General features: G+C 45.8%; 56 protein-coding genes. 26 read left to right on the top strand and 30 right to left on the bottom strand.

Annotated features, from left to right (window positions below; all coding sequences use genetic code 11):
• Window positions 1-21 precede the first annotated feature (21 nt).
• Together cpcD/petH and ftsH2 are read left to right on the top strand one after the other, a co-directional pair.
• Complete coding sequence (cpcD/petH, locus tag AC5JL3_RS09735) at window positions 22-1,254, top strand: bifunctional rod-capping linker CpcD/ferredoxin--NADP reductase PetH (protein WP_496074302.1); 1,233 nt, start codon at window positions 22-24, stop codon at window positions 1,252-1,254.
• A gap of 419 nt (window positions 1,255-1,673) precedes the next feature.
• Entirely contained in the window at window positions 1,674-3,560 is a 1,887-nt protein-coding gene (gene ftsH2, locus AC5JL3_RS09730; protein WP_496074292.1) for an ATP-dependent zinc metalloprotease FtsH2, read from the top strand.
• Window positions 3,561-3,636: 76 nt separating this feature from the next.
• Here ftsH2 and AC5JL3_RS09725 read toward each other — a convergent pair whose 3' ends face one another.
• Together AC5JL3_RS09725 and AC5JL3_RS09720 are read right to left on the bottom strand one after the other, a co-directional pair.
• Window positions 3,637-4,323: a Uma2 family endonuclease gene (locus AC5JL3_RS09725; RefSeq protein WP_496074291.1), complete on the bottom strand. Its 687-nt coding sequence runs from the start codon at window positions 4,321-4,323 to the stop codon at window positions 3,637-3,639.
• Between the two features lie 29 nt (window positions 4,324-4,352).
• The gene (locus AC5JL3_RS09720) at window positions 4,353-4,517 is read right to left on the bottom strand and encodes a hypothetical protein (protein WP_496074290.1); all 165 of its coding nucleotides are present in this window, start codon (window positions 4,515-4,517) and stop codon (window positions 4,353-4,355) included.
• An 8-nt stretch (window positions 4,518-4,525) separates the two neighbouring features.
• Here AC5JL3_RS09720 and AC5JL3_RS09715 point away from each other — a divergent pair, with 8 nt between their 5' ends.
• Window positions 4,526-5,740 (top strand): phosphodiester glycosidase family protein, encoded by a 1,215-nt coding sequence (locus AC5JL3_RS09715; protein ID WP_496074289.1) that lies wholly within the window; start codon window positions 4,526-4,528, stop codon window positions 5,738-5,740.
• 136 nt (window positions 5,741-5,876) lie between these two features.
• On the opposite strand, the gene AC5JL3_RS09710 is transcribed toward AC5JL3_RS09715, so the two are convergent.
• Window positions 5,877-6,194 carry a hypothetical protein gene (locus AC5JL3_RS09710; RefSeq protein ID WP_496074288.1) on the bottom strand — a complete coding sequence of 106 codons (318 nt, stop codon included), beginning with the start codon at window positions 6,192-6,194 and terminating at the stop codon, window positions 5,877-5,879.
• Between the two features lie 166 nt (window positions 6,195-6,360).
• Between AC5JL3_RS09710 and AC5JL3_RS09705 the strand changes: the two genes are divergently transcribed.
• The 3 genes from AC5JL3_RS09705 (at window position 6,361) to AC5JL3_RS09695 (ending at window position 8,805) form a co-directional block, all read left to right on the top strand.
• The gene (locus AC5JL3_RS09705) at window positions 6,361-7,092 is read left to right on the top strand and encodes a hypothetical protein (protein ID WP_496074287.1); all 732 of its coding nucleotides are present in this window, start codon (window positions 6,361-6,363) and stop codon (window positions 7,090-7,092) included.
• A gap of 3 nt (window positions 7,093-7,095) precedes the next feature.
• On the top strand, window positions 7,096-8,088 hold the full coding sequence (locus AC5JL3_RS09700) for an AIPR family protein (protein ID WP_496074301.1): 993 nt from the start codon (window positions 7,096-7,098) through the stop codon (window positions 8,086-8,088).
• Between the two features lie 297 nt (window positions 8,089-8,385).
• Window positions 8,386-8,805 (top strand): hypothetical protein, encoded by a 420-nt coding sequence (locus AC5JL3_RS09695; RefSeq protein WP_496074286.1) that lies wholly within the window; start codon window positions 8,386-8,388, stop codon window positions 8,803-8,805.
• Here the strand turns inward: AC5JL3_RS09695 and AC5JL3_RS09690 are convergent.
• From AC5JL3_RS09690 to rimI, 3 genes are all read right to left on the bottom strand, one after another.
• A complete protein-coding gene (locus AC5JL3_RS09690) occupies window positions 8,781-9,569 on the bottom strand; it encodes an SAM hydrolase/SAM-dependent halogenase family protein (protein ID WP_496074285.1) in 789 nt (262 codons plus the stop codon). The genes AC5JL3_RS09695 and AC5JL3_RS09690 overlap by 25 nt on opposite strands.
• Window positions 9,570-9,672: 103 nt before the next feature.
• Complete coding sequence (locus AC5JL3_RS09685; protein ID WP_496074284.1) at window positions 9,673-12,141, bottom strand: ATP-dependent Clp protease ATP-binding subunit; 2,469 nt, start codon at window positions 12,139-12,141, stop codon at window positions 9,673-9,675.
• Window positions 12,142-12,404: 263 nt separating this feature from the next.
• Window positions 12,405-13,058 (bottom strand): ribosomal protein S18-alanine N-acetyltransferase, encoded by a 654-nt coding sequence (gene rimI, locus AC5JL3_RS09680; protein ID WP_496074283.1) that lies wholly within the window; start codon window positions 13,056-13,058, stop codon window positions 12,405-12,407.
• 102 nt (window positions 13,059-13,160) lie between these two features.
• Here rimI and lysA point away from each other — a divergent pair, with 102 nt between their 5' ends.
• From lysA to uppS, 3 genes are all read left to right on the top strand, one after another.
• Entirely contained in the window at window positions 13,161-14,561 is a 1,401-nt protein-coding gene (gene lysA, locus AC5JL3_RS09675; protein WP_496074282.1) for a diaminopimelate decarboxylase, read from the top strand.
• A gap of 681 nt (window positions 14,562-15,242) precedes the next feature.
• Entirely contained in the window at window positions 15,243-16,178 is a 936-nt protein-coding gene (cdaA, locus tag AC5JL3_RS09670) for a diadenylate cyclase CdaA (protein WP_496074281.1), read from the top strand.
• Window positions 16,175-16,924 carry an undecaprenyl pyrophosphate synthase gene (gene uppS / locus AC5JL3_RS09665; RefSeq protein WP_496074280.1) on the top strand — a complete coding sequence of 250 codons (750 nt, stop codon included), beginning with the start codon at window positions 16,175-16,177 and terminating at the stop codon, window positions 16,922-16,924. Before cdaA ends, uppS begins: the two co-directional genes overlap by 4 nt.
• Window positions 16,925-17,055: 131 nt before the next feature.
• On the opposite strand, the gene AC5JL3_RS09660 is transcribed toward uppS, so the two are convergent.
• The 6 genes from AC5JL3_RS09660 to AC5JL3_RS09635 form a co-directional block, all read right to left on the bottom strand.
• Entirely contained in the window at window positions 17,056-17,328 is a 273-nt protein-coding gene (locus AC5JL3_RS09660) for a DUF3143 domain-containing protein (protein ID WP_192217935.1), read from the bottom strand.
• A gap of 85 nt (window positions 17,329-17,413) precedes the next feature.
• The gene (locus AC5JL3_RS09655; protein WP_496074279.1) at window positions 17,414-17,974 is read right to left on the bottom strand and encodes a J domain-containing protein; all 561 of its coding nucleotides are present in this window, start codon (window positions 17,972-17,974) and stop codon (window positions 17,414-17,416) included.
• Between the two features lie 209 nt (window positions 17,975-18,183).
• A complete protein-coding gene (locus tag AC5JL3_RS09650) occupies window positions 18,184-20,403 on the bottom strand; it encodes a GspE/PulE family protein (RefSeq protein WP_496074278.1) in 2,220 nt (739 codons plus the stop codon).
• A 250-nt stretch (window positions 20,404-20,653) separates the two neighbouring features.
• Entirely contained in the window at window positions 20,654-21,721 is a 1,068-nt protein-coding gene (locus tag AC5JL3_RS09645; RefSeq protein WP_496074277.1) for a hypothetical protein, read from the bottom strand.
• Between the two features lie 116 nt (window positions 21,722-21,837).
• The gene (locus AC5JL3_RS09640; protein WP_496074276.1) at window positions 21,838-23,184 is read right to left on the bottom strand and encodes an O-antigen ligase family protein; all 1,347 of its coding nucleotides are present in this window, start codon (window positions 23,182-23,184) and stop codon (window positions 21,838-21,840) included.
• A gap of 26 nt (window positions 23,185-23,210) precedes the next feature.
• Window positions 23,211-24,053: a YaaW family protein gene (locus AC5JL3_RS09635; RefSeq protein ID WP_496074300.1), complete on the bottom strand. Its 843-nt coding sequence runs from the start codon at window positions 24,051-24,053 to the stop codon at window positions 23,211-23,213.
• A 79-nt stretch (window positions 24,054-24,132) separates the two neighbouring features.
• Between AC5JL3_RS09635 and AC5JL3_RS09630 the strand changes: the two genes are divergently transcribed.
• The gene (locus tag AC5JL3_RS09630) at window positions 24,133-25,227 is read left to right on the top strand and encodes an NAD(P)/FAD-dependent oxidoreductase (RefSeq protein WP_496074275.1); all 1,095 of its coding nucleotides are present in this window, start codon (window positions 24,133-24,135) and stop codon (window positions 25,225-25,227) included.
• 188 nt (window positions 25,228-25,415) lie between these two features.
• On the opposite strand, the gene AC5JL3_RS09625 is transcribed toward AC5JL3_RS09630, so the two are convergent.
• Window positions 25,416-25,565 (bottom strand): DUF6364 family protein, encoded by a 150-nt coding sequence (locus AC5JL3_RS09625; RefSeq protein WP_496074274.1) that lies wholly within the window; start codon window positions 25,563-25,565, stop codon window positions 25,416-25,418.
• A gap of 41 nt (window positions 25,566-25,606) precedes the next feature.
• Between AC5JL3_RS09625 and AC5JL3_RS09620 the strand changes: the two genes are divergently transcribed.
• Entirely contained in the window at window positions 25,607-26,740 is a 1,134-nt protein-coding gene (locus tag AC5JL3_RS09620; protein WP_496074273.1) for an RNA-guided endonuclease InsQ/TnpB family protein, read from the top strand.
• 29 nt (window positions 26,741-26,769) lie between these two features.
• Here AC5JL3_RS09620 and AC5JL3_RS09615 read toward each other — a convergent pair whose 3' ends face one another.
• Window positions 26,770-28,032, bottom strand: coding sequence for a CCA tRNA nucleotidyltransferase (locus AC5JL3_RS09615; RefSeq protein WP_496074272.1), 1,263 nt, complete (start codon window positions 28,030-28,032; stop codon window positions 26,770-26,772).
• 84 nt (window positions 28,033-28,116) lie between these two features.
• Between AC5JL3_RS09615 and AC5JL3_RS09610 the strand changes: the two genes are divergently transcribed.
• From AC5JL3_RS09610 to AC5JL3_RS09595, 4 genes are all read left to right on the top strand, one after another.
• Window positions 28,117-28,365, top strand: a complete 249-nt coding sequence (locus tag AC5JL3_RS09610; protein ID WP_192217930.1) for a Ycf34 family protein — start codon at window positions 28,117-28,119, stop codon at window positions 28,363-28,365.
• A gap of 111 nt (window positions 28,366-28,476) precedes the next feature.
• Entirely contained in the window at window positions 28,477-29,130 is a 654-nt protein-coding gene (locus AC5JL3_RS09605) for a DedA family protein (RefSeq protein ID WP_496074271.1), read from the top strand.
• 181 nt (window positions 29,131-29,311) lie between these two features.
• Window positions 29,312-29,782 carry a hypothetical protein gene (locus tag AC5JL3_RS09600; RefSeq protein WP_496074270.1) on the top strand — a complete coding sequence of 157 codons (471 nt, stop codon included), beginning with the start codon at window positions 29,312-29,314 and terminating at the stop codon, window positions 29,780-29,782.
• 153 nt (window positions 29,783-29,935) lie between these two features.
• Complete coding sequence (locus tag AC5JL3_RS09595) at window positions 29,936-30,445, top strand: iron uptake porin (protein ID WP_496074269.1); 510 nt, start codon at window positions 29,936-29,938, stop codon at window positions 30,443-30,445.
• Window positions 30,446-30,573: 128 nt separating this feature from the next.
• On the opposite strand, the gene argG is transcribed toward AC5JL3_RS09595, so the two are convergent.
• From argG to AC5JL3_RS09565, 6 genes are all read right to left on the bottom strand, one after another.
• Window positions 30,574-31,812, bottom strand: coding sequence for an argininosuccinate synthase (gene argG, locus AC5JL3_RS09590; protein ID WP_496074268.1), 1,239 nt, complete (start codon window positions 31,810-31,812; stop codon window positions 30,574-30,576).
• Window positions 31,813-31,913: 101 nt separating this feature from the next.
• Window positions 31,914-32,165 (bottom strand): hypothetical protein, encoded by a 252-nt coding sequence (locus AC5JL3_RS09585; protein ID WP_496074267.1) that lies wholly within the window; start codon window positions 32,163-32,165, stop codon window positions 31,914-31,916.
• A gap of 252 nt (window positions 32,166-32,417) precedes the next feature.
• Entirely contained in the window at window positions 32,418-32,684 is a 267-nt protein-coding gene (locus AC5JL3_RS09580; RefSeq protein WP_192217924.1) for a hypothetical protein, read from the bottom strand.
• Window positions 32,685-32,812: 128 nt separating this feature from the next.
• On the bottom strand, window positions 32,813-33,127 hold the full coding sequence (locus AC5JL3_RS09575; RefSeq protein ID WP_496074266.1) for an ArsR/SmtB family transcription factor: 315 nt from the start codon (window positions 33,125-33,127) through the stop codon (window positions 32,813-32,815).
• A gap of 158 nt (window positions 33,128-33,285) precedes the next feature.
• Window positions 33,286-33,801 (bottom strand): DUF2887 domain-containing protein, encoded by a 516-nt coding sequence (locus tag AC5JL3_RS09570; protein WP_496074265.1) that lies wholly within the window; start codon window positions 33,799-33,801, stop codon window positions 33,286-33,288.
• Window positions 33,758-34,096 carry an Rpn family recombination-promoting nuclease/putative transposase gene (locus AC5JL3_RS09565; protein ID WP_496074264.1) on the bottom strand — a complete coding sequence of 113 codons (339 nt, stop codon included), beginning with the start codon at window positions 34,094-34,096 and terminating at the stop codon, window positions 33,758-33,760. The genes AC5JL3_RS09570 and AC5JL3_RS09565 overlap by 44 nt, the downstream gene beginning before the upstream one ends.
• Before the next feature lie 151 nt (window positions 34,097-34,247).
• On the opposite strand from AC5JL3_RS09565, the gene AC5JL3_RS09560 reads away from it, so the two are divergent.
• The 7 genes from AC5JL3_RS09560 (at window position 34,248) to AC5JL3_RS09530 (ending at window position 41,838) form a co-directional block, all read left to right on the top strand.
• On the top strand, window positions 34,248-35,627 hold the full coding sequence (locus tag AC5JL3_RS09560; RefSeq protein WP_496074299.1) for a DNA phosphorothioation system restriction enzyme: 1,380 nt from the start codon (window positions 34,248-34,250) through the stop codon (window positions 35,625-35,627).
• A gap of 20 nt (window positions 35,628-35,647) precedes the next feature.
• The gene (locus AC5JL3_RS09555) at window positions 35,648-35,896 is read left to right on the top strand and encodes a hypothetical protein (RefSeq protein WP_496074263.1); all 249 of its coding nucleotides are present in this window, start codon (window positions 35,648-35,650) and stop codon (window positions 35,894-35,896) included.
• Complete coding sequence (locus AC5JL3_RS09550; protein ID WP_496074262.1) at window positions 35,893-37,959, top strand: AAA family ATPase; 2,067 nt, start codon at window positions 35,893-35,895, stop codon at window positions 37,957-37,959. The genes AC5JL3_RS09555 and AC5JL3_RS09550 overlap by 4 nt, the downstream gene beginning before the upstream one ends.
• 24 nt (window positions 37,960-37,983) lie before the next feature.
• A complete protein-coding gene (locus AC5JL3_RS09545; protein WP_496074261.1) occupies window positions 37,984-38,166 on the top strand; it encodes a hypothetical protein in 183 nt (60 codons plus the stop codon).
• A 695-nt stretch (window positions 38,167-38,861) separates the two neighbouring features.
• Complete coding sequence (gene gorA / locus AC5JL3_RS09540) at window positions 38,862-40,208, top strand: glutathione-disulfide reductase (protein WP_496074260.1); 1,347 nt, start codon at window positions 38,862-38,864, stop codon at window positions 40,206-40,208.
• 471 nt (window positions 40,209-40,679) lie between these two features.
• A complete protein-coding gene (locus AC5JL3_RS09535; protein WP_496074259.1) occupies window positions 40,680-40,898 on the top strand; it encodes a hypothetical protein in 219 nt (72 codons plus the stop codon).
• Window positions 40,899-40,917: 19 nt separating this feature from the next.
• Complete coding sequence (locus AC5JL3_RS09530; protein WP_496074258.1) at window positions 40,918-41,838, top strand: WGxxGxxG-CTERM domain-containing protein; 921 nt, start codon at window positions 40,918-40,920, stop codon at window positions 41,836-41,838.
• A gap of 363 nt (window positions 41,839-42,201) precedes the next feature.
• Here AC5JL3_RS09530 and AC5JL3_RS09525 read toward each other — a convergent pair whose 3' ends face one another.
• Both AC5JL3_RS09525 and AC5JL3_RS09520 read right to left on the bottom strand, forming a co-directional pair.
• Window positions 42,202-42,861, bottom strand: a complete 660-nt coding sequence (locus AC5JL3_RS09525) for a DUF2834 domain-containing protein (protein WP_496074257.1) — start codon at window positions 42,859-42,861, stop codon at window positions 42,202-42,204.
• Window positions 42,862-42,947: 86 nt separating this feature from the next.
• Window positions 42,948-43,766 (bottom strand): SDR family NAD(P)-dependent oxidoreductase, encoded by an 819-nt coding sequence (locus tag AC5JL3_RS09520; RefSeq protein WP_496074256.1) that lies wholly within the window; start codon window positions 43,764-43,766, stop codon window positions 42,948-42,950.
• Window positions 43,767-44,242: 476 nt separating this feature from the next.
• On the opposite strand from AC5JL3_RS09520, the gene AC5JL3_RS09515 reads away from it, so the two are divergent.
• Window positions 44,243-44,665 (top strand): hypothetical protein, encoded by a 423-nt coding sequence (locus AC5JL3_RS09515; RefSeq protein WP_496074255.1) that lies wholly within the window; start codon window positions 44,243-44,245, stop codon window positions 44,663-44,665.
• A 134-nt stretch (window positions 44,666-44,799) separates the two neighbouring features.
• Here the strand turns inward: AC5JL3_RS09515 and AC5JL3_RS09510 are convergent, their stop codons facing one another.
• From AC5JL3_RS09510 to AC5JL3_RS09480, 7 genes are all read right to left on the bottom strand, one after another.
• Window positions 44,800-47,889 carry a GAF domain-containing protein gene (locus AC5JL3_RS09510; RefSeq protein WP_496074254.1) on the bottom strand — a complete coding sequence of 1,030 codons (3,090 nt, stop codon included), beginning with the start codon at window positions 47,887-47,889 and terminating at the stop codon, window positions 44,800-44,802.
• Window positions 47,890-48,175: 286 nt separating this feature from the next.
• A complete protein-coding gene (locus AC5JL3_RS09505; RefSeq protein ID WP_496074253.1) occupies window positions 48,176-48,361 on the bottom strand; it encodes a glycosyltransferase in 186 nt (61 codons plus the stop codon).
• Window positions 48,334-48,642: a hypothetical protein gene (locus AC5JL3_RS09500; RefSeq protein ID WP_496074252.1), complete on the bottom strand. Its 309-nt coding sequence runs from the start codon at window positions 48,640-48,642 to the stop codon at window positions 48,334-48,336. Before AC5JL3_RS09500 ends, AC5JL3_RS09505 begins: the two co-directional genes overlap by 28 nt.
• A gap of 773 nt (window positions 48,643-49,415) precedes the next feature.
• Window positions 49,416-50,039 (bottom strand): hypothetical protein, encoded by a 624-nt coding sequence (locus AC5JL3_RS09495; RefSeq protein ID WP_496074251.1) that lies wholly within the window; start codon window positions 50,037-50,039, stop codon window positions 49,416-49,418.
• 206 nt (window positions 50,040-50,245) lie between these two features.
• Window positions 50,246-51,943 carry a CHAT domain-containing protein gene (locus AC5JL3_RS09490; protein ID WP_496074250.1) on the bottom strand — a complete coding sequence of 566 codons (1,698 nt, stop codon included), beginning with the start codon at window positions 51,941-51,943 and terminating at the stop codon, window positions 50,246-50,248.
• A gap of 170 nt (window positions 51,944-52,113) precedes the next feature.
• Window positions 52,114-52,740: a response regulator gene (locus tag AC5JL3_RS09485; RefSeq protein ID WP_496074298.1), complete on the bottom strand. Its 627-nt coding sequence runs from the start codon at window positions 52,738-52,740 to the stop codon at window positions 52,114-52,116.
• Window positions 52,741-52,977: 237 nt separating this feature from the next.
• Window positions 52,978-53,607 carry a hypothetical protein gene (locus tag AC5JL3_RS09480; protein ID WP_496074249.1) on the bottom strand — a complete coding sequence of 210 codons (630 nt, stop codon included), beginning with the start codon at window positions 53,605-53,607 and terminating at the stop codon, window positions 52,978-52,980.
• Window positions 53,608-53,766: 159 nt separating this feature from the next.
• Between AC5JL3_RS09480 and AC5JL3_RS09475 the strand changes: the two genes are divergently transcribed.
• From AC5JL3_RS09475 to AC5JL3_RS09465, 3 genes are all read left to right on the top strand, one after another.
• Window positions 53,767-54,117 carry a slr0373 family blue light stress response protein gene (locus AC5JL3_RS09475; protein ID WP_192217907.1) on the top strand — a complete coding sequence of 117 codons (351 nt, stop codon included), beginning with the start codon at window positions 53,767-53,769 and terminating at the stop codon, window positions 54,115-54,117.
• 85 nt (window positions 54,118-54,202) lie between these two features.
• Window positions 54,203-55,714, top strand: coding sequence for a stress-responsive protein Ycf46 (gene ycf46, locus AC5JL3_RS09470; protein ID WP_496074248.1), 1,512 nt, complete (start codon window positions 54,203-54,205; stop codon window positions 55,712-55,714).
• 155 nt (window positions 55,715-55,869) lie between these two features.
• Window positions 55,870-56,223 (top strand): DUF1257 domain-containing protein, encoded by a 354-nt coding sequence (locus tag AC5JL3_RS09465; RefSeq protein ID WP_192217905.1) that lies wholly within the window; start codon window positions 55,870-55,872, stop codon window positions 56,221-56,223.
• A 240-nt stretch (window positions 56,224-56,463) separates the two neighbouring features.
• Here the strand turns inward: AC5JL3_RS09465 and blaOXA are convergent, their stop codons facing one another.
• Complete coding sequence (gene blaOXA / locus AC5JL3_RS09460; protein ID WP_496074247.1) at window positions 56,464-57,321, bottom strand: class D beta-lactamase; 858 nt, start codon at window positions 57,319-57,321, stop codon at window positions 56,464-56,466.
• Window positions 57,322-57,437 lie beyond the last annotated feature (116 nt).

Below are 57,437 nucleotides of genomic sequence, written 5' to 3'. Positions count from 1 at the left end.
GGGCAAGGAGATATTGAAGCAATGTACAGTCCTAGCGCGGCTACTAATTCCGCCAACACTACGGAATTTGGTAGTCGTATGTTTGTTTACGAAGTGATTGGTCTACGTCAGAACGAAGAAACCGACAAACTGAACTACCCGATTCGTCGAAGCGGTAGTGTGTTTATCACAGTACCCTACAGCCGAATGAATCAGGAGATGCAGCGCATTGCCCGTATGGGTGGAAAAATTGTTAGCATTCAGCCTCTAACTGCTGACAATGGTGTGAAGGTCGAAGCCGCACCAAAAGCTGAACCAGAAGCTAAACCAAAAGCTGAACCACAGCAAACCAAGTCAGAAGAGAAAGGCAAGTCCATGACTCAAGCAAAAGCGAAAACTGACATTCCCGTCAATATCTACCGGCCTAATGCTCCTTTTATTGGTCGGTGTCTATCGAATGAAGAGCTAGTTAAGGAAGGTGGAATCGGCACTTGTCGCCATCTAACCTTCGACCTCTCTGGAGGAGATTTACGCTACTTAGAAGGTCAAAGTATTGGCATCATTCCAGCCGGAACAGATGACAAAGGCAAACCTCATAAGCTTCGGCTTTACTCAATCGCCTCAACTCGCCATGGTGACCATTTGGATGACAAGACTGTCTCCCTATGTGTCAGACAGCTAGAGTATAAGCATCCTGAAACAGGCGAAACCGTTTATGGCGTTTGCTCTACTTTCCTGTGCAATCTCAAGGAAGGAGATGAATTAAAAATCACGGGACCAGTGGGTAAGGAAATGTTGTTACCCGAAGACCCGGAAGCCAACATTATCATGATGGCAACGGGTACTGGAATTGCACCATTCCGGGCTTTCCTGTGGCGGATGTTCAAAGAGCAGAACGAAGGTTACAAGTTCAAGGGTTTGGCTTGGTTGATCTTCGGTGTCGCTACTACTCCTAACATTCTTTACAAGGAACAGCTAGAGGAGATACAGCAGCAGTTTCCGGATAACTTCCGCGTTACCTATGCCATCAGCCGGGAACAAAAGAATGCTGAAGGCGGCAGAATGTACATCCAACATCGATGTGCCGAGAACGCTGAAGAACTCTGGAACCTGATGCAAAACGAGAAGACTCACGGCTTCATCTGCGGTTTAAAGGGTATGGAAGACGGCATTGATGCTGCCCTTTCCTCCGCCGCCGAAAAGCAAGGTGTTACCTGGTCTGAGTATCAAAAGCAAATGAAGAGGGCTGGTCGCTGGCACGTTGAAACCTACTAGGTTTATCTCGTCGTGTACTTAATCGGCAATTAGCCCTACTCAAATTTAACTGGCGCGTCTGCTCTTTAGGCTTCTGCTAAAAGATGCAGACGCGCTAATACTTTTGGGAGATAAATCGGTCAAATACTTGACAATTAGTCGTTTTTCATGTGTTTCCAATCCCTACTCTCAGTCGCCTTCAAAATGAGAGCGGCTTGCTTAGAGCATGAAAATTAAGTTAAATTTAGTTAAGATAACGTTACAAGTGCTTGTCTTCACCTTTATACAGCTCAAAACCCGACAGTTTTGATAAAACGATGGATAGGTAGTAAGAGTAAAGTTTTCTGTTCATTCAATTCTTTAGCTGGGCTTTGCTTGCCCCAATGGTTCTGTAAGGCTACTACCAGCGTGTATGACCAGTATTTAGAGGTAAATAACAGATGAAAATTTCTTGGAGAATAATATTACTTTGGACATTACCTGCCCTTGTTATTGGGTTTTTCCTCTGGCAGGGAACATTTTCTACCGCTGCCAGTGATATGGGTAAGAATACAGCTAGTACTCGCATGACCTATGGTCGCTTCTTGGAATACCTGGATGCTGGTCGAGTCACTAGTGTTGACCTCTATGATGCTGGTCGGACAGCAATTGTTGAAGCGGTCGATCCGGAACTGGATAACCGAGTGCAACGGCTACGAGTTGATCTGCCAACGAACGCCCCAGAATTAGTTGCCAAGCTAAGAGAGGCGGATATCACTCTGGATTCACATCCAATGCGGAACGATGGTGCCATCTGGGGATTGCTCGGAAATTTAATTTTTCCAATTCTCCTAATTGCTGGGCTGTTTTTCCTCTTCCGTCGTTCTAGCAACATCACAGGTGGCCCCGGTCAAGCGATGAACTTTGGTAAGTCACGCGCTCGGTTCCAGATGGAAGCGAAAACTGGTGTTTTGTTTGATGATGTGGCAGGGATTGAGGAAGCTAAAGAAGAACTACAAGAAGTTGTTACCTTCCTCAAACAGCCAGAACGCTTCACAGCCGTTGGCGCACGTATTCCTAAGGGTGTCCTCTTAGTTGGGCCTCCGGGTACAGGAAAAACTCTCCTGGCAAAAGCGATCGCAGGTGAAGCGGGAGTGCCTTTCTTCAGTATCTCCGGTTCAGAATTCGTTGAAATGTTCGTTGGTGTCGGTGCTTCCCGCGTCCGTGACTTGTTCAAGAAAGCCAAAGAAAACGCTCCTTGCCTCATCTTCATTGATGAAATTGACGCAGTTGGAAGACAGCGTGGCGCAGGTATCGGTGGGGGCAACGATGAAAGAGAGCAAACCCTGAACCAGTTGCTCACGGAGATGGACGGATTTGAAGGAAATACCGGGATTATCATCATCGCAGCGACTAACCGTCCTGATGTCTTGGATTCCGCCCTATTGCGTCCAGGACGTTTTGACCGTCAAGTGATGGTCGATGCGCCTGATATGAAAGGACGTATCGGTATTTTGGAAGTTCATGCTCGTAATAAAAAACTAGCGCCAGAAATCTCCATAGAAGCGATCGCACGGCGTACTCCTGGATTTACAGGTGCAGACCTCGCCAACCTGCTGAACGAAGCGGCAATCCTTACTGCCCGTCGCCGTAAAGAAGCGATTACGATGGCTGAAGTTGATGACGCTGTTGACCGCGTTGTAGCGGGGATGGAAGGCACTCCACTCGTAGACAGCAAGAGCAAGCGCTTAATTGCTTACCACGAAGTTGGACATGCGATCGTTGGCACAGTTCTCAAAGACCATGACCCCGTACAGAAAGTTACCTTGATTCCTCGTGGACAAGCTCAGGGTTTGACCTGGTTTACTCCTAACGAAGAACAAGGCTTAATTACTCGCTCTCAACTCAAAGCTCGGATTAGTGGAGCTTTGGGAGGCAGAGCGGCAGAGGAAGAAATCTTTGGCGATTCTGAAGTGACAACAGGTGCTGGTGGTGACTTACAGCAAGTGACGGCAATGGCGCGGCAAATGGTAACGCGCTTTGGTATGTCAGACTTAGGTCCACTCTCGCTGGAAAGTCAAGAAGGAGAAGTATTCCTCGGTGCTGGTTTGACCTCAAGAGCAGAGTACTCAGAAAAAATTGCCACACGGATTGATGACCAAGTACGCACAATTGTTGAGCATTGCCATGAAGATGCGCGGCGAATCATGCGGGAAAATCGTGTCGTGATTGACCGTCTGGTTGACCTCTTAATCGAGAAGGAAACCATTGATGGTGAAGAGTTCCGCCAGATTGTTGCAGAGTACACGGAGGTTCCTGACAAGGAGCAATTCGTTCCTGTGCTGTAATCTCAAATACTTAAGTAAATAAATCGATGGAGATGGTAAAAATCATCTCCATTTTTTTGCTTAAAATCCTGTCTTTTCAAGCCTCTGGTTCAATTCCGGCTGCCCTGAGTTGTGCGGCTAATCGTTCAGCTCGTTCTGAACCCCACAGCAGTAGTTCTCCATTTTCATCCCACCATCGTAACCAGTAGCCTGTGCGATTTTCCCTAGTTCCTTGCCATACTCCTAGGAATAACCCCATTTGGGCAACCCAATAACGGTTATTGGCATCGGGGTTTTGTAGCTGATACTGTGCCGAATCATCCAACTGATAAACTTCTAGCTCCCCTGCATCCGGTTCAAAAATGACGTAGTTGGGAACCTCTAGAACTCGCTGGTAGAAAAACCACTTACCTGGGGGGTAGGTAGGCTTGCTGGAATATTCACCCCCTTCTGTATCAGAGAGAAATTCCATAACGATGGCTGGAATATTGCCTTGGAGTCGGGGTGTGTAACTACGTTTGACTTCTTCGCGTGGAACCCCAATAGATGGAACATAAGCCCAGTCTGGAGCTTTCACAACCATCTTTTGATTGACAGTGGCGCAGATGCCGTAGTTGGTAGTGATTAGGGCATTAGCTGGAAGCTTTCCAGCAATTTCCAAGCTTTCGGTTAAGGCTGCGGCAAGGGACGGTTGATTGAGGTTGTCCACTGGCTCATCGTCTAGAACGAAGTCATCTGGTAGCTTTTCCCAAGTAATTTCGTAGTTGGCGGTACTGGCTAACATGGTATGACTCTGTAGTTAAATCGTGCGTTTTACTGTAGTGATTTGCGGTGCATGATGAAATTGTAAAAGCGATCGCGTCGTTGCTTCACTAGTCTAGTAGCGTTCTGTAGAAATCGCTCCATCTTGACTCTATAAAATTTGCTGCTACGCGATCGCTTTTCAGTCATCGTGTTAGAAGCGATCACCACAAACATCAATAGTTATGAACTTTGTAAGCAACCTCTTTTTTTTCTTTCTTGCGATTATCGCTAGCTTTTGGATCAGTGGCTTTTGGATTGCCCACACCTTTACCCCTTCATCTTCTTATCAGCCTCTTGAAGTTATAGACGGCGCAGGGTTGTACAAACAACAACTAACTGACGGCAATGAAGCTTATCTGCAAGTGATTGACCTGCACAAAATGCAAATAGATCAACTGGTTGGAGAGGTAGATAATATGGGTCTGGAGCAAGGGAAATATTATCAGGGCGAAGGTGAGTATTACAGCCCTTTCTTTAAAATGAAGCTATTTGAGGAAGTCACCGACGAATACAAAGAACTATACGGCGATACAGTTTTTTCCCTCATTAACTGTTCTTTTTTTGAACAATATAAGTCCAGTTCACAGTTATCCTTCCCAATTAAATTTAATGGTGAAGTTATCACTGCTGGACATAGCCCCTATGGCCCTGTCAGCGAACCCGCAGATAAATTTTATAGTGATATCCGATTGAAGGCTTTGGTCTGGGATGATTCAGCAGCGTATATTACAGATTACGAACCGATTAGTGGTTCGCCTCTGAACCAAAGCAGTGTTAAAAATGCAATTGTCAGTTACCAGTACAGTGACCATCCAGCTAAGGTATTAGGCAAAAATCAAGCGAATCGATATCATGTCATCGGTACACTAGACTTTGATGGTATTAAAGGTGACGAGCTGCTGTTGATTATGACAGTGAACAGAGCCACACTGGACGAAGCAGCCGATTTATTACATCAATTAGGGGTTAAAGGGGACATCATAACCATTGACGGCGGCAGTTCGACTTACTTGTTCAATTCCCGAAAGGGGAATATTATCCTACCTCAACCAGCTAATCAGGAAGATAATCCAGTCTTCCGCAAGCTACCGCATTACCTGGGATTCCGCACCAAAGGCAAAAATCTAGTTTCGCCACTCATCAAAGTTAGCCAGCCTGCTGGTAAGGTGCAGTTGGAGGAGAAAAAGCCTTATCTCATTTTGTGGAGGGACAATCTCGACAGCGATGTGACGATTGAGTTGAATAATGGAACCGAACGTGTCCAAGTCATCTCTTCTCGTACCGCCAGTGATGGGGTTTATGAGTGGATGCCCCAAAGTCCCGTGCAAGAGGGTTATTCTCTTCGGATTTCCAGCCTGAAAAACCGGAGAATCTTCGGTACGTTCCAATTGAAATGAAGAGTGAAGTACCTATACATTACGCGATCGCATAGTCGAGATTCTTGGGAAGGGCGATCGTCTTCATGAGTAGTAGCTACGTTGATTAACTCTATTGGAAAAAGTAACTCGTCATCATCGCAAAACTCGCCTTGAATCATATTGTTCCAGAAACTCCTGTTTCATCAATTCGGAACAAAAATGTCTTAGTATTCGGGTAAGTCTGGCGCACTTTATGTAAGATCGCTATTTTATCGTTATCAAGAATATAGTTTCCACTATCTGGCTCAATTACAATATACGAATTGTTGTGAGTTTTGATTAGCTGAGGCTGTAATCGATCAAAAATTAGTTGGCAGCGCTGATACAACGCTTCTGTTTCAGCTTTCGACTGAGCTATCTTTTGTGGAGACCACTGGATATGGGGGAATAATCTTCCCCGACGAACTTGGCGGGTGGATTTTGCTTCTGTCATTGTTGGTTCTCCGTTTGCGATGAAACTACCTATTCTAATACTCTAGATATCGGAACAACACAAGAAAATTGAGTACCAATTTTTGCTTTAGTCCATCGGTGAAATTATACTAGTCATTACAAACGTTTCAACGTGTTCCACGCTATCTTAAAAATTTAAAATTAGTATGGATTATCTCAAAGCATTCAAGGCGAATACAGGACTAATTGAAAAGTTTAGAGAAGGTAATGCTTATTTAGCTTGGTCAATGGCTCTTTATTTAGACTATCTAGATGCAGAGCAATTAGCTGCTGATTCTCTTACGGATGACGGCAATGACAAAAAGATTGACTTCATATATTTAGACTGGGATTCAAAGAGACTAGTCTTCTCTCAAGGCTATTATTCTTCTAGGAAAGTTGACAGTGCGCCTGCCAACAAAGCGTCTGATTTGAATACGGCATCTGCTTGGCTAATGTCGGGAGATTTAAATGAAGTTCCTGATAGGTTAAGAACTATTATTAAGGACTGCCGTAAAGCTATAGACAATGGAGATATAGAGCAGATTGATTTGCTTTATGTTCATAATCTACCAGAATCAGTCAATGTATCTAAGGAACTGATTACTACCGCTACCCACCTTTCAAGAAGTTTGCCAAGCGAGGCAAATATCAATGTTGTTTATCGTGAACTAGGAATTGAGACCCTGGAGCGTCTCTATTGGGCACAAGAGTCATCTATTGCAGTTAAGGAGAGCGTTGAATGTCCTAGTCAAGTTCAGTTTACTGAGATGGGACCTTTATGGCAATCTGCGATACTATCTGTTCCCGGAACATGGTTAAGAGATATTTTCAATAAATATGGTGATGACTTGTTTTCGGCAAATTATCGAGGTTTTCTAGGTATAACTAAGCGCTGAAAAATCAACACTGGCATCCGACAATCAGCAGAGAATGAGCCAAGTAACTTCTGGGTATATAACAATGGAATTACTATTCTTACACTGGGATTTGAAGGAAGTAAGCGGAATTGCACAACAACTCTGCAAGGTATTTCGATTATCAATGGTGCCCAGACAACCGGTTCAATTGGTTCAGTAGATATTAATAAGTACGATCTAAAAGAAGTAAAAGTTATCTGCCGTATTATCCAATGTTCAGATGCAGATACTATTAGTCAAATAGTCAAGTATAACAATACCCAAAATGAAATCAAAACTTGGGATCAGTATAGTAATAGTCCTGAACAAAAGCGTATTGCTGGTGAATTCAGAAGCTTTGGTTATGAATACTCCCTGAAGAGAGGATTTAGTTCATCTCAACTAGGGATTGAGCAAGTCATCCAGCCAATGCTTGCATTTGTTGGTGATTGTACAAGCGCTAGTCGAGGTAAAAATGCGCTATTTGAGCGTCGCAGTTCCTATGATCAAGCATTTAAAGACAAGAAGGCAAGGCATATTCTGTTTGTACATAGTCTTTCAAAAGCAATATATGCACGAAAAATTGAGCTTAGTAGAAAGCAGGCTAATCATAGTTTAGTTACTATTGAGGAAAAGCAAATATCTTTATTCAGAAACCTGGCATTTAAAAGTTTTCTGATAGCTGTTGTGGGAAGGTGTCTGGAATCAATAATTGGTGAAAAGGTTGATTTATCACAAGTTGCTTTCACCCCTGAAGCAGCTAATATTAGCAATAAATCAATTAATGATTTGATTGTATTATGGCTACCAATTGTAACTGCCGTTTTAGCATTTGTTTCAAATGTAATCGATAAAGATTTATCAGAAATATTATCTGAAGCTAATGCTCTCGAAAGTGTTTCTAGCAAGGTTAGCACTGCTATTTATGTCAGTCAGACTACTAATCCTAATCCGGTCTTTACGTCTTTCAAAAGCTTTGTGTCTCCTAGGGGTTAAGCGATCAGTCTTTAAGCCACAGGTATACTGCCTCAATTTGAGCTTCTGTCCTAACTTCATAATGCCCTACTTTTGCTGCATTCCCTAGTCAAACGCCTCAAGCGGGGGGTTCTACCTGCGTCTACATCCTCTAGTCCTCGTTGGATTCCTGCGATCGCCTTTTGCACAAAGACGTAGAGGAGCGATCGCTTCCACCAACCTCTTCAACCCTAATGTTTAGATACAATCAAACCAGGCATATGTTAATCCAGGTGTAACACGACTGCACCAACAGAAATTCGTCAGAGAGCTAAGGAGTTGGTTGACCAACTACCAGGAGAATGCTTGGCTAAAGCACTTGAGTTTTTAGAATCCTTGTGCGGCCAAGCGAATCAGACGAGCAAAGTAACAGCCTCAAGGCAAGAAGAAGAGGCGTTACTACAAATTATTCAGCGCCGACTGCCAGAAGACAACCAGATTAGGCTGACTTATCTACGTCAGCGCAATGAGAATGGAGAGATTACAGACACAGAGGCTCAGGAGCTACTAACTTATGTAGACCAGATAGAGCATCAAGATGCAGAACGAGCTGAGGCTTTAATTCAACTGGCTAAACTCCGAGAGGTTCATTTGAAAACCTTAGTCAACGAGTTTTTGCCCTGTTTCTCTCAAACTCTCACTAATCCTCTCATCGCCGCCAGTTGCTTCCCAATTCAACCAATGCGTGTCACAAACTGATTCACACGTGGTCTACCAAAGCGTTCCCAAGCACTACCACCGCGTAAGAAAAGCTCCATCCAACGTACAGGTTCTCCTTGATCGATAGCCCAACCGGAACTCCCCGGAGCAAACGCTAGAGTCCCCTCCGGAACATCAAATGTACCGTCTGAGTACACGGCATCACTCACTACATCCCCAATCCGAATCACCACTTTAGTTTGGGGTTGCAAATTAATACTTGAGGCAGGAATCGTCGTTTTGATGTTCCCATAGCCATCAATCCAAGCAACTCTGTCAGTTGGTGGGTCAGGGATTTGCTCAGGCTTCAGGGCTGTTCCCAAGAGGCTGAGGTCATCCTTAGCAATAGCAGCAGCAGCACCAGGAAATACATCCCGCGAACGGAACTGTGAGCCACCTCTAGAGACATTGAGAATGTGTAAGGCTTTTACTTGGTTTTTGATAAAGGAAAGTGTGTAACCCGCGTTGACACCAACGACCTTGACCCCATTCGGCAGTAGGGCATAAGTCAATCCCTCCCCTTCATTATCGGGTCTCGGTTCCGAGTCATCCTTGCGAGGAGCGCAATTGTGATAAATCAATCGTTCTTCCGGACCAGGATTCAGCCCAAGTTGAGCAATCCAAAACCCTGTTGCGAGGGTACTAAACGGAGGGACTGAGAGTAAGTAAGTTTGGGATGAAGGCAATAGCCCAGTTAGACGCTGTGCTACCTCAGCAAAAGCTGGGTCGCCTGTGCCGTAGTCAGCAATGAGGCAGATGAACATAGGGTGTTGCGTTGTAATAACAAAAAACGGTAGAGAAGACTGACCTCCCTACCGTTTAATTTAAAGCTAACTGTTGATCGTTGCTTAACTCAAGTGAAGCTTCTTACTCAGCCGTTTGAGGTAAGAGTTCTCGCTTCTCACCAGGTAGCACCTTCACGTTACCAGCCTCATCAACATCGACAATCGCGGTATCTCCATCTTTGATGCTACCGCTGAGTATTTGCTCAGCTAGAACATCTTCTAAGAGGCGCATGATTGCTCGACGCAGCGGACGGGCACCGTAGCTGGGGCTGTAACCCTCTTCCACCAACCGATCTTTGAACTTGTCGGTCACTTTCAAGGTAATACCCTGTTCTGTGAGGCGACCAAAGACCTCGTTGAGCATGATCTCGGAGATTTCCTTCACCTCGTCCTTCGTCAACTGGCGGAAGACGATAATCTCATCAAGACGGTTGAGGAATTCTGGGCGGAAGTACTGCTTGAGTTCTTCGTTGACCAGCGATCGAATACGGTTGTACTGAGACTCGGCAAGGTTTTCGCCAAACTCGAAGCCAAGACCACCGCCACCTTTCTCAATCACCTTAGAACCAATGTTTGAGGTCATAATCAGCAGGGTGTTCTTGAAGTCCACTGTCCGACCCTTAGCATCGGTGAGACGCCCGTCTTCAAGGATTTGCAGCAGCATGTTGAAGACATCGGGGTGTGCTTTTTCGATTTCATCGAACAGCACCACAGTATAAGGACGACGACGAACCGCTTCGGTTAGCTGACCACCTTCGTTGTAGCCCACATATCCTGGAGGTGAACCAATCAGCTTAGAAACTGTATGGCGCTCCATGTATTCCGACATATCCAAGCGAATCATCGCATCTTCCGAACCGAAGAAGTAGGACGCTAAGGACTTCGCCAATTCTGTCTTACCAACCCCGGTAGGACCAGAGAAGATAAAGCTAGCAATGGGTCGGTTGGGGTTCTTTAAGCCTACCCGTGCCCGACGAATCGCCCGCGAGACAGCTTTAACGGCATCCTCTTGACCAATCAGCCGCTGATGCAAGGTATCTTCCATGTGCAGCAGCTTCTCAGACTCAGACTCGGTGAGCTTGTTCACCGGAACACCTGTCCAAGAGGCAACAATGTGGGCGATGTCTTCCTCATTAACAACAGGAGAAGCATCTTCGGCACCCACTTCAGTCTTTTTGCTTTGTGCGATCGCGCGAATTTCGGCTTTGATTTCCATTTCGCGATCGCGCAGTTCCCCAGCCTTATCAAAGTCTTGGGAACGAACCGCATCGTCCTTATCCTTCAGCACTTGACGCAGTTCCTTATCCAACTCCTTCGCCGCTGGTGGCAACTGGGAGTTGATCAAGCGAACCCGGCTTCCGGCTTCATCCACCAAGTCAATTGCCTTATCGGGCAAAAAGCGGTCAGAGATATAACGATCTGAAAGCTTCGCTGCCGCTTCTAGCGCTTCATCTAAGATTTTGAGCTTGTGGTGCTGCTCGTAGCGTTCGCGTAAACCGTAGAGAATCTCAATCGTCTCTTCGACCGACGGTTCACCAACCATTACAGGCTGGAAACGACGCTCCAGTGCGGCATCCCGTTCAATATGCTTGCGGTATTCATCCAGCGTTGTCGCACCGATGCACTGGAGTTCACCCCTTGCCAATGCCGGCTTCAGAATGTTGGCGGCATCAATCGCACCTTCCGCCGCACCAGCACCAATCAGGGTGTGAACTTCGTCAATGACTAGGATGACATTCCCAGCTTGACGAATCTCATCCATGATTTTCTTCAAGCGCTCTTCAAACTCCCCTCGATACTTGGTGCCAGCAACTAGCAAACCAATATCCAGAGTAACGACCCGCTTTTCTTCGAGGATGTCGGGTACGTCATTGTTAGCAATCCGCTGAGCCAATCCTTCTGCGATCGCTGTTTTACCAACCCCAGGTTCTCCAATCAACACAGGGTTGTTCTTCGTGCGGCGTCCCAAAATTTGGATTACCCGCTCAATTTCCTTAGCACGCCCGACCACGGGGTCAAGCTTGCCTTCGGACGCCATCACCGTCAAATTCGAGCCAAATTCATCGAGTGTTGGTGTCTTTGTGCGCCCGGTGGAAGCTCCTGCTGAGACTTCTGCCGTCTCACCGAGCATCCGAATCACTTGTGTTCTTACCTTGGTCAGATCAACTCCCAAGTTTTCCAACACTCTAGCGGCGACTCCTTCTCCTTCCCGGATTAACCCCAGAAGCAGATGTTCCGTGCCGATGTAGTTGTGCCCTAGTTGGCGAGCTTCTTCTAGAGAAAGCTCTAGAACCCTCTTGGCTCTAGGGGTAAACGGAATTTCTACCGCAACGAAGCCGGAACCCCTGCCGATGATTTTCTCTACTTCAATTCGAGCGTCTTTGAGATTGACACCCATCGACTTGAGGACTTTGGCGGCGACGCCCGTCCCTTCCCCAATCAAACCCAGGAGAATTTGCTCCGTGCCGACAAAGTTGTGCCCCAGGCGACGTGCCTCTTCCTGGGCCAGCATGATCACCTTAATGGCTTTTTCTGTAAAGCGTTCAAACATGGCGTAATTCCATCACCTGTTGCGTGCCCGTGTAAGCTGATTTTAGCATAGGGCAATTCTCCGGCTGTCTGTTTTACGACAACCGGATGCAATGATTTTGGTTGGGATTTCCCTACCTAATCAGTGGGGATCTTTGGGAATGTAGGTTTTTGCCTTAGGGATTAGCTAACTCTTTAGGGATGCTCATCTCGCTTGACTAGTAGTCATTTGAGCCTCCTTGTAGAGGGCGAATTTTTTGAGCAAACAATTGCTGGTTTGATACCCTAGCTTGCCTCCTCAATGGCTTCGTCTGTCCACAGTTGCCAATCCCCTAAGGTGAGTTGACGTTCTACTTGTTGGTAACAATGGGTAAGAGTTTCCTCAAATTCCTGCGCTTGCAGACCGCCGCGCCAGAGAATTAGAGCATCTTCCCCCGTGTCTTTGTAGTAGCGTCTGCGTCGTCCAGCTTCAGTAAAGCCAAACTTGTGATAAAGAGACAATGCTGCTTGATTCGATGGCTTCACCTCCAAGGTTGCCCACTCCAACTGACGTTTTTTAGCATCCCGAAGCAAAGCATACAGCATTAATTGACCCAGCCCTTGACGCTGGTAGTTTGGATGCACCGCAAGAATTGTAATATGAGCCTCCTCTAAAATCGACCAGTAACAACCTAATCCCAGTAAGGATTTTTGAGAGGTCGGGTCGGCTTCAATCTCTGCCTTGAGCGAGTTTTGAGTAAAGCTTTCAGACGATACGATTGGGAATCCGGATTCCTTGGTCTCTCGCCGCGCTTCTAAAACCAGCAACTGACTGCTGGGACTATCCAACTCTCGCTCGTAACCCGATCGCGTCCAAAGTCCGCCAAAGCACAGTTCGTCTAGTTTCACGACTGCGCTCAGCTCTGCTGCTGTTAGCGGATGGAGTTCTAAGAAAGTCACAGCCCTCAATTGTACACTGATTAAGGAGACCCAAGGCGGAGCATCTTTGTCGGCTCCTCGCCAGTTCCGCCTTTAAAGCCAACCAAGGAAAACAATTACATTATGCGATCGACTTTCTCTGCCCAGGTGCAAAATACTGGATGTCAGTATCTCTCCTCACCCACTAGTCCACTCTCTGAGCGTTCACCCAATCAGGAACTGCTACCTCTGTCGGCTAAAGTCAACAGCCATGACTGCTTGGAAATTGGTGGCTGTGATGTGAAGACGTTGGTAGAGCAATTTGGTTCCCCTCTCTATATTTTAGATGAGGTAACCCTAAGAACGGCTTGTCGCCAGTACCGCGATGCCTTTGCTCGTTACTACACAGGGGAATCACTTGTCCTCTATGCTTCTAAGGCTTGGAGTTGTCTTGCCGTTTGTGCGATCGCTTCTTCTGAAGGCTTGGGGATCGATGTGGTTTCAGGCGGTGAACTCTATACGGCAATCAAAGCAGGTGTCAGTGCTGAGAAGCTCTATTTCCACGGCAATAACAAATCAATCGCTGAACTGGAGTTAGCGATCAAGAGCGGTTGCACCATTGTGGTGGATAACTGGCTAGAGTTACAGACTTTGGCAGACATTGCCGGGACGTTCCAAGAGCAACCGCTTCGGATTATGCTGCGGCTGACTCCAGGGATCGAGTGTCACACCCATGAGTACATTCGCACGGGACACCTCGATAGTAAGTTTGGTTTTGATCCCAACGCCTTAGACGATGTTTTTGCCTTTATTAGCCAACACCCAATCCTGAACTGCATTGGCTTACACGCTCATATTGGTTCTCAGATTTTTGAGAGGCAACCTCACAGAGATTTGGCGGGTGTTCTTGTAGATTCTCTGAATAAAGCCTCGCGCTACGGGTTGCGAATTCAAGAGTTAAATGTTGGGGGTGGTTTGGGGATTCGTTATACAGAATCAGATGATCCCCCAAGTATTGACGAGTGGGTAAAAGGGGTTTGTGAAGCGCTTGTCGCCGTTTGTGAGGAGCAGCAGTTGCCCTTACCGAAGCTTCTTGCTGAGCCAGGGCGATCGCTTATTGGGACAGCCTGTGTCACTGCCTATACTTTAGGTAGCCGTAAGGTAATTCCAGAAATGCGAACCTACTTGGCAGTTGATGGCGGGATGTCCGATAATCCTCGTCCAATTACCTACCAGTCGGTATATCGCGCTGTTGTTGCTAATCGGATGTCAGCTGCCCTCACACAAACCGTTACCATTGCGGGTAAACACTGCGAATCGGGAGATATTCTCATCAAAGAAGCAATCGTGCCTCAAACAGAGCCAGGAGATATCTTTGTGGTGATGGGCACTGGAGCCTACAATTACAGCATGGCATCTAACTACAATCGTCTACCTCGACCAGCAGCGGTGTTAGCAAACGAAGGGGAAGCTCAGCTAATTTTGGAGCGAGAAACCTACGAGGATTTAATTCGGCAGGATCGTTTACCAAAACGACTGACCTGAACCTGTTTGTTGAGGCAGGGTAAGACTATTTTTGAGCGTGTCTCAAAAAGCTATAGTCCAATAAGGAGGAGAAGCCACTCTTGAACTGTAAAGTGCTAAGAGAGGTAGCTCAGATTGTAAAGCTTGTGTCAAGAAAGGACGCGATCGCAAAATTAACTTGTGGCGAGTGTAAAAATCTATAAGCAGCTCAATCGTATTGCCAACGGTTTATGCCTAAGGAACGTGGATTAGATAATTCAGGACTTACGCACGGCAACACACTGTAAGGGCACACGCAATGCGCCTTGCTCCTACGACAGAACCAGGCTTTAACGATTCACTGTGTAAGTCCTGTAATTGACAAAATTCAAAACCTATAGGGGCATTGCCCTGTCCTGCCCCTAACCAAGGAATTGAAGGTTAATAAATCCATACTCCTAAGCCGTTAGGTATAAATCAAAACAACAGTATGTTTTGTGGTTATTGGTTGCGGGTTGGAGAGTGGTAGATTAAAAAGTCTTGTAATAAAGACGTTTTAGCCATTTGCTCCAACTTGTTCAAGACCTAAAAACTAATTAGGAACAATCTCCTTAACTGATATTGATTTATACCTACCGACTGAATACCTAACAACTGGCGGCTTTATCCCGCTAAAATCAAGCCAGAATCAAGCATCCAAATAGCTAATCTTATTAAAGTCCAATGCCCCCGTCGTCATTGCCGCCGTCGTCGGGACCTGTTTCTGACCCCAGCTGGGCGCAGTCCTTGTTGCTTCACAGCATCGATGTTGGATTGGTTCTGGCGCTTACTTATCTGGTACTCCTGATCATTGGGGAACGCCGCACCTTGTGGATGGTTCGGGGTTTAATTGTCCTAATGTTGGCAGCAGCGCTCAGTAATCGCCTAGGGCTGACGCTGTTGAGTTTTGTGCTAGAAAAGTTGGTGGTTGGTTCAGCCGTGGCAATGGCTGTGATCTTCCAATCAGAGTTTCGCCGCTTTCTAGAACAAGTAGGGCGGGGAGAAATTATGCACTTGTTTCAAGTGAGGCGACGCCCAAACCCAAAACCAGACAGTGTAATTGATGAAATTGTGGACGCTGTTAAAGAATTATCCCAAAATCGGGTTGGCGCTCTGATGATAATGGAGACGAGTGGTCCGATTGATGAGCGGGATGTTTCAGTACCGGGTGTTCAGCTTAATGCTGAGATTTCTAAAGAGCTGCTACAGACAATTTTCCAGACATCTACACTGTTACACGATGGGGCAGTCCTGATTCGTGATTCTCGTGTGGCTGCTGCTGGTGTAATTTTACCCCTTTCAGACCGCACGGCTTCGCGGCGACTGGGAACCCGACATCGAGCAGCAATGGGAATTACAGAGCGTGTCGAAAACTGCCTTTGTATAGTTGTATCTGAAGAGACAGGTTCAATTTCTTTGGCGGAAAGAGGAACCCTGAACCGACCATTAACCAGTAGTAAATTGAAAGAGTTGCTAGAGGCGAGATTTTCGACCGCTGTTGACCGTGAGGCAGTCGCTCCAGGGTTACGCAGTTTTGGTCGCCAAATTAAGTCTAAGGGAAGGAGAATGGTTTTGCGTTTACTCCGTCTTCCGTCATCAACTTCTCAAGAGAAGAAATGACTTATATGCCAACTATCTTACAAGAATTACCAAGTGACCTTGACCAAGACCGTTTGCCCAGGCATGTGGCAGTGATTATGGATGGAAATGGGCGCTGGGCTAAACGTAAAGGCCTACCCCGAATTATGGGTCACCGACAAGGGGTAGATGCCCTCAAAGGGTTGCTACGGTGCTGCAATGATTGGGGAATTCAAGCCCTCACCGCTTATGCATTTTCTACAGAGAACTGGGGACGTCCACATGAAGAGGTGGATTTCTTAATGACGCTGTTTGAGCGGGTGTTGATGCGAGAACTCCAGGAGATGATGAAGGAGAATGTGCGGATTCAGTTTGTCGGGAATTTAGCAGATTTACCCCGTAGTCTCCAGGAACAAATTGATCGCTCAATGCGAGAAACGAAGAATAATCGTGGCATTCAGTTCACTGTTGCCACCAACTATGGAGGACGGCAGGAAATCTTGCACGCTGCCCGTGTGATCGCAACACAAGTACAGCAAGGTCACCTCCAACCGGATGAGATTGATGAGGCGCTGTTTTCACGTCACCTCTATACAGCCAATGTCTGTGACCCTGATTTGCTCATCCGCACCAGTGGAGAAATGCGCCTCTCGAACTTCCTGTTGTGGCAAATGGCTTATGCTGAACTCTATATCACAGATGCGCTTTGGCCAGATTTTGACCGGGTGCAGTTTCATCAGGCTTTGTCTGCCTATCAGCAACGCGATCGCCGATTTGGAAAAGTGTGAAATTTTAGATGCAGTAGCTCCAATGGAGCTGTTCCGCTAACAGATTTGGGATTTTGGATTACAAGGTTACTGATAAAGCCCGCAAACTTTTGGCTTTAACCTACTAACCGAATCCAAAATCAAAAATCTAATCAAGGACCAGAGAAAACTGCCGCTTCTACATCCTCACGAGTCAGAGAGTACTTGAAGGAGCGTAGAATATCCCGCTTACCTTCACCTGCCTCAAGATAGCGCACCGTTAGCTCTTCAACTTCCAGGCAGAGTTCTGCTTTCCAATCTGGTCGCTCAACGCGCCAGCAGTGTAAATCATTACGGTCTTGTTCACACCCCTGTGCTTGTAGCCACTGCTCTATTTCATGAAGAGGATGGTTATATAAAGGGGTGTCAGCTAACGGAAGAGTCATAGGGAGTTAAGAGTTATAAATTTTTGGTACAAGAGACGAGGAATCATGTCTAGCTGTAGTCAGAGGTTGCTTCTTGTCAGACGGCTTATAGAGTGATACCTATCGACGTACTTGATTCAGAAATTATTGGCGCTTTGGTTGTCAACAACGGTTTTTCTGAGAGTGGCTGAAGTTCAACATTATTGATTGGTATCCTCTGCTGTCGTTGAGTTGGTGAGGGATTACTGTTAGGTTGAGAGACTTGGAAAGCTGAATCCCCTCGTGTTAGACCAATCGCGATCGCTAGTAGTAAGCAACCTACAAACGTTAAGCCGAGAATGAATAGTGCGAAAAGCTCACCAGGCGAGAGAGGTCGGTCAGTTGGGTCAAGGTAAGCCGAAGACTTGTAGACTCGCTTAGGTTGTCTAACTGAATCATCTAAGCCTGGAGGGGCTTGAATCACATTCAGCCTTGAGTAGCCAATCTTCTGGTCATACAGCACTCGCCGCTCTGGACTACTCAAAGTAGCATAAGCTTCGTTAAGCTGTTGAAATTTAGAAGTTGCCGTTTCAGCGGGGAGGTCAGTTGTATCAGGATGATAGCGCTTACTGAGTTCCCGATAGGCACGTCGAATTTCCAGCGGTGAGGCACTAGGATGTAACCCCATTAGCGCGTAATAACTCGTTGAATTTGAGGTTACGCGCTCCCTGATTGTTTGTCTTACCCGATCTTGAGCCACCGCACTTCCACCCTGCCTCTGCTTAAAGGGTTTTCGATCATTCTAAGCGAAGCGAAGAGGCGGCGCTACGTTAGCAAGCTGGCTTCTTTTCGAGCAAGAGCGCACACAGGCTTTTGAAAAAGAGCATTCAACTCTTATCAGTTCTCAATCTCGTTTTTCAGTTGTTGAAACTGATGAGTGAGTGCCTCCAGTTGTTTCTCCAGTTCTTGAAGTCGCTGCCGAGGATTGGTCGATTGTGCTTCGACATTGGCATTAGGGGAAGAGTGACGGTTCAGAGAACTCTTGCGTTTTGCCTTGAGTTCTGCCTCCATCCCAGAATCAGTGAATGTTACCCGTTCTACTTCATCGAGTGTGGTGTAGCCTTGTTGCACAAGGTTTAAGCTGTAGCTTAATAATGTTGTCATTCCCTCGTCCATTGCGGCTTCCTTAATCTGTTCTGTAGGAACGCCTTCGATGATTAAAGTTTCTATGCGATCGCTAACGCGCATGATTTCATAGACGGCAACACGTCCTTTGTAGCCATAGCCGTTACACTGTTGGCAAAGTCTACCAGTGGCTCTAGCTTCGGTAATTTCTTCGTGTCGTAGTGTATTGGCTTTATACAATGTCACTTCCCCTTCACTCGCAGGAGACAAACCAAATCTGGTCAGTTCAGCCGCACTGGGATCACAAGAAATACGACAATTGGAACAAACGCGCCGCAACAAACGTTGGGAGATAACTCCAACCAGCGCATCAGCAAGCAGGAAGGATTCAACGCCCATTTTAACTAAACGTGCGATCGCACTAGCCGTATCCTTCGCATGTAGGACTGTTAGGACTAAATGTCCTGTAACAGCCGCTTCAATCGCTGTTTTCGCTGTCTCTTTGTCCCGTGTCTCACCCACCAGAATGACATCAGGGTCTTGCCGCAGAAAAGACCGGAGAATGGAGGCAAAGTCCATTCCTTTTTCCCGCAGCACCTGTACCTGAGTAATCCCTGGTAAAGAATACTCAATCGGGTCTTCGGCAGTACTGATATTGACTCCAGGGTCATTCCGTTCTGCCAGCATCGAGTATAGAGTTGTTGATTTCCCAGAACCCGTAGGTCCCGTCACCAAGATGAGTCCAAATGGTTTGTGTACTATTTCTCTGACCATTTGCAACGTTTCCTCGTCTGTAATCAACTTATCCAAACCTAACTGCGTCGCTGAGTTGTCCAAAATCCGCAAAACGACTTTCTCACCATAGCGGCTGGGTAGGGTACTGACCCGAAAGTCCACTTTACGACCTTGGAACATCCGCCTGATCTTGCCGTCTTGGGGCAGTCGTCGTTCCGCGATATCCAAATCCGCCATTATTTTGAAGCGGGCAGAAATGGCGGGTGTGATTTTCTTGGGTAAATCAAACGCTTGACGCAAAACTCCATCTTTACGGAAGCGAATGCGTAAAGAATCTTCTTGGGGTTCAACGTGAATGTCAGAGACATCCTCTTGCAGTGCCTTCGCCATGATTTTGTTAACCATGTTGATTACCGAGGCACCAGAGGCATCTTTCAAAGAGGAATCCAGATCCGCCTCAACTTCATCTGGTGCATTCTGCAATGTGTCAAAACTCTCAAGGTCTTCTTTAACGTCTACCGCTTTTTCAACCTCCAGTTGCCTCTGACGGGCAAGTTGTTCATCAAGGTACTTAGAAATTAGCTGCTGATAATCTTCTTGAGTAATGACCATCCGTTGCAAGCCAATACCTTGAGGTCCCAGAATCCGCGTTAAATCATCCTGAGCATCTAGATTATCGGGGTCAACCATTGCCACCAAGATAGCTGGTGGCTGTGTTTCCTTCTTCGCTACGGGTAATAGTCGATAGCGACTACAGATATCAACGGGAATGAAAGTATCGATCAGTTGAGCAACTTGATGTCTGTTAATCTCCTTAATTTCTAAATCTAGAGATTCAACACCATAAAGAATTTTTAGTTCAAACAGCAGTTGTGTTTTAGAATCGCGCAGTAAGTCAGGTGGAAATTGATGCCCAGTTATCGACTCAAGAATTTCCATCAGCGGTCTTCCTGACTTACGGGATTCTGTTAAGGCTTGCTGCATCTGGTCATGGTTCACATAACCCGACTGAATCAATTTTTCAGCAAAGGCAGAAGAAGAACAAGAAAAGTCATGCAGTAGATGGTGCCGTAGATGCGCTGGCAATGGCTGCTTTGTAATGGATTCGAGGACTTCTATTAGAGAGAGACCACCTTGTGCTATCGATCTGCCTGATTTCTGAAATTTTGCGATCGCCTGCCGCATCTGAGTGGGGTTAACATAGCCTGACTGAGTTAATATTTTCGCAACAGGAGAAAAATAACTTGGTACAGACATGGCATCAGGCTAACTTGATGGTATAATTCCATGCTGCATCATAGTTTTGCAAAACGTAGCAGGACTAAGGAATGTCGATTCAATAATTTACAAAATTCAAAACCTAGTAGCTAAGCAGTGCAACATCTGACCAGATGCTGAGAAGTAGGACAGCTTGCGCCAAAATCCAGCTAATTAAGCCACAAAATAGCAATGTGGCTGGAATCCCTTTCTTTATTGGCTATATCTGGATATTCCACAAGAATCTGTTCTAGTCAATAGACTCATTGGAGAAATGTCTATCTTCATTCCAAGAGAACAGGTCATTACCAACCTGTACTAGCCTCTGATCCTTGTTAAATCTAATCTGAATCATATTAGTCAACCCAAGGTTTAAAGTGCCGGACATCCATGAACTACCTTGAGTGTTTTTGAACCAAAGCTTGTGAACTCCAGGTGAAAGGTGAATAGTCTGCTTGGTCTGACTGCCGTTGAAGGCAAGCTCCTGTTTACCATTCACGCCTTCAATTAAAACTGTAACCTGATCATTAGTGAGAGAAACAAAATCGACCCTGATGCTGCTTACGGTCGAGGCTGGACTTCCAGTTACAGTTGGATAAAAATGCTGCCAATCCTCTGGTTCCCAGTGCAATCGAACATCTGGATAAACATACTGCCGATTCTGATACTGCCAATCCGCCGGTTCCCAGTACGATCGAACAGCTTGCCGTTGTTGCCGTTGCTCTATGACTTCTGTACGAGCATCTTGTCGAACATCTTGCAGTTGTTGGCGTTGCTCTATGACTTCCTGATGAGCCTCTTGAAGTTGTTGTCGTTGCTCTGTGAGTTCCTGGCGAGCATCCTGCGGAATATCTTGAAGTTGTTGACGTTGCTCCGTGCGCTCTTGACGAGCCTCTTGAAGTTGTTGTCGTTGTTCTGTGAGTTCCTGGCGAGTCTCCTGCGGAATATCTAGCGGTTGTTGGCGTTGCTGTATGACTTCCTGGTGAGCTTCTTGAAGTTGTTGGCGTTGCTGTATGACTTCCTGGCGAGCCTCTTGCAGTTGTTGTCGTTGCTCTATTCGTTCTTGGGGGGCATCTTGCGGAATATCTTGAAGTTGTTGTCGTTGTTCTATGACTTCCTGACGAGCCTCTTGAAGTTGTTGGCGTTGCTCTCTACGTTCTTGCCTAGCATCCTTCACATCAGCTCCGCTCCAGTCACACTTTTGGCATTGCTTATTTTCCAGCAGTTGTGCAGCATGAACAGGACTTCTTGCTTTAGCCGGAGCAGCTAGAGTGATCGCGAACAGCACTGCTGTAGTCACCACCATTTCAATTCTCATACTGTTTGCCTAGAAGAAGATTAAAAGTTGGTATATAAATTCTATAAATAAGAATAGATTGATGCTATCCGTACAGAAGTAAATTTGTGATTAAGTATTAATCTTAATAAAGTTATTCATTGGTTGGAATTAGCCGCTTTATCGAACTGTCTCCAAAGCAGAAGTGCCTGGTAATGGTGAACTACGCCACAAATCGCTGAAAGCAGTAGCCAGCCTAGTACATTCATTCGCAAATCAAAGAGTGTTACGTCTAGTAAATTGAATAGAGTACAGCCAGCAAAAGCGACTAAATAAGTGAAAAAAATTAATTTATCTTGATGCCATTGCAGCCTAGCTGTTGATGGTGCGACATCTGACCAGATGCTGATAAGTAGGACAGCTTGCGCCAAAATCCAGCTAATTAAGCCACAAAATAGCAAGGTGGCTGGAATCCCTGTTTCTGCTGTCAACATCAGCAGTATATTGTGGGGATGACCGAGCCAAAGCTGCATTTTTGCTTCGTAGAGTGGGGTGAAGTTTCTTAGTCCCCAACCTAGCCAGGGACGTTCCTGAGTCATCGACCAAGCAAACTGCCATTGCGTTGATCGTAGTTGAGCAACAGGTCGCTCGATTTGATCAGCAAGGCGTACCCAAAAGAATGCAGGGACAATGCTACGCAGTGGTTGACGCCCAAATTCAGGACCAAAAGATGCCCAAAGGATGGTAGCAGCAAGAGCGCTAACACCTACTACGAGCCAGCGCCAACCTAAGTAAAGTGCAAAGGCTAGACTTGCCAAAAATGCGATCGCCCAAGCATTACGAGAACTGGTCAGAAAAAGCGCAAGAGCATTACCAATCACCACTACACTCAAAAATAACAGCCGATAAGGAAACTGATTTCGGCGCTGTCGCCAAGTTTGAAACGTCTCAATCCATAGCCCTAGCCCCAAAATCAAAACCATCTGGAGATAAGCTGCCAGGATATTGGCATACATAAACACCGAAGCCATCCGACCTGGAGGATTGCCGTTAGCTTCCAGCACCCAACCAAAGATAGCTTGTACTAGTTCTGGACTAGACCAACCCAAAAACTGCTGACCAAAACCAAGGATAACGACTAGGAGGGAGGGAATAACTAGAATCCAAGCCAATCGCCGTAACTGTTCCGGTGTCTGAATCAGAACACTAAAGGCAGCAAAAAAGATGAAGAAAGGGAGAAAATTTGCTAAACCGAGGAAAGCTTCAACAGGTTTAAAGGCAAAGCAGCAACTTACCACCAGCCAGACACTCAAAATCGCTAGCCCCCAGTTCAGAGGACGTGCAACAATCCTCTGGTGCTGTTGCTTCCAAGTGACAATGATTGCAATAAATAGTCCTAGCGCTCCTAAAGCAGGCATCAAGGGGAAAACCAGCAGCCCCAGTTGTGCAAAATTCCATGCTGCTGAAGAGCGAGAATGAGATGACCGACGCTTTCCCTTTAACAACTAGCAATTAATAACTAATAACAACTTTAAACTGGCTCCCAACATTCAGCACGAGTCAAGCGAATTTGTGCTAAAGCAAAAATCGTAGGGATGATACGACCGTAATTTGTTGCGATCGCTCTCCAGCCTAAATCAGCAAAGAAATAGCCCCAGAGTAGCGGTCCCAGCATGGCAAAGATGCTCCGAGTCGCACCATAGCGAGCCGCATTCATTGCCATTCCCCGTTTTGCCGTTTGCAGCGCCAACTGATTCTGAAACTGTGCCGTTGCGATCGCACTGCCCTGAACAAGGGTTTCTTTCGCCACCTGATAGGTAGCAAAATGAATCGCAAACTGACGTGCCATCTGTTGTAGCAGTATCGGCTTCAGGATGGAACTAACCGCTAGCACACTGCCACCTTTGACCAGTAAAGCCATAGGATTGTGCTGGATATGGACAGGTAGCGGCTCAGAGAGATTACATTGAGCAAGCGATCGCTGTACTCGCACTGTTAGGGATTTACGCTCTGATGCAGGTAAGCGTTTCCAGGCTCGACCCATCAAATTGAGGAATATCTCTGCCTCGATTTCAGTAGTTGCAAACTTTTTCGAGTAAGGAATCTTGAGGTAATGGCAAACCTGAATCAACGCCTGTCGGTAGGTAAATTCATTGGTGCGTCCCTTTAATACCGTCATGCCATCTGCTGCCAGAAAGCGAAATCGCTCCTCTATGGCATCCATCCAATCCTCACGGTCTTGGCTTTGAATATCCAGTGGGTCAGGTGTTTGAACGTAATCTAGAGGATTGAATTTACGGCGAAACAGGATTTCCGTCAACTGCTGTAATTCTTCTTCTGTCGCTAAGTCTAATGCGGCTCTTAATTCATCCAACGTCGTTCCCTCCATAACCCCAGTTCGGTATTGTCAATTATTCTACTTCTAATAACTCAATGCACGAGGAGCATTAGTCGTGTTTGATGTCGCCATTATCGGTGCTGGTTTAGCAGGACTCACCTGTGCCCAACAGCTACACCAAGCTGGGTATAGTGTTGTCGTCGTAGAAAAATCCCGTGGTGTCGGAGGGCGAGTAGCGACGCGACGCCTACATGACACCCGTGCTGATCATGGAGTGCGCTATCTCGAATCGCAAGGAACGTTGGTACAGCAACTCATTGAAATACTACTACAGCGCAACATTCTCCGGACTTGGACTACTACAACTTACGAACTCAATTCAGCAAAACCGGAGTCTGGAGTTGGAAGTGAGTTGCATCCCTTACCCGTTACTTGTTACATTGCACCCGCAGGAATGACAGCCGTTGCTAAAGTACTTGCCACTGGTTTAGATATTTGGCTAAACCGACGAGTAGAAGCAATGGTGCCGACACAGAAAGCTTGGCAGCTTACTCTAGAGCCAATGGATGAGCAACCTACTGAACTCATGGCGAAAGCTGTTGTTGTCGCCATTCCAGCGCCTCAAGCTCTTTTGATACTGGAACCCTTAGCAGGTATGGGTTTACCATCGGCGTTTTTAGATAGTTTACGCTCTGTTGAGTTTGACCCTTGCCTAAGTGCGATCGCACTTTACCCAGCCCAACGACAAAAAGATTTAGACGAGCTAAACCCAGTTTGGCAATCTATTACATTTAGCCAAGACCCCGATCTAGCCTGGATTGGCTTAGATAGTAGCAAGCGTCTTGATACCTCAACACCAATCTTTGTCCTTCAAAGCAATGCTAACTTTGCCAGCCGTTACTTAGACGCTACCGACTTACACCCGGCTGGACGCCAGATGTTGTCTCGTGCTGCACAGTTGCTTATTCCCTGGCTGGACACACCCAAATGGTTACAAGTCCACCGATGGCGCTATGCTTTTCCTCGACGTTCTTTACCGATGGACTACCTTGCTGCCACAACACCCTTCCCCATAATTTGTTGTGGCGATTGGTGTGGTGGTAACCAGACTGAGAGTGCTTTACATTCTGGGCTAGCAGCAGCTACTCAGATGAATCACCAACTGCAACAGCGAACTTTACCAGGAGAACGTTTTTGGGATGCTGTTTAAGAGCTGAGGACTCGTGAAAAAAAGTTACCCATGTTGAGAAGGAGAAAGGGAAAAGGTTGATGTGGAACCCTTCCCTTTCCCCTTTAACCTTTTCCCTAACTCAACAGGCAAGTTATTTCGGCGCGACTTCTTACAGAAAAACAAGCAAAGCCCACCTCTTTTAAGGGTGGGACGTAGCGTTGGCGCTTTTAAGCGCCGTCAGTGTCAGTAGGGGTTGGCAATCTATCTATCCAGTCTTCTATCAGTTGAGTCATTGTTTTCTTTTTTACGTCGGCGTACCGTTTCAGTTTTTCTAAGCGACTTTCCTCAATTCGCAAGCTCAATGGTTTTTTGTTCATATAATCCATACGATGTATGGATACATGGTATCATTAAAACCATGAAGACCTTGAAGTTCAAGTTGTATCAGCACAAGCGGAATAAATACCTCAAGCGGACAATAAACGCCGCTGGGGTAATTTATAACCACTGCATCGTGTTGCATCGTCGGTACTACCGGATGTGGGGCAAGCACTTGAACTGCGCGAAACTTCAGAAACATACCGCTAAGCTACGGAAACGTAGTTCTTTCTGGCAATTAGTAGGTTCTCAAGCCGTTCAAGACATCTGCCAACGAATTGATAAAGCCTACCAATTGTTTTTTCAGCACCACAAGAAGGGGGTTAAACCACCAGGGTTTAAAAAGGTCAAGAAATACAAGTCATTCACCCTTAAGCAGGCTGGTTACAAGTTTCTAGGAGGCAATCGAGTCAAGATAGGTAGTCGGGTATATCAATATTGGAACTCTAGGGAGATAGAAGGAACTGTCAAAACGCTAACCATCAAACGCACTGCATTAGGTGAGTTGTTTATGGTTGTAGTCGTTGACGGATATTCAACGCCAGAAGTCACATTTGAGACTGGTAAGATAGCTGGATTTGATTTTGGGTTGAAGACATTCCTCACTTGCTCAGAAGGGTTCAAGATTGAGTCACCTGAATTCCTTAAATCATCCCTCAATATTCTTGCCAAAGCATCTCGACAGCATTCTAAAAAGTGCAAAGGGTCAAACAATCGAGAGCAGGCGAGAAAACATTTGGTTCGTTGCCACGAGGCTATTAGCAACCGCAGACGTGACTGGCAATGGACGCTTGCTCACAAGTTGACTGACCAGTTCGATGTGTTGTGCTTTGAGACGTTAAACCTGAAGGGAATGCAGCGTCTATGGGGGCGCAAGGTTAACGACTTAGCATTAGGGGATTTCTTTCAAGTACTAGAATGGGTGGCAAAGAAAAAAGGGAAACGGGTCATTTATATTGAGCCGTGGTATCCATCCACTAAGACCTGTTGTTGCTGTGGTCTTGTCTTAGAGGAATTAGACCTTTCAGTGAGACGCTGGCGGTGTCCATCTTGTCATCAAGTTAATGACCGAGATGTAAACGCCGCGATAAATATTAAAAGGGTTGGGAGTTCAACCCTAGGCGTAGAGGATGTCAGCCAGGAGTTACTCCTGCAATCCTTGTCCGATGCCTGAATCCCACGTTTAGAAAACGTGGGAGTGGCTCAATGGAACTCAACAAGCTTGACGGCAAACTGAATAGCCTCTTCAACCGAGGAGATTTTGTTCTCAATGCGTGCTAGCTGAATTTCTATGAGTAGTTTACCGATTTGGCGACTAGCTGGGAGGTTAAGGGCTTTCATCAACTCGTTGCCAGTAACTAGGGGTATCGGATGGGCAACCTGATTATCGGGGTTGAGGTAGGTGTTGACCAAAGGTGCGATTTCATCAACTAGCATTCCCCTTGCCATTGCTAGAACCGCTAAGGCGGGAAAGACTGACTTAACATCCTGAAAGAAAAAATACTGCTCCCGTAATGACATTGGGGAGGTGATATGGGACAGCAGTTGAGGCAAGTGTCTGATTGCTGTGACTACAACCCGAATCTCAGCACGAGAGTATTTCAAACGCAACAGTTGCTCTTCAGCGGTTTCTGGCGAAGCTGGCAACAAACTCGCCAGCTTCGCCAGACTTAGCAAATAGACTGACTTCCCGCCGACTGGCGCCTGTAGTTCTCTTCCTAGTTCAATCCAAGTTTCTCTCAATACAGCAGCCGCTTGGTCAATAGCAGCTAGTTGGGCTATGCCTTGAGCGGTTGAATCGGGGAACCAGACTTGTAGTAAGTTATCCTTCCAAGCGGCTATGAGCCAAGGTGTTCCTTGAGAGGTTTTGAGGAGATAGCTCAACTCTACTTGCACCCGTTCTGCTGCGATTTGTCCTAGCAGGGGGGCTAAGTGGCGAATGACTGCCTGGGTTTCTGACTCAAGTTTAAAACCGAGTTGAGCGGCTTGCCGATAAGCGCGTAGGAGTCGTAATGGGTCATCTTCTAGGTTGGCAGCGTTTACCATCCGAATGACACCCGCTTGCAAGTCAGCGATGCCTTGGAGTGGGTCAATGAGTTCTTTTGTATGAGGATTATAGGCGATCGCATTTATCGTAAAGTCCCGCCTCTGCAAGTCAGTCTCAAGGCTGTCACCTTCTTGTTGAGCCAAGTCAACGGTTGCTGTCTCAAACACGACTCTAGCAATCTGCCTTTGAGGATCGAGTACAACAAAGCCAGCTTTGTAGTGATTAGCTAGCTTTCTCGCTGTCTGTATAGCATCTGTGGGTAAAACAAAGTCTAAGTCCAGATACTCTGCACGTCTTCCCAACAACGCATCCCGTACTACACCACCAACTAAGCAAGCTTGGGGCGGTAGCCACTCCTGGCTAAAGGGCCAGGTTTGAGGAGAAAGAGCAGAGAAGGCGATGTCTAGGTTTACGTTCACCAGCTTAAATAAAATCAATCCAAATACAGGTTAACCAATGTCCTGGCTAAGCTAGATTAAAGAGGTGACTTGGAGTCTTTGGCAATGTGTATTTGCGTTAACTGCCACTATGTAGACCGCTGCACCACCTACCATGCTGTAGAAACGCAGCATGAGGTGCCTCATCTGACAGAAACTCCCAATTTTGAAGCGACTGAACCCAGCATCAATGTCAACATCCGCCCCCACCAAGATTATGTGGAGATGGAATGGGATGTTGTCGGCTGCCTCAGCTTTAAGCAAGAAACTGGGAAGTGGGCAAAGCTACGTCCGGGTGAGTTAGTTCCCACCTAACAGAAACTACCACTTTGGAATCTGAACCTTGTTACTTACGATTTATTGACACAATTCCTGGGATCACGCCAAGATGTGAGAAGCGATGAATGTTTGTAAAGGCTAAGCTGGATGTCTTTTGAGTTTCTTTCACTGGAGACGATCCAGGAAATTGCGAGGCAGTACGGCTACTGGGCTGTTTTTTTGGGAATTGCTCTCGAAAGTGCAGGGATTCCCCTACCTGGGGAAACGATCACCTTGGTGGGCGGTTTCTTAGCTGGTAGCGGCGAACTGAATTATTGGTTGGTATTGGGTACTGCGATCGCAGGTGCTGTCATTGGCGACAACTTTGGCTACTGGATAGGTAAGGTAGGAGGCTGGCCTTTCTTAGTGCGAGTAGGGCGTTTTTTTCGCATCACGGAAGAGCAACTTACAGAAGCGAAAAATCAATTTAGTGAAAATGCAGCCAGAGCTGTATTTTTTGGGCGATTTGTAGCTCTGTTGCGGATTTTCGCAGGACCAATGGCGGGAATTGCCAAAATGCCTTACCCACAATTTATTTTATGTAATTTAGCTGGTGGTACTCTCTGGGCATCAGTAATGGTAACGTTGTCCTTCTTTTTAGGACGAGTAGTGCCTTTAGAGCAATTAGTCTCCTGGGTGGCACGATTTGCGATCGTTGCGCTTGTTCTTGTTATCGCTTGGATTGCTGTTCCCATGTGGTTGGAGTCTCGTAAACTCAAGCAGTCCTCTGCTGGAGAGCAGCCATCAGCGCCAGGAGAGTAAAGCATAGGGAAAGAGAATTTTTTGCTGATCATGGAAAAAGCGCCTGGGAGTCTTGCCGTGTTTCGACCCCAAGCGCTTTTTCATTTCATTTGCTCCTCACACTATTTAAGCCTACGCTTCTTTAACTAGACGAGTATTCTTATGTGTGACACTTTGAGGAGTGACACTCAAGGTAACAGATATGAACAAACCGTTAGATGCAGCCCTCTCCAGAGAAATCGCTCTCCAAATCAAAAGTAAGGAAAAAGACTCGTTTAACAAGTCTTACAAAGCCGCATTGCTGCTTGAAGGCTCAATGTATGTTCAAGGCTTTTTAGTCGTTGATGGAAAGCCGTATACTCCGATTGAACATAGCTGGGTTGAGCTTGATGATCGTCTTGTTGACCCAACGCGGCTACAGCAAGGAGACAATGTTCAAGAACGCTATTATTTCCCCGCACAACGTCTTGGTGTTGAAGAACTGAAAGCTGCTGTAGAAGAAGCGAAAGAAGACTATCCAGACGATCCGCCACTTCCTGTTTATGGGGAAGCACCTTATGAATATTATGGTGACGTTATGTTAGGCGGTAAGGAGTACAAGGATGCTCATGAACAGGCTTTGGTGAAGTGTAGAGAGTTGAATAAGCCAAAAATCAAGAAGGAAACTAATTGATGGTTTTAACTGTCAATAAGATCTAGAGATTAAATTGGCTCCTGATAAGTGTTAAGTACCTACTAAGGACGAGATTGTGGTGCGATCGCTTAATTCATAGCAGACAAACAAAATTAATACACTTGACAAAAACGCACCTTTGTAAACTGAACGATGATGTCAACGTTTTTTAAGAACACACAGTTGCCTGGTGTAGTCATCTTGGGTTTTAGCCTCCTGCTGGCAACCCGTACCACTGCTGCCGAGATTGACACTAGGCAAGTTTCAGATCAGACGGTTGCCTTCTCCGTTCAATCGGCTAGTACCCACGAAGCGATCGCACAATCTACCCCAACTCAGGAAACCGGAATTTCTGAGCGATCAGATGTTAATTCTCCTAACTCAACGTCTCAGTCCTCACCCTCTACTGGAGAGGGTTATGGTTGTATTGGTGGATATGGCGATGGCACCTTTCAAGGCAATCAACCGATAAGCCGATATGAGTTTGCGGCTGGGTTGAATGCTTGCTTGAATCGAGTTGAGCAACTGATTAATGGCAGTACTGCCGATTTAGCTACGCAAGAAGATTTAGCTGTCTCGAAACGACAACTAGAAAACATGAGAACAGAGCTAGAACGTCTACAAATGCGAGTAGATGGAGTTGATACCGAGAACAGACAATAGAGATTACTCCCTATTCCAGCAGGTGCGAGAGTTTCCCCCCAGTTTGGAAAATCCCTCTCACCCTTCCTCATGGTGCATTATTTGTGTGTTCAATAGCACTCAAAGACGTTTTGTTAGAGGACTTCGGTTCAGCCCTTAATCTGACCACTTGTCGCTAGTACACGCGCACTCACACCAAACACACGTAGCAATCCCTCAGAGTCGGCATGGTTATAACTACCGATGCCTTCCATTGAGGCATTTTCTTCTGAATATAGGGAATGAGGCGTATTACTTGCTGAGATAAACGAGATATTTCCTTTATAAAGGGAGACTGTAATCGTTCCTGTTGCTAATTCGGCTATGGGTTGAATCGCTTGGAGTGCCATCTGAGTCGCTAAGTCATACCAATATCCCTGATAAATCTGCTTGGCAATTAATAGAGATAGCTGGTCATAGAACTCACGCGCACGGCGATCTAAAATCAGTTGTAGTAGAAATGCATAGCAAGTTCCCAGCAGTTCTACACCTGGGCTTTCATACACCCCTCGTGACTTAATCCCGACAAAGCGATTCTCGACTAAGTGAGTGCCGATGCCGATGCCATGTTTCCCACCGATCGCATTGGTCTGAAGAATTGCCTCAACTAAGTTTACAGAACTACCATTAACCGAAGCTGGGCGACCTTGCTCAAAGTGCACGGTGAACTCCTCTGCTTCATCTGGAGCATCCACCGGATAGCAACCCATGATTGGCTTGACAAAATGGGCAGGTGTTGTCAACTCTTCCAGGAGTCCTGATTCATGGGTTAAACCGAGCAGATTTGCATCCGTGGAGTAAGGTTTATCCTTCGTCGCCGTGACAGAGAGTCCTTTTTCTTGACAAAAGTCAATCATTTCACTACGACCAGGGAAACGCGCTAGAAATTCCTCGTCGCGCCAGGGAGCATATACCTCAAAATCCGGAGCAAGCATATTGGCAATGAGTTGAAAGCGGACTTGATCGTTGCCACGTCCTGTTGCTCCATGGCTGAATATGGTCAGTCCTCTCTCTTGCATCTGTTGGATCATGGCTTTCGCCAGGACACATCTGGCGATTCCTGTTGTATTCCAGTAGCGCCCTTCATAGCAAGCTTGAGATTGAATGACACTAAGACCTGCTTCTGCTATGGCTTCTCGTGCTGGTAATAAGACAAAATCTGTTGCCCCCGATAAAAGCATCCGCTCTCTGATGGCTTCTGTATCATCTTCATCAGGTTGCCCTAGGTCGGCGGTAAAACACACGACCTGTACTCCCTGATCTGTGAGCCAACGGCTTATTGTGCAGCTATCAAGACCACCGGAGCCAGCAAATGCAATGGTTTTTCCTTTTAAATCTTGAGCCTTCATGCCAAATTTTCCTTTTAAGTAACATCTCGTACTAAGCACACTCGCAGCTGAGTATGTTTTTCAATTAATGATGAACTTGGGTAGGGAGTTGTTAAATTAACTCACCTGACACCATAAATCGCAGGCGTTGATTGAGTTGACGACTTAGCGCCACAGGGTTGAGGGTGCCGTGTTAATTGTCGTGAAAATGCCTTGGTTAAAGCCAACTTCAAAAGATTCTGGCTCCGGGGGGGAGTATATGCGATCGCCTGTGTCATCCAGTCAATTTCTTCATCCGCTCTGAGTTCAGCGATACATACAGAGGTATCTACTCTGCCTGAGTAGGCTAGTACAACTTTTTCAGCACAACCCATTAACGTCTCACCCTGGAAAACGATTGAATGAAATATTGTATCTGGTTGTGTACTTAGGAAATGGGTCAGGATAAACAAACAAACGGCTTATCCTGCGTTAAAGCATATCCAACTGTGCAAAGCTCCCGCTAACTATACGATTAACGGGAGCAAAGGAGCTTACAGATTCAAGTTCAAGAAGTGCCTATTGTCGATATTTGGAGACTTTCAGGCATGGGTGTGGTGTCTTTCTTCAAGGAGACACTGATCCACTTACTGAGTGCAATCGCTTAAACGCTTGGTGTATCTTCTACGATTGCGGAGAAATTCCTTGGCGTACAACTTATACAAGAATTGACCGAGAGCAATCAAGGCAACCTCAACCAAGATTTGGAGCCATAGGGGAGATACAGTCAATCCCCAAACCAGCACAATTAATCCAGTCAAGACCAGCGCAATTCCATGGACTTGTTCACAGACTTTAATACCAGTCCAAACAGCCCACAGACCTATTGAGAGCAAAAGAACGTTCATCAGCATAGTTGTTTACCGCGTGTCTTAGGTTTTGGGCATTAGTCACATCCTCATCATCGACAAATAGATATTTGTCTAAATTGAGTGTAGGTCAAATCTGAGTCTGACCTCTGCTACCGTTCATTGAAAAAGCTCTAATGAGCAACTACCTTATGCTCTATGGTTTGGAAATGTCTTCCACTTGTACGCCGCTGTAGTTCTTCAATGTATTGGTCAAGCACTTGTGAGCAAAATTGGTAGTAGCAATGCTGTCCTTCTCGACGCACGCTGATTAAGTCAGCATTAGCCAATTCTTTGAGGTGATGAGAGACTGTCGCTTGGGAAATTGGAAACTGTTCGACAAGTGCTGAACAGGCTGACTCTTCTGTCGATGCGATCGCTTCTAAGATTTCAAAGCGTCGTGGGTCGGACAACGCTTTAGCCGTGCGAGAAAATTGGGTGATATTCATCCTTCACTTCCATAGAGTGAATACAGAACTAAATTCTTTTGATTTATTTGAATATTGATATATATCTATAATGCGGTTAGATTCGCTGGTTGTCAAGTTGCTATGTTCTAGATAGCGATCGCTTATTGGGTCAAGGTCATTCCCGTAAAAGGAAACAACTATTCAGGACTTGTTCTTTGTTCTGCTGCTACTTGCCTAATAGTTTTAACATCTAGCTCTGACAGTTCTGCTAGTTCCTCAACACTGAACCCGCGTTGCCGTAGCTTTTGCACCATTGCTAACTTAGCCCGTAACTCTCCCCGCTCAAGACCTTCCTCAAGGGCTTCTTGATAAACTCTGGTTTGCTTCAATTCGCTCAATCCCAGCATAGTCTCTATTTCCTCACGGCTTAGATTGGGAAATTTGTACAAAACGATTGTTTCTATCAATTCTATGATTTGTTGCTGGAGAGTAGCATCTGGCAAGTCCTGTCTTGCTTTAGTGATTAGCTGTCGGGCAAGGTTGCCTGTTGTCGTTTTCGACTCTACGACTAACTGTACTATCCCGACACCGATAGACTGCTCTGCTTCCTGCCCAATTTCATCAAGGTAAATCCGTTGTACCCGATGCTCCATTAATTCCCCATATCGCCTAGGGGGGTGGGACTTCAAGGCTACGGCGACGGTAGATGACAATGGCGTACCATTCTTCAGTCGGTACCTCATATTGATAGAAGTAAAGGAAAATCTCTGCAAATAGGCGAGAATAAAATTTCGGCTTTTTTTGGAACTGCACTTCGACAAAATAAATTGGTAGTTCGGAGGAGTCAGCTAGAGGCAGAAACAAGCCGTCGAACCGGAATGCTCGTTGTTTGACTTCTGGTGCGGTGAACTGGTAAATGCTTGTATCAGTTGTCGGCTGTCCGATCAGTTCAAAGAATATACTGGGAAAATTCTGAAATAGTTGATAGAACAGGGTATCGGTTTTCACTTTTGATGTCAGGGGCAGTTCGATAGTGAAGTTGTTCTCAAAGAATGGTTATAAAGTCCCATCTCAGCAAGAAGGGTATCATCCTGTACAGGATGATAATTACTCGATAAACAAGCTCTTATCGGTAGCTGAAGCTAAGGGGAGTTACCATCTGCAACCCCCTTCCAGATGTCCAAGGCTACCGCCATCTATTCAGTTGCGGCAGTATCAGCGCCAAGCTGTAGAGAACTGGTTTGCGAACCAGGGGCGGGGGACGCTGAAGATGGCGACGGGTAGTGGGAAGACAATTACAGCATTAGCGATCGCAACTGAACTGTACCAAAAAATTCGCTTGCAGGTATTGCTTGTTGTCTGCCCCTACCGCCATTTAGTAACGCAATGGGCAAGAGAATGCCAGAATTTTGGATTAGAGCCAATCTTAGCTTTTGAGAATGTCCGTACCTGGCAAAATCAACTCTCCACGGGGCTTTACAACATCCATGCTGGTAATCAGCCTTTTCTTTGCATAATCACTACCAATGCAACTCTCATTGGAGAAGGATTGCAATCCCAGCTAAAGTACTTTCCTAATAAAACCCTAATCATCGGCGATGAAGCACATAACCTGGGTTCCCGACGTTTAGAAGAAAGCTTACCTCGTAACATTGGGCTACGTTTAGCATTGTCGGCAACCCCAGAACGTTACTTTGACGAGGATGGAACTGACGCTATATTTGACTACTTTGGTTCTGTCTTACAACCGGAACTTACCCTCGCTGATGCAATTCGCCAAGGGGCGCTTGTTCACTATCTTTACTACCCTGTACTGGTGGAATTAACCGAAGCCGAGACAGGTGCTTATGCCAAGTTGACAAAACGGATTGGCTGGGCGCTGATGGATGAGGAAAATGAAAAGATTGAGAACAATGACACGCTAACTTCATTATTGATGCAACGTTCTCGGTTAATTGGGGCAGCTGCTAATAAGTTAAAAGCATTGCAGCAGCTAATGGTTAGGCGTTTGGATACTAGCCACACTCTGTTTTATTGTGGAGACGGTTCAATAGAAGGGGCAGTGACAGAAGAAAGTAACCGTCAGTTGGCAGCAGTCGCACGGCTATTGGGCACAGAACTGGGTTATCGAATCAATACCTACACTGCCGAAACTCCTTTGTCTGAACGGGAAGAGTTGCGCCGTCAATTTGAAACTGGACAGTTGCAAGGTTTAGTAGCAATTCGATGTTTAGATGAAGGCGTTGATATCCCTGCTGTTCAAACGGCTGTCATTCTTGCAAGTAGCGGCAATCCACGCCAGTTTATTCAGCGACGGGGGCGAGTTTTGCGTCCACATCCCGGCAAGGAACGCGCTACTTTGTTCGACATGATCGTTTTGCCGCCAGATTTAGGACGAGAAACGCTGGAAGTCGAACGCAATCTGCTGAAAAAAGAGTTAAGGCGCTTTTTAGAGTTTGCTGACTTAGCAGATAATGCCGGAGAAGCTAGGATTAAACTTCTACAGCTTCAAAAAAGATATGGGCTGTTAGATATGTGAAGTATCAGGAAAATCTCAATATGGTTATGACCTTTAAATATCTAGATGACGCAACAGCAGTTGTATCGAATCTTTTAGCCGAAAAGCGTTCTTCTTATAACACCACTATTAATCTTAGTGATGTTCAAGAACCAATTACAAGTGCTTCGCCAGAAGTCCGCCAAATTATTGAACGGGTATTGCAAGCTGAAAAAGATAAGCTGTATATGAAGTTTCCGCGAAATATTAATGAAGATATTTTAAAAATCATCAAGGAAGCCGTGCAATGAAGCTGACATCAATTAAACTATTTAACTTCCGTCAGTTTTATGGCAAAACTCCGGAGATTTTACTTGCATCTGGGGAACAGAATACAACAATTATTCATGGTAATAATGGAGCAGGTAAAACAACGCTACTGAATGCATTTACTTGGGTACTCTATGAGAAATTTACTGCTGCTTTTGCTTCGGAAGAGCAATTAGTCAATAAACGTGCGATCGCAGAAGCCAAACTCAAAGAATCAGTAGACTGTTGGGTAGAACTGGGCTTTGATCATCATAACAGGCGTTATCAAGCGAGACGTTTGTGCCGTGCTTACAAGACGGAGACTGGAGTTGAGCAAAGCAAGAGTGAATTATATCTCCAAATCGCGGGAGATGATGGACGCTGGTTATTGCCTCAACAACTACCAGAGGATATTATTGGTCGAATTTTACCTACTAGCTTGCATCAATACTTCTTTTTTGATGGGGAAAGAATTGAGCAGATTGTTCGCTCTGATAAAAAATCAGAAATTGCTGAAGCGACAAAAACACTTCTGGGAGTAGAGGTGCTAAATCGTTCTGTTAAGCATCTCAAAGAAGCAAGGAAAACGCTGGAGTCAGAACTTGCATTCATTGGAGATTCTGAAACAAAAAACCTGTTAAAAGAGCAAGCTAAACTAGAACAAGAGAGTGAACATCTCTCAAAGCGACAAGTTGAAATTACAAAAGAATCAAAACATCAAGAAGAGTTAAAGAAAACTCTTGGACACCGCTTACTAGAACTAAGTGGTGCTGAGGAGTTGCAACAGCTACGAGACGAGCTTGAAGCTAGAGAGAAGCTATTGCGAGAACAACTTCAACAGGCTAAAGAGGCTCTTAAACGAGCAATCTCTACACGAAGTTACACGGCTTTGCTTTCGGAGGCAACGGCAGAGTTTAGAGCGATTGTTGATGACTTGCGAAAGAGAGGGGAGTTACCCGGAGGAATTAAACGGCAGTTTGTTGATGATTTGCTGAAGAAGCAATGCTGTATCTGTGGTGCAGAACTCATTGAGGGAAGCCATGCCCATCAGCAAGTGTCAGCTTGGATGGATAAAGCAGGAATTGCTGATGTTGAGGAAACAGCAATTCGTATGAGTGTTCAGGTAGATGAAATTGATAAGCAAGTACCTGACTTTTGGGAGGAAGTTGATATACAGCAAGACAATATTGCCAGATGGAGGGCTGAACTCTCTGGAATTGAGACGCAACTGGACGATATTAAGAAAAAGCTGAGGAGCTTTCCTAACGAAGATATTAGTCAACTACAAAAACGCCTGGACGAGACGGAGGAAAAGATTCGTGACTTAACTTTAGAAACTGGGGCAAATCAGCAGCAGATTTCTCGAATAGCCAATGACATTGAAGCAAAAGTTAAGCAGATTGCTAAGCACAAAATGAATGAAACTAAGCAATCTCTTGCCCAACGGCGGATTGCGGCTACTCAAGAATCGATTGAGCGATTGATAGAAGTAAAGTCCCGGTTGGACATCCAGTTTCGTTCTTCCTTAGAGAAGCGAGTTCAGGAGATATTTAACTCAATTTCTTTCACTCCTTACATTCCTAAGCTAAGTGATAAATATGAGCTGACGCTAACGGAAACCACGATAGGCACAGAAACAATTGTTGCAGCTTCTACTGGCGAGAATCAAATCCTAAGCCTCTCATTTATTGGTGCCATTATTGACCAAGTACGGGACTGGATTCAAGACAATACCCTTATGGGACCCGATAGTAGCACCTTTCCTATTGTCATGGATTCACCGTTTGGGAGTTTGGACGAAATCTATCGTAGGCAAATTGCAAAGACACTTCCTCAGTTGGCAAATCAATTAGTAGTTTTAGTGACTAAAACCCAGTGGCGGGGAGAAGTTGACGAAGAAATGGCGAATCATATTGGTAGACAATATGTTCTGACTTACTACTCTCCTAAGCTTGATTGTGAAGAAGATGCAATTGAGTTAGGCGGAGTTCAATATCCTTTGGTAAAGCAAAGCCTTAGTGAGTTTGAATATACAGAAATTGTAGAGGTAGATTATGGTTTCTAGCTAAGCCCGTGAAATCGTGGATGAATGTTGAAGGCTGAGGATGAATTAGACCTTACTGCGCTGTTAGTGATGGAATTGAAGCTAGAGGACAGCATGGAAATTGCAGCACCCAACGCTTTAAACTCGATTCCATCCGCTTCTTGGCGTTTCTTCACTTACTTCAATTTTTTTCTGCCGACCGACTTTCCTTTGATTCACCCATTTTGAACTTTGCCTTTTGAAGGGCTTACTCCTCAGGATTGATGCCTGCTTTCAATAAAAATTGAATACTTGTTGCATAAACTACAGATTTTTTTGTTTTTATAACCATCATTTTCTGCTTAGATAAGCGGGGTGTTATGTTTCATCGAGATTTAATTCTTTGTTTGCGAGAAACAGCTTTCCACTTGGTACTCAAAAAGGTTCATACACCCAAACACCCTGAGGAGTGTTTTTTGAATCCTCCCTGTGGGTGTTCCAATCCAGGAAAAGAGCTTCAGTGTGAAGAGTGTCCTTATCTTGAGGCTTGTCTGTCTCAATTCAAAACCCTCAAATTCTCACATAGCAATATCAAACGTGGCCGGGATGTCAAGACTTAAGTCAGCTTGAATAACACACTCTCCTCTACTTCTATTACACCTGAGGCTTTACATGGCTTGAAGAAGGCAGGAGACAGAGAGCATAAATCCCTTCTGCCTTCTGCCCTCTACCTTTTCTTGTTCAAAAGGAGCCTTAGTATTCATGCTGACAGACTCACTTAATGTTAGAGCCATTCGTTAGATGGAAGTTGGGTGAAATAGGAGCAGTTACCTTGCTTAGTAGGGAGATACTCAGAACATCTGGTAGTGGTAACCCTTTGTGAAAGGTTTCTACGCGGTCAAGAAAAAAATGCTTCTCTTAGGGCAATACTAGGAGATTAAGTTATGACATTCGATTATGACCTTTTTGTCATTGGTGCGGGGCCTGGAGGCGTTGCGGCGGCTAAACAGGTTGCTAGCTATGGTATTCGTGTTGCGATCGCGGAACAGGATTTAGTCGGTGGTACCTGTGTAATCCGAGGCTGTATTCCCGAAAAACTAATGTCTTTTGCTGCTGATTTCTCTGAGGATGCTCAAGTTGCACAGGGCTATGGCTGGAAGAACCATCACATGAAGATGTTCGACTGGCAGCAATTTCTTGCCGCTAAGGAGCAGGAAATCCAGCGTCTAAGCAAAGTGCATACTGAATCATTGCAAAAAGCAGGAGTTGAGCTGATTAAAGGTCGGGCAACCTTTAGCAATCCTCATACATTAGAAGTTGAAGGGCGCGAGATTACGGCTGACAAAATTTTGATTGCTGTGGGGGCAAAAACTGTCAAACCAGACATACTAGGAATTGAGGATGCCATCACCGCAGGCGAACTATTTAATCTCAAGCAGCAACCCAAACATATTGCAGTAATCGGCGGTGATTATATTGCTGTGAAGTTAGCGGGCATCATGAACAATCTTGGCTCCCAGGTTACTCAAGTAATTCGGGAAGACCAGATTCTATCTGCTTTTGATGAAGATATTCGCATAGCTGTTACCGAGGGTCTAACTCATCGAGGTCTTCAGCTTCTCGATAATACGAGGGTCAAAGAAATTAAACGTGTGGGGGATGAACTGGATTTAATCCTGTCAGGAAAAAGCCACAACACGTTGAGTGTGGATACCGTCCTTTATGCTACAGAGCGTGTTCCCAATATCACTGACTTGGCTCTAGAGAAGGTGGGTGTTCAGGTGACCCATGGTGCAATTGTGACAGATGAATATAGTCGAACTACAATCGCGAATATTTTTGCCGTTGGGGATTGTACAAATCAGCTTAGTTTTACTCCGGTTGCCATTGCTCAAGGCAGAGCTTTTGCCGATACTGTGTTTGGCAACAACCCCCATACTGTGAGTTATGAATATGTTCCATCAACCGTTAGCTCCCACCCTGAGGCAGCGACTGTTGGTTTGAGTAAAGCCCAAGCGCATGAAAAGTTGGGTGATTCTGTGCAATGCTATCGCTCTGAGTTTCGTCCTCTTTTACACAGTCTGCCTAAACTAGACGAAAAGACCCTAATCAAGTTAGTTGTTGACAATAGCTCAGATCGGGTGCTGGGTATTCACATGGTGGGTGAAGGAGCGATAGAGATTATTCAATGTCTAGCTCTAGCCATACGCCTAGGCGCTACTAAGAAGGACTTTGATTCAACTATTGGCATTCATCCTTCAATAGCCGAAGAGTTTTTTACTCTGCGATGAATGGCAACATAACGCATTTAGCAGCAAGCCCTCAGCTATCAGCCATCAGCTTTTTTGTTTTCCTGACTCTATCTAGGTTTCACAGCCTATAACTCTATCTCATAAATTCTTTTACTTTGCCTCTTTAGCTAGTTTTAACTAAGCGCCTGAAAAGATAAGTTTGGTTAATAATATTACTTTAATCACGAATTAATGGGAGAGGATAGTTAAAGAACTGATTTCCTCATAAGCTTAGCTAGCTTTTGTGTTTATAGTTACACAATTTCTTGAAATCAATTCATTCTACAGGTAGAACTTTAGTAAGTTTACTCGAAGCAAAGATCATAAGCGAAGATCGGCATTGTGTCCTGTTCCACAAGTAGTACCTCTTCCAAATCCCAATAATTAGAGACGATAAGTTTGATCTATTTCTTTGGAATGAAGTTGAAATAAGCAGTAGAAACTAAAGTAATTACTTGAGAGAAGGGCTTGTTGGCTAAGTCTAACAAGGAAAGAGAAAACGACTGGCGATCGCTTTTTCAAAACCCTGAACGCTTAGATAAGTTTCACTCTTGCAACCTCTCTTCCTCTTATGCCTATCTAGTAAGCCATTGCAACGAGTTGCTAGAACAGGCAAATCAAGTTAGACATCAGCAGCTAGCTATGTTGAAAATACCGTTTTTGAAAATAGAAACCCCCAGAGGTTTATAACACAAGAGGAATCACGACCATGAAGCCTTCTAAATTTTCTAAGATTGTTTGGGCTAGCACTTTTGCTCTGAGCTTAGCGACTCTGCCCTTAGCTGTCCCAGCTTCTGCCCAAACTGGCGCAGGTGCTGGTGGTGGAACTTCAGGTGCAGGCACAACTTCCGGTACTGGCGCAGGTGCTGGTGCAGGCACGACTTCCGGTGCTGGTACAACTTCCGGTACTGGCGCAGCTGGTACAACTTCCGGTATGGATGGAGCAGGCACAACTTCTGGTACGGGTACAGGTGCTGGGGCAGGAACTTTAGGTACTGGCACAGGTGCTGGTGGCACAACTTCCGGTACTGGCACAGGTGCTGGGGCAGGAACTTTAGGTACTGGTACGGGTGCTGGTGGCACAACTTCCGGTACTGGTACGGGTGCTGGGGCAGGAACTTTAGGTACGGGCACGGGTGCTGGTGGTACAACTTCCGGTACGGGTGCAGCAGGCAGCGCCATTTCTCCGGGTGGTACGACTTCGGGCACAACTACATCTCCGACTGGAGCGCCTACAGGCACGACGACAGCTCCAGGTGGAACACTTTCAGACACGACCACATCTGGGAGTAGTGGGAATACAGGCACCACCACATTACCTGACGCAACGACAGGTACGACTACATCTCCTGACGCAACGACAGGTACGACCACATTACCTGACGCGACAACAGGTACGACTACATCTCCCGATGCAACGACAGGTACAACTACATCTCCCGATGCAACGACAGGCACCAACACTTACCAGGGAGTTGAGTCTGCAGAAACAGAAAATCGTGCTTCAAATTGGGGTGCTCTAGGCTTGCTCGGTCTAATCGGGTTAGCTAACCTGTTCCGTAAGCCGAAAGAAGTCACTGCTTACCGCGATCCAAATGAGGCAAGTCGCACTGGCTCTTCTAAATACTAAGTGCAAGAGGGCAGGAGGCAGAAGGCTTTTATGAAAGAAAACTTGTAAAGTAAGCTTTTTAACCTTCTTCAACTGCGTAGTTATTTCCGCCACACTGCACTAAGGTGCTTAAGATGGCAGTCTGACACTAGTGACGAAAGGGGAGTACAACATAACTGGTTAGCCAGGATTTGGCTCCCCTTTCTTGATGGGAAAAAGTCTGGGAGTTAGCGCGTGGCGTAAAAAATTAGAGGAGTTTCAAGTATGGAAGACTTTCTACGCCAGCTATTCGGTGAACACATCACTCTAGCGTGGATATTCTTGATCATTGCCTTCTGCTGGATTACCTACATTCCAGGTAGGCGTAACTCCAGTCGCTAGGTTTTACTGATTTTCTAGTAAAGCATTGGACTCTGGCAAAGGAGGACGGAGACACAAATACGCTAGCGCCCCAAACAGAGGAACTAGCGACACCGCCCAAAAAATCAGGGAATCCCGGAGTCCTCGACGAGCCATATCATCACCAAGCAATGAGGGAAATACGACACACATCAGGCAAAAATCCCCGCTCATTAAATGAACAAAGCGGCTGGTGTGCCACTGATGAACAAAATCTCCCCAATCTCCAGTAAGTACTGCGTAGGCAAGCAAGCCTATTGTCGTTAAGGTAAGCGCTACCCCAGTTTGACGAGAATCTAGACATTCCAACAAGAAACCCTTATTCCCAGTAAATTCTTCACTAGGTTCACGGAGCATTAAATAAGGAATCATGCCGATTACTCCTGAACCATTTGATGCCAAGAAAGATGGCCAAGCCGAGATAGTTTGCGATCGCTCATCAATGAACATGAGACAAGCGTAAACCATTGGCCAAACACCCATGAGGCTGAAGAGGGTAATAACATAAGGATTTATCCCCTCCCACTGAAGCGTTACCAGCTTACCAATAACCGTCAATGTACCCGGCTGATCAAGAGGGGCAAGCAACAAGGTATAAGCCGTAAAGGCTGTCCAGATCAACCCAAGCGCAAGTTTTCTGCCCATAATCCTGATAAAAAGTTGCTTCGCTAATACTCTCAACTTAATTGAGAGTTGACCGTGAACAGTTAATATCAAAAAGCTAATTTGTATTAGGTCTTATCTTTCGCCCCAAAAGCTTTTCGGAATACCCACTGCATTAAGCCAGGAAACATCTTATAAGAGGCGTTTGAGACATTTGCTGAGCCAACCATGACATCAGACTTCTGATGCTTGACGGCATCCCAGATCGCCTGTGCCACATCATCAGGCTTTTCAATAATCGGAACACTCAATCCTTTTCTTAGCAAATCCTCGCGAGCTTGAGCATCCTCTTCATCCTTACCTCGAAAGATTGCCCGTTCCATCAAATCGGTTGAGATAAAATTTGGATAAACTCCACAAACCTTAATACCTTTGGGTTCAAGTTCTGCGTGCAGCGATTGGGTTAACCCAGTGACAGCATACTTACTCGCTGTATAGGGAACTTGGTAAGGAATTGGAACCTTGCCACCAATAGAACTCACATTAACAATCGTTCCCTTCCCCCGCTCTAGGAAATGAGGCAATAGCGCGTGAATCGTGTGGACATAGCCCCAGAAATTCGTGTCTATAGCTTGGTGCCAATCGCTAAGCGAGAATGCTTCCACCGAGCCTAAGAGATAGATACCTGCATTATTAATCAGTACGTCAAGAGTTCCGTAGTATTCCAGTGTCTTCTTTACGAGTGTGTTCACTTGCTCAGAATCTCTTACATCCGTAGGCACGGCTAGAGCATTTTGCCCAAGCGATCGAACCTCAGAAGCGACAGCTTCTAAGCGCTCAGGCTGACGCGCTGCAAGTACAAGGTCATACCCTTGGCGGGCAAATAAAAGAGCAGTTGCTTTGCCGATACCTTGAGAAGCGCCTGTAATAAGTACGGTGGAAGGCATTTTATATCGTCTAGACTCTGCGAGAATGCTGTCTTCGTCTATAAGTCTGTTCAATAGAAGCCAGGAAATCCTCTAACTTTTGTCAGACTTTCAATCTCCAAGCCACCTCAACTTTTGTGGCAAAATTTTCCCACCAGTTGTCTTTATCAGAGGGAGAGTTTTTAGTGGTGGGTTATTTTTGTGGAGCTGGTCTAGGCAATTTGAAAATAGTTTGAAAAACTGCCTCCAGGTTTTTTTGTGTTCACAGTTACAGCCGTAGTTCACATTAGCTCCTTTCTTCCGGTAGAAGAGTAGGACAAAGCCGCAGAATTACTTTGTGAGAAATAATCCCTTTTAATACCCATCTATTAACCAAGAAAGGCAGCAGGCACTTATGAATGCTGTCCGAACCTCTGCCTAGGACTGAAAGGAGTAAGGGTATCAGGCTTCCTATGAGGCAACTTTTCACTGGCTCCCATACAGGAGACTTTTAGCTAATGTCTAACAGCAAAATTGATTTCAATAACGAACACCTCAGACATGAGCAATTCCTCTGTTCTAATGTCATGATGATCGGCGCACTTGCCTGGTCAGGCTATTTATGGAAAAGTAGAGGCGCTATTGTAGTTTATGGATTGAAGGCCACTGAGAGTTCTCTTGAGGAGAGCATTGATATTGCAATTGTTTATCTGTCAAAAGAGGAACTTGCCTACAGCTATCCAGACGGAATTGAACTATTCCAGTTTGTAGAGGAATACGAGCCATACAACGGAATGGTAGTAACATTTGCTGACAGCGAGAAAACCTTGGTTGATTCTTATCAACTAACGCTGGTTCTTTCACCAGCAGAATGCTACAACTTGTTACGACCGCGAATGTCAGAATTTGAAGTTTACGGGAGAGGAAAATCAACTCTATAAATCAGATTCTCATACAAATTGTGATAAAAACTCGATAAAATAGAAGATAAAAAGATATTCTTTAATTTAAAAGAATAGTCAAAACTATTCTCAGCAAAGGACAGATTCAATATACGAAGCACATAGACTACAGCCTATCGCCCATAGCCTTTAGCTGGAACCTTCTTATGTGTTGTAGGTAAACTAAACCAAAAGGTTGTACCTGCTCTTTGGCGACTTTTAACTCCAATTTCACCACCGTGAGCTGTGATAATTTGGCGACACAGATACAACCCTAAACCTAAGCCAGTATAGGGTCGATGTCCTTGAGGGGAGTCCTTGGCATCCTGAGCGACGAAATACAGTTGGAAAAGGCGATCGCATAGTTCCTGACTCATCCCCACACCGTTATCGGTAACAGTACAGTAAATCATTCCTTTCTTGACTTGGGCATCTAGTATTAGCTGAATTCCCATCGGGTTATGGTTGAAGGCATTCGTCAGCAAGTTTTCAAATACACGTCTGAGTTGGCAAGAGTCAGCGTTAATCATGGGTAAATTGGTGGGAACCTGATTGACCAATGTGACCTGATTTTTTGTCAGTAGTGGCTCCATATCTTCAACCAATAACTGCACAAGTTCACCGATTTGTAAGGGTTCTCGCTCCAGGGCAACTCCTGCAACTTCACTGGTATGAACTTCTAAGAGCGAATTAATTAGGCGCAATTGGCGATCGCTACTTTGAACCATTCGCTCCAGAACAGAGCGAGATACTGCAATCATTTGTTGTCCGTTATCTATAGAGGCTGATGGCTGACAGCTAACGGCTGACGGCTCATGATTGAGTAAGTTTTTCAGTACCATTAACCACCCAAGAACGGGTGTCCTTAAGTCGTGGGAAACGGCGTACAAAAAGATATCTTTGAGGCGGTTAAGTTCTTGAAGTTCGGTGTATTTTTGCTTGAGTTGTTGGGTACGCTCTTCTACCTGACGTTCTAAATTAGTGTTGAGTGCTTGTACTTGTTGGTAGAGTTGAGCTTGCTGTATGGCGATCGCTACTTGTGTAGAAAGGGCGCGGAGTAATTCAACTTCAAAGGGTTGCCACTGGCGGGTGCGATCGCATTGGTGAGCTACCAAGTTGCCAAACAGCTTGTCACTGACAATAATTGGCACAGCCAAGCAAGCTTTAACTTGATATTGTGCAAAGTATTGCGCTCGTAGGGGAGAGACACCCGCCTGCGTTACATCGCTGATGACTTGAACATTACCGGATTCAAATAGCGCTTTGATTTCCTTGATATAAGTTGGGTTGCCCCGCAATACTTCTATAACGGAACCCCACTTCGGTGAAACCGACTCTACACAAACCTCACCCCGCAGGTGCTTATCGATATGTGTGAAAAAGACGCGATCGCATTCCAGAAATTGTCGAACCTCAGTAACGGTAGTTTGGAGAATCTGCTCAAGATCGAGCGATTGCCGAATCCGAAGGGCAATTTGAGCTAAAAGGCGATCGCGCTGAACTGTAAGCTGTCGTTCTTCCTCTGCACGCTTACGTTCAGTAATCTCCCGTGCAATTACCAGCACTTCATCATTACCACAAACGGCAAAGCGTCCTTCCCAGTAACGGAGTTTGTTGTTAATTGGCAATTGGTACTCTAGAGTTTCGGTGACACCCGTTGTGAGAACCTTTGCCATATACTCCATAAATTGCTGAGACACAGGTGCTGGTACAAAATCTTGGAGTTTTTTCCCAATCAAGCCACTCGCTGGTGCAACCAAATCACTCGCATTTTCCGCTTGACAGTCCAAATAAGTGCCATCTCTGCTAAAGCGAAAAATTAAATCGGGAATTGCATGAAGGAGAGCGCGATTTTTTGCTTCACTTTGACGTAGAGCATCCTCCGCTTGTTTACGAGCGGTTATATCACGCATCCCAACTACACGCGCTTTATGCCCCTGATAAACAATATCTTTTGCTGAAACCTCTCCGACAAATATGGTGCCATCCTTCTTCAAACCCATCGCTTCAATGGGTAAATCTGAGGGAGATTTTACTCTCGACCGAATTAAATCCCATGAGCAAGGAGCCGTGATTTCCAGGACTGAGCGACCAATCAGTTCTGCTCTTGAGTAACCATACAAAGCCTCAGTAGCACAGTTAACATCGAGAATCGTACCGCGATCGTGAATTAAAACAGCTTCAAAAGTGGCTTCAAAGAAACTCTGTAACCGTCCTTCACTCGCTCTTAGATCCTCCTCCGCTTTCTTTCGGTCTGTAATGTCCACAACCAATCCATCCCAGAGCAAATCCCCATTCGGCTGTCGTTCCAAGCGGGAGGCACATTGAATCCACTTAAGTTTGCCAGAAGGTGTTACCATACGACCTTCCCAAACCCAAGTTTCTCCCGTAGCGGCGGAAGCGGCGACAGACTGCTCATAAGCCTCAAGGTCATCTGGATGCATCAAGTCAGCCAGCACCTGAAAGTTGGCTTGAATTTCCTCAGGTTCCAACTCATACAGTTCTCGACAACCCGAACTGGCATAAAGCACTGAGCGGGAACCATCTGGACGCTGAAGGAATTGGAAAATCATTCCAGGTACATTCGCGGCAATTTTCTCAAGCCGTAATTGGCTTTCTCGCAGAGCAACTTCTGCTTGCTGCTGAGCTATGCAGGAGCCAATCGTTGCTGCCATTGTCATCAAAACGGCTGACTCATCCTCTGACCAACGGCGCTCAGAATGACAATCATCAAAGCCTAAAAAACCCCATAACTTGCCATGAACTGGAATTGGGACAACTAAGATTGATACAACCCCAGGCGGTTCCAAGATTTGCCGTTCCGCTGCTGATAATTCCCGAACTAGCGCACTAAACGAGTGTCCAACCTTAAGAGTTTCGTACCAATGGCTCACACCACAAGCGGCATAGGAAAGGTTCTGCCACAGGGGATTATCAATTTCAGCCGTAACAGTTTCCCTTGCCCACTCAAATCGCTGACTTCGAGCCGGGTCGCCTGTTTCAGGATGGGGATGAATTTCAAAAATATAGACCCGATCTACAGATGTTACTTGTCCCAACGTTGCCAAAGCTCTGTTGATAGCTATGGCATCATCCTCTGTTGTCAGGAGCTGGTTAGTTGCTTGTGCCACCCCTTGCAGAAGATTCGGACAGGAATGGATAGCGACACCGACAGGCTGCGTACTCGTTGAGGGTTCGACTCCGTTAGGTTCGGCTATTGTCATTTCAAGTGGTGAGAATGCTAAATAACCTTAGTCTAGAAAATCTTAACGACTGAAAGTTCTTTAATAGAGTACAGCAACCAGGCTGGGCTTATTAAAGGAAGTTGCCGTTGAGTTGTGGTGAGTCGTTTTTGTGGAAAAAAAAGCCCTCTATTTATAGAGAGGGCGTAGCATTATATGGAGTCTCTAGTATAGTCACGAGATGTTAAGAACTTGGAAAGAAACGAGACTCTCTGTTATCAAATTGCATCTAGGTCACTCAATCACTGTATACCTCTAACCCGCTCTCTCAGCCTAGATGGGTTTCGTTTGCAACTTGGTCAAGGATTCGACCCATAGCTGATCCCGCCGCCTCATCGGAACAATTTTCCGCCGTGTAACGGGCGGCTTCTTGACCCAATCGCTCACGTAGTTCCTGATCATTCCACAACTTGTCGATCGCTTGGACTAGGTCATCGACTGAGTTGGGTTCCACCAGAATCCCAGTTTCGCCATCCTTAGTCCTACCGTTGCCGCTAATTGGGGAAAGACCGTGATTATGCCACCTTGTTTGGCTTTTACTGCTTCTTGGCTTTGGTTCCACAATCTTAGCCACTCCTCTCTTCCCGTCACAGGCAAGGCTGCCTCATGCCAATTTATAGTAGACCCCTGACGTGGAACACAACGGAACTGGTGCCGTTGCCCTGGAACGAAAGGGGTCAGCCACTGGGAATCGCTCTGCTCCCGTATAAAAGGAGCAACAACAGTCCAATGCATAAGTTTATTCTCCATATAATGCTACGCTTGAAAAGCAAGCGAGATTTGGACTTGATTTCTCTTCTGATTTGATGAGTTACCAGTCTTCAATCCTATGTACTGCACCCTAAGAAAATACTTAGAGAAAATTGCAGCTATTGCTCTGACTTAAAGCTTTGCTTTGTAGCTCGTCTTTAAAAGTCAGCTTCTATCCGGTATTGTGTGCTTAACACACGAGGTTTCTTGCAAAAATCAGTATTTACTACATCGCTGTAGTACTGATCTGCCTTAGCTTTGCTATCTAGGCAAGAAGTACAGGTTGTGTCTATAAACTGCCAAGCCCGTGGCTTTTTGAACTTCTAAATATCAATCAGGTGAAGTTCTCCAGTTTATGCAAGATGTTGTTTTTTGTAAAACTTCTTTACATAATTGACGGCTAGACAAAGCCTAATCTTCTAAAAACTACACAGCAAAAGTGATGCACCCAGAGATGAGATCTAATTAAGGCTCACTATAAACTATAGATCGGCTTTTAAATTGATTCGATCCCAACTAATTTGTTAAAAAAGTCAGCCGACACATCTAACCTGCTTGTCAAACCTTGGCTTTAGCTTTCTTTGTAAGAGTACTCAAAAAACTTCTTATAAAAATCAACGCCATACCGCTTAGCGGTTGGCGTTTAGAGTAAATCTTCCAGATTTCGTTTACCACTTGCCACCAAGCGAGTGGCGAGAATTTTGTCTTAAGCAATGCCTCAACTTGTTTAGATGCTACCTTTGCTCTTTTGTCAGCGTTTATGACGATTCCAAATCATTGATGTCATCTTTGAGTTGAGCAAGCGCCGAGTGGGCAACTGCCAAACTCAATCGCACCTGTTCCACCTGAGATAAAGCTGCCCAGTCTCTGGGTTGAGGAACACCCGTAGTTTCTGCAACAGCTTGCTCGGAATTTCCTCGCATCGCGTATGCCCAAGGACGTGCGAGGACTAATAAATCATCCTCTGCCCAATTGGGTAGTAACGACTCCACACACATCACAAGTTGGTCAGCTAGCGACAAGTTCGTTGAGAAAGCTTGTCGGGCGCGGTTTGCGATCGCTTCTAGCCATTCCTGAGGCAGGGTAGCAAATCGCTTTGATAAAGAGGTAATCAATGTCTCAGTTGCTGGTAGCATTGGTGATGCCCAGCACTGATGTAGCTGGTCAAAGAACGCTAGAGAGGCGCTCTCAACTTCTTCTTCTTGCCAGTCACAGAGGGAAAATCCCCGTTCCAGTTCCGCAAAATAGGCTTCCGCTTCAGGTTCTGCTGGATTCCAAGGATAACAATCCTCCTGTGGCTGTAAGAGTGCTTCTAAGAGTTCTCCTTGTATGCAGCTCAAAGCATCCTCGCAATTTTCATAGTGAATAGGTTGGCTTGCCATAATGGCTCTCCTGTGTTTTTGGGTAGATGAAACCTGGCATGAATTAAGCTACATCCGCACTCTCTGCAGTTCCGTAACAAGTCATAAAATCAACGATAGCTGTCTTCACTTTTTGCCGAGCTACTTAATACAGCAGCGATCGCTATTTAGTGAAGCATGGTATTAACAAGCGAGTACGGGGATGATTAGCAATAACAGGTAGATCTTCAGCCCGAATGGTCTGAAGATTCAATCACAAATTCCAGGGTTTGACCGTGAGTACTTCCGAACTTTATCTGGATACCAGATTGTAATGGCACCTCCTGATGGTGTATTTTTTGCCAACCAACTGCCTGATGATCGTGATAGCCATTGTTCTTACTTACTGGCTTAGCTACATTGCCGTTATCGGGACGTAAGATTAATGTCCCATAGCGGGAAAAATCACGTAAAAAGTAAGTAGGAGTAGCCTCTTGAGCGGTGAAAGCATCACGACAGATAATTTCTGCATGTTGCTGACTCACCCACTGCTCTTGAATCACTAAATCATTTTCCTGGCGACGTCCTACTCGCATCAGCCCACCTCGAATTCGCCAAACCTTATCAGTAGATTCTAGTGAACGCAATGAGGCAACGGGGGCAGGGGCGCCAACCCAACTGGGTTGCATACTCGGTAATTCTGTAATGCCCTCTTCGATCGGTTTAATCAACTCGCCTTCAAACTCAGGATGCATATAAAGCACGGGGAGAGTCCAAGCCGGTTGATTAAATTTGTAAAGCGTCAACAGTTGTTGCCTTGCCACGGCTACAGCTTGGTCAATCGGCATTCTGGTGGCAAGGGCTTGAGCCAGTGTTTGAATAAAACTCAAAGCTTCTTGATCGGCTATCGAGTCACGCATTGCTAAAACAGCAGGAACACCGTGGTGGATTAGCACCTCAGCTAAGCTACTGCGTGGCGTTGTTTGTGTCCCTACTTGATCAGGTTGGGCGCCCCAACAGGCGTTGAACACCGCCAATGTCACTTGAGTTCGCACCAAAACCTGAGCTAGTTCTGTGCCGTTAATCGTTGCATCTGGGCGCAAAAACAGCAAACCCCCGTCTGGCGCAGGTTCTCCATGACCAGCATAAAACAGGATATTGTAGACACCCGTTTCCAGAGCGCTGATCAGTTCAGCGGGTGTGGGTTGTAACAGTGTTTCCACATGGCAGGGAACAGGTGAGGCAAACTTTTCGCTTGTGCTGATCGGTTGTCCGCAGGCTTTGAGAATATTGACTAACGCGGCTGCCTCTTGTTCTAGCTGCAACCCAGCCGCCGGACGGGTGGAAGACTTGGCATCCTGACCCAATACCAGCAAGATGTTTAATGACTGGTTTGAGCGTGTCAAGGCTTTAAGCGAGTCAACATCACTGGTTGTGCGACTAAACAGTAGTTGTTGAGATAGAGAAATTGCTTGTTTACCCGCCATCGGCTGCATGATTTCCCAAGGCAGAGGGATGAAATCCGGGTCGCGAATTTCCAATCGCATTCGTAGAGGTTTATTTTGCCCCATGGCAATTCCCCGACTTTCCGCAAGCGCTTGTTGAATCGGGCCATCAAACAGCCACGACCATAGATCAATACCCAAGCGCTGCATCAAGCGACTACTGTAGCTGGTTGTCTGACCCGTTGCCCCAACATCACTGTCTGGTGGCAGAGTACGGGCAGACTGGGTTGCATGGTGGATGAGAGGAACATGGGGTAACCCCCTCAACGAAAACATTTCCTGCCACGCTAGCCAAGTCTGAGTCATGGTTTCAGACCAAGTAGAGTGATGCAGAGCATAGCCCCCAGGATAGGGGGCTTTGAGTACCCATATAGCAAAGTTTTCTGCCCCAGCCGTTGACAGACGCGCGATCGCTAAACTGAGGCAAGGATTTTCTGACATTAAAAGCCGAGAAGAATTGCGACTGTACCTCTTGTTTTATCAGTCTACCGAGTCTTCGCTGTTCTGTGCGCTCTCACTTGGTGTTTCTCTAAGCAGCACCGTATTAAATTCAATCTAGGGTAGCGATCGCTATGCAACGGATCTGTGTGTTTTGTGGTTCCAGTCCAGGGTTACACTAAGCCAGAACGCAGTGCAACAACCGCTGCTTGAACTCGGTCATCAACAGCTAGCTTGTTCATAATTCCTCGAACGTGAGTCTTTACTGTATTCGGGCTGAGGTAGAGTTCTGCGGCAATTTCTGGATTGCTGTAGCCTTCAACAATTAGTTTTAAGACTTCCATTTCTCGCGGCGACAAATTGGCGAGATTGCCGCTAGGAGAAGGAGGAGTGAGATGCTTAAGGACTTGACGAGCAATTTGAGGATCTAGGTATGTTGCTCCTTCAGCAGCGGCTGCGATCGCTTTTAACAACCGATCTACACTTGCGCCTTTAATGCAGTAGGCATCTGCACCGCTAGAAAGTGAGGCAATAATTTCCCGTTCTGTTGTATGAGAGGTCAGCATTACAACCCTGACATCGGGAAGTGCGGCTTTGATTTGCTGAGTGGCGGCAATCCCATCTAAACGTGGCAAACCAATATCCATCACCACAATATCGGGTTTGAATTTCATTGCGGCTTCGACACCCATGTAGCCATCTTCAGCCTGTCCCACAATCGTGATTTGGGGATGAGCGGTTAATGACTGCTCTAAACCTAGCTGCATCATGGGATCATCTTCCACAATCAAAATCCGCAAGGGTACAGATTCAGTTGGCAAATTTAGTGATGGTGGAGTTTCGGAAGACATAACTTGTGCCAAATACAATGAGATCGAATCATCGTATTTTACAAACATTGAATAACTGAAATACGCAACCTTTAGAAGAACTGAAGCTTGTCGGCAGTGAAAAGGAGGGAAACCTGTGTCAAGGGAAGATGTAACTACGTTTTCACCAAATGTCTAAAAATTCTCTCCCCCAACTCTGCATCTTCTTCACTCAGATACTGGAAGACGATATTGCCGAGCAACGTAGTTGAAAAAACGATAGTAATCGGCAAATTGCTCACTCTCGCTTTGTCCTTGCCAGCTATACAGCACATTTCCCTGGCTCAAGGATAATGTCATCAAACTTAAATCAGAGCCAACCTCCACTCTAAGTTTCCCTGTCAATCCTTGCTCGGTTATGAAATTCTGTTGTTGAGAGCGTTGTGGCTGTTTTAGTGTTCCTTCTTGTGATGGCGCCTTACTTTCTGCCAGGTTGTTAGCTGCCCATCCCCTAATTTCTATGTTTGGGTTTTGTGGGTCACGAAAGGCTCGACCATCCCGATTGTCCGGCATGGGAAAAGCTATCCAGTTACTGGGATAGGGAAACTCAAAGCTGTAACGTGAGTTGCGGTAAATACTCCAGCTATCCGGCGATCGCATATTGAACTGGCTACAGCTTAACAGCAGGACAATCAGCGGCATGATACTGACAATGATCTTGCCGATTACCAAAGCCTTAACTCGCCATCTGCCAACAGCTTTTCGCCTCTGAGTGGTGACGTGTGTCTTATAGCGACTAACTTCTCTAACTCCTTTGGTGACGTAGTTAATGATGGACACTGATAAGACGGCTTCCACTTGTGTTTGGTGCCTTTCTTGATCCAGTCCATGACTCTTGATAGCCGGAAAATATTAAGGAATGTAACAATTATGCCGTTATGCTGGTTTAATGTCTTGACAGCCACCAAATAAGTCGATAAGCTTTTTGCATACCCGGGTAAAACGATTGAAAATTCTATGCAAGACAAGCAAAAGGTTACGTTGTATCTCCCGCCAGGACTTCACCGCCAGCTCAAAATTCGAGCAGCAGTTGACACGGAATCCATGTCAGCCATGGTAGAGAGAGCAATTGTCTTCTATCTACACCACCCGGAGTTGGTTGATGAAGTAGAGGCAAGCTACGGCAGAACGCATCAGGTCTATAGCTGTCCTGAATGTTCTAACTCTGTAGTTCTCAAAGGTGGAGAAATGGTATCCCTGGATAGTCAACCCAGCATTCTGGCTGAAGAGCTTCCAGTAGAAAAGGTTCGAGAGGGAGTAGGTTCTCCTACTGGCTCTCAAGGTGAAGAGGAACTAGTTCCTTGTTAAAGTTGCAAAACGAAGAGCTAACAAGTGTTGCGCTCTCGATGATGCTTGGGTTGTGGTTGCGCCGTCTCTAATTGGGTCGATAGTCATGCAAGAAGAGATCAATATTCTCATTCAGGCTCAATATCCTCTGATCTACCTCGTGACTTCCGAGGAAGAGCGGACTGAAAGGGCAATAGCCATGATTGCTCAAGCGAAGTCACAACAACGGCGTGTATTCGTGTGGACTGTCACCCACGGAATCGTAGAGTATGGACAATCACGCCACGTTACCCAGCACAATACCATCTCATCTGAGGCGGCAATTCAATGGGTTATTCAGCAGAAAGAAGCTGGTATCTATATATTTAAAGACTTACATCCCTTTATTGATTCGCCAGTAACAACCCGATGGTTGAGGGATGCGATCGCAAGTTTTAAGGGTACACAGAAAACAATTATTCTAATGTCCCCGGTACAGCAAGTTCCGATTGAGCTGGAAAAAGAGGTGGTTGTTCTCGACTACCCAATGCCAGATCTCACAGAACTCAATCAAGTGCTGTCTCAACAACTGGAGCAAAGCAAAGCTCGCCGCACAACAACAGAAACGCGGGAAAAGCTTCTAAAAGCAGCGTTGGGTCTAACCCACGACGAAGCTGAGAAAGTTTATCGGAAAGCACAAGTCAAAGCTGGACGCCTTACTGAGGCTGAAGTTGATATTGTCCTTTCTGAGAAAAAGCAGCTCATCCGCCGCAACGGTATTCTAGAATACATCGAAGAAGATGAAACCCTAGATGCGGTTGGGGGATTAGAAGAGCTAAAGCGGTGGCTCAAGCAGCGTTCTAATGCATTTACCGAAAGAGCGAGAGAATACGGGTTGCCCCAACCCAAAGGAATGCTAATTCTAGGTGTTCCTGGGTGTGGTAAGTCGTTAATTGCCAAAACGACATCTCGCCTCTGGGGTCTGCCCCTGCTACGCCTGGATATGGGCAGGGTCTATGATGGGTCAATGGTAGGTCGGTCTGAAGCAAACTTACGCAACGCCCTCAAAACAGCGGAATCAATTTCTCCTGCCATCCTCTTCATTGATGAGCTTGATAAGTCTTTTGCTGGCACTACAGGGTCTTCTGACTCAGATGGGGGAACGTCAAGCCGCATCTTCGGTTCCTTCCTCACCTGGATGCAAGAAAAGACCTCACCTGTGTTCGTAATGGCGACAGCTAACCGAGTTGAGCGTCTACCGGGAGAGTTTCTCCGCAAAGGTCGTTTTGACGAAATCTTCTTTGTAGATTTACCAACACCGGAAGAACGTCAGCAAATCTTTAACATTCACCTGAGTAAGCGTCGAAGAGACATCACCCGTTTTGATATTGAGCAGTTAGCGAAAGTTTCCGATGGTTTTTCTGGAGCAGAAATTGAGCAAGCACTAGTTGCTGCGATGTACGAAGCATTTGCTCAAGACCGGGAATTTACGCAACTAGATATCATTGCCGCTATCAAAGCCACTCTTCCGCTTTCTCGGACAATGACAGAGCAGGTAACAGCCCTCAGGGACTGGGCTAGGCAGCGCGCGCGACCTGCTGCATCCTCCGTTGCTGAATATCAGCGAATGGAGTTTTAAAAGGCTTTCTCCTGCTCCCAACAGGAGGAAAGGCTAGCAACTTCTTCTTGCTAGCAGTTTGACAAAAAAGCCGCATCTTGACTTAAGCGGCTTAGTACAGCAAAGTAAAACGCTACGTTGTCGTTTCTCTTCTATCTCTACTGGAGGAAATCCAAATGTCTCACTTTAGCACTCTTCGCACCAAGATCACTGACGCCGAAATCCTGAAGGCTTCTCTCCGTGACCTGGGTATCTCCGTTAAGTCCGAAGCTGATGTCCGTGGCTACAACGGTCAGCGGGTTCGTGCCGACCTCGTTGCTGTTCTGGAAGGTGAGTATGACCTCGGCTGGTCTCGCAATAGCGATGGTTCCTTCGACCTGATTGCTGACCTTTGGGGCGTTGCTAAGAAGCACAACCAAACCGAGTTGATCAACTCGATCAACCAGAAGTATGCAGTCAACAAGACCTTGGCAGAAGTCAAGCAGCGTGGCTTGCAGAATGCCAACGTTAAACTTGTGTTGCAGAAGTAGTCTATCTAGGCGTTCCCAAGCTCACGGGTTGACCAACATTAGGTTAACCCGTTTTTTGTGCCTACTCAATCAGTAGGCACAAAAACTTTTTTGATCATTTATTTATTCCGTTTGCAGGCTCAACTCAATTCTATACTCCCTTGATTAATGGGACTTTGAGAAAAACTAGCTCTTAAACAGCCTTGCTCGACTGTAATGCAGTGGCATTGGCTTACCCAACAATTGAGAGCGATCGCGCTACTACAGCAAGCCCAAATCCTTGAGGCTACGTCGCGTAATCTCAATCCGTGAAGGTGCATCCTCTAGTTTACGCATGTCGATGGTTGTGGTAAAGAAGTAAACATTATTGTTCTGTTCTAGATAACCCACAAACCAACCTATTTCTGGCTTGGTGCTTGTTAACCATCCCGTCTTTCCTCGCAGGGTGTAGTTCGGAGTTTGTTCGCGTATCATGATGTCTTTGACAAGATCCATGGTTCGTTTGGAGAAGGGCAGATCACCTTGATGCAATCGTTGCAAGAAATCAATCTGCTGCTTGGGTGTAATCTGTAAAGGTCCTTGCAGCCAGAAGCGATCAATATCTTGAACCGTTCCAATCTGACGATTTCCGTAACCAACCCGATCAATGAATTGCTGCATCTGCTCGTGTCCGGCTTTGCGTGCTAGCACTTGATAGAACCAGACAGTTGAATCCTTGAAGCCTTGACGCAGATTCGTATCATGATTCCAAGCCGGGATGTCTCGCTCAATCCCATCCCAGGTGAGGACAGCCACATCATCAGCAATGACGCCCGTTTCTAGCGCTACCATCGCGTTGAAAATTTTAAACGTTGAAGCCGGAGTGATTGCAGTTACATTGCGTTGAGGATTGTGTTCGTAGGTTCGATTGTTGTTCAAGTCGTAAATTAAGATCGACCCCTCAAATCCTAATTCTTTAAAGTGTCGTCCTAAATCTGGTGCTTCAGTAACCGTTACTGTATCTTCAGATGGGGTAGGAGTTGGTTGAGCCAAAACACGCACTTCCCCAAAGCGAATCAGGATGAGCAAGGTGAGGCAACCCAGGACAGCAAAGACAACACGCCTTCTACGAAATAGCATTTTTTCTCCTCACAGATTGAAGGCATAACAGGCAGATAATACACCGCCATGCATATCAAAATAATTAGGGCTTGCTGCACAAAGCCGAAACCCTTAGCCATCAATAGTTTAAGCGG

The organism is Symplocastrum torsivum, assembly GCF_059505465.1.
Note: the sequence above shows the minus strand (reverse complement) of the source record. Positions and strands in the feature narration are given on the sequence as shown.

Bases quoted from the DNA above. Each gene is read 5' to 3' on its own strand.
- cpcD/petH (WP_496074302.1), top strand. From the start codon at position 22: ATGTACAGTCCTAGCGCGGCTACTAATTCCGCCAACACTACGGAATTT.
- ftsH2 (WP_496074292.1), top strand. From the start codon at position 1,674: ATGAAAATTTCTTGGAGAATAATATTACTTTGGACATTACCTGCCCTT.
- AC5JL3_RS09725 (WP_496074291.1), bottom strand. From the start codon at position 4,323: ATGTTAGCCAGTACCGCCAACTACGAAATTACTTGGGAAAAGCTACCA.
- AC5JL3_RS09720 (WP_496074290.1), bottom strand. From the start codon at position 4,517: ATGTTTGTGGTGATCGCTTCTAACACGATGACTGAAAAGCGATCGCGT.
- AC5JL3_RS09715 (WP_496074289.1), top strand. From the start codon at position 4,526: ATGAACTTTGTAAGCAACCTCTTTTTTTTCTTTCTTGCGATTATCGCT.
- AC5JL3_RS09710 (WP_496074288.1), bottom strand. From the start codon at position 6,194: ATGACAGAAGCAAAATCCACCCGCCAAGTTCGTCGGGGAAGATTATTC.
- AC5JL3_RS09705 (WP_496074287.1), top strand. From the start codon at position 6,361: ATGGATTATCTCAAAGCATTCAAGGCGAATACAGGACTAATTGAAAAG.
- AC5JL3_RS09690 (WP_496074285.1), bottom strand. From the start codon at position 9,569: ATGTTCATCTGCCTCATTGCTGACTACGGCACAGGCGACCCAGCTTTT.
- AC5JL3_RS09685 (WP_496074284.1), bottom strand. From the start codon at position 12,141: ATGTTTGAACGCTTTACAGAAAAAGCCATTAAGGTGATCATGCTGGCC.
- lysA (WP_496074282.1), top strand. From the start codon at position 13,161: ATGCGATCGACTTTCTCTGCCCAGGTGCAAAATACTGGATGTCAGTAT.
- cdaA (WP_496074281.1), top strand. From the start codon at position 15,243: ATGCCCCCGTCGTCATTGCCGCCGTCGTCGGGACCTGTTTCTGACCCC.
- uppS (WP_496074280.1), top strand. From the start codon at position 16,175: ATGACTTATATGCCAACTATCTTACAAGAATTACCAAGTGACCTTGAC.
- AC5JL3_RS09660 (WP_192217935.1), bottom strand. From the start codon at position 17,328: ATGACTCTTCCGTTAGCTGACACCCCTTTATATAACCATCCTCTTCAT.
- AC5JL3_RS09655 (WP_496074279.1), bottom strand. From the start codon at position 17,974: ATGGGGTTACATCCTAGTGCCTCACCGCTGGAAATTCGACGTGCCTAT.
- AC5JL3_RS09650 (WP_496074278.1), bottom strand. From the start codon at position 20,403: ATGTCTGTACCAAGTTATTTTTCTCCTGTTGCGAAAATATTAACTCAG.
- AC5JL3_RS09645 (WP_496074277.1), bottom strand. From the start codon at position 21,721: ATGAGAATTGAAATGGTGGTGACTACAGCAGTGCTGTTCGCGATCACT.
- AC5JL3_RS09625 (WP_496074274.1), bottom strand. From the start codon at position 25,565: ATGAACAAAAAACCATTGAGCTTGCGAATTGAGGAAAGTCGCTTAGAA.
- AC5JL3_RS09620 (WP_496074273.1), top strand. From the start codon at position 25,607: ATGAAGACCTTGAAGTTCAAGTTGTATCAGCACAAGCGGAATAAATAC.
- AC5JL3_RS09610 (WP_192217930.1), top strand. From the start codon at position 28,117: ATGTGTATTTGCGTTAACTGCCACTATGTAGACCGCTGCACCACCTAC.
- AC5JL3_RS09605 (WP_496074271.1), top strand. From the start codon at position 28,477: ATGTCTTTTGAGTTTCTTTCACTGGAGACGATCCAGGAAATTGCGAGG.
- AC5JL3_RS09600 (WP_496074270.1), top strand. From the start codon at position 29,312: ATGAACAAACCGTTAGATGCAGCCCTCTCCAGAGAAATCGCTCTCCAA.
- AC5JL3_RS09595 (WP_496074269.1), top strand. From the start codon at position 29,936: ATGATGTCAACGTTTTTTAAGAACACACAGTTGCCTGGTGTAGTCATC.
- argG (WP_496074268.1), bottom strand. From the start codon at position 31,812: ATGAAGGCTCAAGATTTAAAAGGAAAAACCATTGCATTTGCTGGCTCC.
- AC5JL3_RS09585 (WP_496074267.1), bottom strand. From the start codon at position 32,165: ATGGGTTGTGCTGAAAAAGTTGTACTAGCCTACTCAGGCAGAGTAGAT.
- AC5JL3_RS09580 (WP_192217924.1), bottom strand. From the start codon at position 32,684: ATGCTGATGAACGTTCTTTTGCTCTCAATAGGTCTGTGGGCTGTTTGG.
- AC5JL3_RS09575 (WP_496074266.1), bottom strand. From the start codon at position 33,127: ATGAATATCACCCAATTTTCTCGCACGGCTAAAGCGTTGTCCGACCCA.
- AC5JL3_RS09555 (WP_496074263.1), top strand. From the start codon at position 35,648: ATGGTTATGACCTTTAAATATCTAGATGACGCAACAGCAGTTGTATCG.
- AC5JL3_RS09550 (WP_496074262.1), top strand. From the start codon at position 35,893: ATGAAGCTGACATCAATTAAACTATTTAACTTCCGTCAGTTTTATGGC.
- AC5JL3_RS09545 (WP_496074261.1), top strand. From the start codon at position 37,984: ATGTTGAAGGCTGAGGATGAATTAGACCTTACTGCGCTGTTAGTGATG.
- gorA (WP_496074260.1), top strand. From the start codon at position 38,862: ATGACATTCGATTATGACCTTTTTGTCATTGGTGCGGGGCCTGGAGGC.
- AC5JL3_RS09530 (WP_496074258.1), top strand. From the start codon at position 40,918: ATGAAGCCTTCTAAATTTTCTAAGATTGTTTGGGCTAGCACTTTTGCT.
- AC5JL3_RS09525 (WP_496074257.1), bottom strand. From the start codon at position 42,861: ATGGGCAGAAAACTTGCGCTTGGGTTGATCTGGACAGCCTTTACGGCT.
- AC5JL3_RS09520 (WP_496074256.1), bottom strand. From the start codon at position 43,766: ATGCCTTCCACCGTACTTATTACAGGCGCTTCTCAAGGTATCGGCAAA.
- AC5JL3_RS09515 (WP_496074255.1), top strand. From the start codon at position 44,243: ATGTCTAACAGCAAAATTGATTTCAATAACGAACACCTCAGACATGAG.
- AC5JL3_RS09510 (WP_496074254.1), bottom strand. From the start codon at position 47,889: ATGACAATAGCCGAACCTAACGGAGTCGAACCCTCAACGAGTACGCAG.
- AC5JL3_RS09500 (WP_496074252.1), bottom strand. From the start codon at position 48,642: ATGCATTGGACTGTTGTTGCTCCTTTTATACGGGAGCAGAGCGATTCC.
- AC5JL3_RS09495 (WP_496074251.1), bottom strand. From the start codon at position 50,039: ATGGCAAGCCAACCTATTCACTATGAAAATTGCGAGGATGCTTTGAGC.
- AC5JL3_RS09490 (WP_496074250.1), bottom strand. From the start codon at position 51,943: ATGTCAGAAAATCCTTGCCTCAGTTTAGCGATCGCGCGTCTGTCAACG.
- AC5JL3_RS09475 (WP_192217907.1), top strand. From the start codon at position 53,767: ATGCAAGACAAGCAAAAGGTTACGTTGTATCTCCCGCCAGGACTTCAC.
- ycf46 (WP_496074248.1), top strand. From the start codon at position 54,203: ATGCAAGAAGAGATCAATATTCTCATTCAGGCTCAATATCCTCTGATC.
- AC5JL3_RS09465 (WP_192217905.1), top strand. From the start codon at position 55,870: ATGTCTCACTTTAGCACTCTTCGCACCAAGATCACTGACGCCGAAATC.
- blaOXA (WP_496074247.1), bottom strand. From the start codon at position 57,321: ATGCTATTTCGTAGAAGGCGTGTTGTCTTTGCTGTCCTGGGTTGCCTC.